This window comes from Kribbella capetownensis (genome assembly GCF_004331485.1).
GTDB classification, from domain to species: domain Bacteria; phylum Actinomycetota; class Actinomycetes; order Propionibacteriales; family Kribbellaceae; genus Kribbella; species Kribbella capetownensis.
Window position 1 is genome coordinate 280,680 of the sequence record NZ_SJKD01000007.1, and the last position, 56,581, is coordinate 337,260.

Genomic DNA, 56,581 nt, shown 5'->3' on the forward strand with positions numbered 1-56,581 from the left:
CCTCGGTCGACGTGGCCCTCCGCCAGGGGTCCGACACTCGTCTGCCCTTCACCTTGGAGCCGCTGTTCTGCTGACAGTCAGCTGCGCAGGTGGAGGCGGCGGGCGGCTTCGGCGATCGAGCCGGTGATGGAGGGGTAGACGGTGAACGACTGGGCGACCTGATCGACGGTGAGGCGGGTGCCGACGGCCAGTGAGATCGGGTGGATGAGCTCACTGGCCCGTGGGGCAACGACAACGCCGCCGACCACGATGCCGGTGTTCGGCAGGCAGAACAGCTTCACGAAGCCGTCCCTGACACCCTGCATCTTGGCCCGGGCGTTGTCGGCCAGCGGTACCTTCACGGCCATCGCCGTACTGCCGCCGGCGTCGACGACCGCCTGGGTCAGGCCGACCGTGGCGATCTCGGGCGCGGTGAAGACGTTCGACGACACGGTCGACTTGTCCAGCGGGGAGACCGCGTCGCCAAGCGCGTGCGACATGGCGATGCGGCCCTGCATCGCAGCGACCGAGGCCAGCATCAGTACGCCGGTGCAGTCGCCGGCCGCGTAGACGCCGCGTGCCGTGGTCCGGGAGACCCGGTCGACCGTGACGAAGCCGCCGTCGCCGAGCGACACGCCCGACTCGACCAGTCCCATGTCGTTGGTGTTCGGCAGCGATCCGACCGCGAGCAGCGCGTGCGAACCCTCCACCGTCCGGCCGTCGGTCAGTGTCACCACGACCCCGTCGCCCTGGCGCCTGACCGACTCGGCCCGGGACTTGCCCAGCACGGTCAGCCCGCGCCGCTTGAACACGTCCTCCAGTACGGCGGCCGCGTCGGCGTCCTCACCGGGGAGCACCCGGTCCCGCGACGACACCAGGACGACGTCGCTGCCGAGGGCGTCGTACCCGCTGGCGAACTCCGCCCCGGTCACACCGGAGCCGACCACGATCAGCCGCTCCGGCAGTTCCTCGAGCTCGTAGACCTGCTCCCAGGTCAGGATCCGCTCGCCGTCCGGTTCCGAGCCCTTGAGGATGCGCGGCCTTGCACCAGTGGCGATCAGGACGACATCCGCGTCCAGCCGCTCGTTGCCGACGACCACGGTCTCGGGGCCGTCCAGCCGGCCGCGGCCCTTGATCACCCGCACCTTGTCGCGCTCCAGCCGGCGCTCGATCCCCTGGCCCTGGGCCGTCGCCAGCGCCTTCACGCGCTGGTTGACGACGGACAGATCGACCCGCACGGAGTTCGCCGGGTCTGCATTGTCACTGGCACCGTCGCCTGTAACTCTGACGCCCAGCTCGCCGGCCTCCTCCACCTCGGTCATCACCTCGGCGGTGGCGATCAGGGTCTTGCTCGGGACAGCGTCGGTGAGCACGCCGGAACCGCCGATCCCGCCGGAATCGACAACCGTCACCTCCGCCCCGAGCTGGGCAGCCGCACTGGCCGCTTCGTACCCGCCGGGACCGCCTCCGATGATCACAACTCGCGCCACGGGAGGCCATTGTTCCGTATCCTGTGTCGTCGTGACCCTGTACGCCGCGTTTGCGTCGAATCTGGACCCGAACTTGATGGCCGAGCGGTGCCCGTACTCGCCCCTGCGTGGGACCGGCTGGATCACCGGCTGGCGCCTTACCTTCGGCGGCGAGGAGCTGGGCTGGGAGGGTGCCATGGCCACTGTCGTCGAGGACCCGGCCGACTCGGCCAACCAGGTCTTCGTGGCGCTGTACGACATCCATCCCAAGGACGTCGAGCGGCTGGACGAGTGGGAGGCGATCGACCAGGGCATCTACCGCAAGATCCAGGTCCGGGTGCAGACCCTGGACGGCGAGCAGCTGGCCTGGATGTACGTCCTGAACGCCTACGAGGGCGGCCTGCCGTCCGCCCGCTACCTGGGCATCCTCGCCGAGGCGGCCGAGGCCGCGGGCGCCCCGGACGACTACGTCGCCGACCTCCGCGCGCGGCCGTGCCAGTCGTCCGGCCACTAAGCGCCGTACGCCGGTTATCGTGCGGTGGTGACCGTCAACGATGACCTCAGGGCAGCCGCCGAAGCCTGGCTGAGCGAAGATCCCGACCCCGACACGCGCGCCGAGCTGCGGCAACTGCTGGCAGACGGCTCCGACGAGGCCGGCGACGAGCTGGCCGACCGCTTCGCCGGCACTCTCGAGTTCGGTACGGCGGGGCTCCGCGGCGCCGTCGCCGCCGGACCGAACCGGATGAACCGGGTCGTCGTGATCCGCGCCGCCGCCGGCCTCTGCGCCTATCTGAAGGACAAGGGCCACACCGACGGCCCGGTCCTGATCGGGTACGACGCCCGCCACAAGTCGGATGTGTTCGCACAGGACACAGCCGCTGTGGTCAGGGGTGCAGGTCTGGACGCGGTCCTGCTGGACCAGCACACCCCGACGCCGGTGATTGCCTTCGGAATCAAGCATCTCCAGGCCGTGGCCGGTGTCGTCGTCACCGCCTCGCACAACCCGCCGCAGGACAACGGGTACAAGGTCTACCTGGGTGACGGCTCGCAGATCGTGCCGCCCGCGGACGCGGAGATCGCGGCGGCCATCGCAGCGGTCGGCCATCTGGACTCGGTACCGCGCGGAGACGACTGGCAGACCATCGGTGACGAGCTCCTGAACGCCTACCTGGACCGCATCGCCCAGCTGGTACCGGCCGACGCACCCCGGCACCTCAAGGTCGCTTACACGCCACTCCACGGTGTCGGACGGACCCTGGCCGAGGACGCGATCGCCCGCGCCGGGTTCGCCGCACCGGCGGTGGTGGCGGCGCAGGCGGATCCGGATCCGGACTTCCCGACCGTCTCGTTCCCGAATCCAGAGGAGCCGGGCGCGATCGACGCGGCGCTGGAGCTGGCTCGGTCCGTGGACGCCGACATCGCGGTGGCCAACGATCCCGATGCCGACCGGTGTGCGGTCGCCGTACCCGATCCGGCGGCCGACGGCGGCTGGCGGATGCTGCGTGGGGACGAGCTCGGCGCCCTGCTCGGGGAGTTCCTGCTGTCGCCGCGGCCCGCTGGGGTCGCCGCGTGCTCGATCGTCTCGTCGTCGCTGCTCGGCAAGATCGCCGCGTCGTACGGCGTCCGCTACGTCGAGACGCTGACCGGGTTCAAGTGGATCGGGCGGGTCCCGGAGCTGGTGTTCGGCTACGAGGAGGCGCTCGGGTACTGCGTGGATCCGGCCGCCGTGAAGGACAAGGACGGTATCTCGACGCTGGTCCGGGTCCTGCAGATGGCCGCCGCGGCGAAGGCCGAGGGGCGCACTCTGCTGGATCTGCTGGACGATCTGGCGCTCAAGTACGGCCTGCACGCCACGGATCAGCTGTCCGTCCGGGTCGAGGACCTGTCGCTGATCGGTGCCGCGATGGAACGGCTGCGGGCCACACCGCCCACGTCGCTGGGCGAGTACACGGTCGAGCGGATCGACGACCTGAGCCAGGGCTCCGAGACGCTCCCGCCGACCGACGGTCTTCGCTACACACTGTCCGAGGGGGCTCGGGTGGTGGTGCGGCCGTCGGGCACGGAGCCGAAGCTGAAGTGCTACCTGGAAGTGGTCGTGCCGGTGGCGGACTCGGATGTCTCGAGCGCCCGGGGCCAGGCAGCGAAGAACCTGTCCGGCATCAAGCAGGCGCTCTCCACGGCACTGGGGCTGTAGACGCGTGAGTGGTCAGCCGCTGGAGCGGAGCTTCAGCGGCTGACGTCGGACCGGAACACCTGGCGGGTGGCTCCGGTCAGCGGGCGGCGGCCGCGGCGTCGGCCTCTTCGGCGCGCAGCGAGCTCTGCAGCGACGAGTGCAGGATCCGCAGCGTGCTGGTCGACTGCATCAGCGCGTCGCGCTCGTCCGGGTTCCGGTTGGCGAGGTTGGCGATCTCGTTGATGCTCGCCTCGATCCGGGCGATCCGGTCGGCGACCGAACCCTCCTGGCTACTGGCCTTGCGGATCGCGTCGGACGTGACCGTCCAGACGTCCTCCTTGTCGTTGGTCCGCCGGGACATGTCGACCATCTGGCTCAGGGCGGCCAGGTCGTGGTCGATCTGCGTCCGCTCCACCGGCACGGTGATCCCGGCGGTCGCCTGGCGCAGCCGGGTGACATGACCGGACAGCTCCGACCAGGTGCTCCTGCCGCTCTTGATCTTGTCCAGCACCTTGGCGTACTCGGTGTTGAACTCGTCGTAGTTCACTGTCCTTGACTCCTGCCGTGAGACTGCTCGACCAGAACTGTAAGGCGTGCGGACCCGAAACAAGTAACCACACGATCGCAGATCGTGCACGTCTCGGCAAAATGCAACAGCCGCCCGGTACGGCAACGCGCACCGGGCGGCTGAGTTACGTGCTATGGCGCATTTGAGTCAGGCTACTGCGCCGGAGGTCGCATTCCAGGTCTTGTCAACGGGCGAGTTTCTGGCCGAGGAAGCGCAACTGCTCGGGCAGCATCCGCCGCCAGTAGCCACCGGTGTGGGCCCCGGCCTGCCGGCCGCCGGCCGCGTGCAGCTCGCGGCGCAGCGCCCCGGCCGCGTCCGCGAACGGATCGTCCCGGCCACAATCGATGCGCACGGCAACATTCTCGAGCGGCCGGCCGAAGACCTGGTACCGCTCGAAATCGCCGGCCCCGTCGAACGCGCCGGCGGCCACGTTGTCGTCGTACCGGCGCCACAACGCGGGGCTCATCGCACCGATCGCGACCGCCGATCGTCCGCCCCACAACAAAGCGCCGTACCCACCCATGGACCAGCCGAGTACGCCGACCCGCTCGGTGCGCAGGCCGCGTTTCGCCAGCAGGGGCAGGAATTCCGCGGACAGCATCCGCAGTGGATCGTCGCCGGTGGCGCGCGGATGCCAGTAGCTGTCCGGTCCCCCGTCGACAGTCGCCACCGCGAACGGCGGCGTACCGGACTGCACTGCAGCGGTCAGGTAGCGGTCCATCCCGAGGTCGCCGATCGCGGACGTGTGATCCCCACCGCGCCCATGCAGCGCCAGTACGACGGGCAGCTCCGCGGACGAGTCGTGCGGGCGGATGATGCTGTAGCCGACCGTCGTACGCCGGGCAGCGGACTCGAACGTCCCAGACTCCACCGGACCAGGCCGCACATCGGGAACGACGCCGTCCGGGCCGCTCAGCCCGAGTACGTCGTGGATCTTCGAGCGGCCCGGGATCGCACCGGACTCGAGGCCCGCGACCGCGGCGACGCCGGCGATCGTGGCGGCGGCGCCGGTGCGCAGCAGGAGGCGGCGTGACAGCAACGGCATAGGAACGTCGGTGGTCAGCGGAAGAAGGCGGCCACGATGGCGACAGCTGCGAGCACACCGACGATGGTCAGCTCCGGCCGGGCCCAGCTGGTCACCACCTCGCCGTTCGACTGTTCGGAGTACTGCGTCATGTGGGTCTCGATCCGGCCGACCACGAAGTCGGCGCGGGAGATCGAACTGTCGGACGACAGCTTGCGCCCGCCGACCCGCTGCTTCCTGAGATCACGCATGACGAGTTGGACGCCGGGAGCACGGAACCGGTTGTCGGCAGTGTGCACGCGCAGGATGTCGGTGACATCGACACCGGTCACCCTCGCCCACGGGATCAGATGGTCGCGCAGGTGGTTACGCAGCAGCAGGTGCTCGGGGCTGAGGGTGACCGACGGCCGGATCAGACCGACGTACGCCAGCACGATCAGGATGCCGATCAGGCTGCCGACCAGCACGCCGGTGGCGGTCCGCCACTCCAGCACGATGTCGAGCAGGCCGACCGCGCCGATCACGATCACGATGACCCCGGTGATCCGGTTCGACGCGGACAGGTACTGCTCGCTCTCGGAGGACTTCGACTTCACCCGGACAAACTAACCGGCGACCGGTAGCAGGCATAGGACCAGTACGTCCGCTGACGGTCACGATCCGCACTAGACTGCCGAGGTGACCACACTCGACAGCGGCGTCGACTCCCTGGCCGACGTGACCTCGTCCGAGGACCGGCTGCGCCGGTTCCTGCTCGGCCTGCCGGGCGTCGACCAGGTCGGCGCCGAGGCCCGGGCCGCCACCCTGAGCACGCGGTCGATCAAGACCACCGCCAAAGCGTATGCGCTGGACCTGGCCATCCGGATGATCGACCTGACCACGCTGGAGGGCCAGGACACCCCTGGCAAGGTGCGGGCGCTGTGCGCGAAGGCGATGCGGCCGGACCCGGCCGACTCGACCGCTCCGCAGGTCGCCGCTGTCTGTGTCTACCCGGACCTGGTGGCCACGGCGAAGCACGAGCTGCGCGGCTCCGACGTCAAGGTGGCGAGTGTCGCGACCGCCTTCCCCAGTGGGCGTTCCAGCCTGGCGGTCAAGGTCCAGGACACCAAGGACGCGGTCGCGGCCGGCGCCGACCAGGTCGACATGGTGATCGACCGTGGCGCCTTCCTGTCCGGGCGGTACGGCCTGGTCTTCGACGAGATCGCCGCGATCCGTGAGGCGGCCGGCGACGCGCATCTGAAGGTCATCCTGGAGACCGGTGAGCTGGTCACCTACGACAACGTCCGGCGCGCGTCCTGGCTGGCGATGCTGGCCGGTGCGGACTTCATCAAGACCTCCACCGGGAAGGTGTCCCCCGCGGCGACTCTGCCGGTGACGCTGGTGATGCTGGAGGCGGTCCGCGACTACCACGAGTCCACCGGCCTGCACATCGGCGTCAAGCCTGCCGGCGGCATCCGGACCGCGAAGGACGCGATCAAGTACCTGGTCATGGTCAACGAGACCGCCGGACCGGACTGGCTGGACCCGGAGTTGTTCCGCTTCGGGGCGTCCAGCCTGCTGAACGACCTGCTGATGCAACGCACCAAGCTGGCCACCGGGCACTACCCCGGACCCGACTACTTCACGCTGGACTGAGGCATGAGCAGATTCGAGTACGCACCGGCCCCGGAGTCCCGGGCCATCGTCGACATCAAGTCGTCGTACGGGCTGTTCGTCAACGGCCAGTTCGTCGAGGCGACGGACGGCAAGCCGTTCAAGACCGTCAGCCCGTCGTCGGAGGAGGTGCTCGCGGAGATCAGCGAGGCCGGTCCGGCGGACGTCGACAAGGCGGTCAAGGCGGCCCGGAAGGCGTTCGAGAAGGTCTGGGGCCCGATGTCCGGACGGGACCGGGCGAAGTACCTGTTCCGGATCGCCCGGCTGATCCAGGAGCGCTCCCGCGAGCTGGCCGTGCTGGAGTCCCTGGACAACGGCAAGCCGATCCGCGAGTCGCGTGACGTCGACATCCCGCTGGTGGCCGCGCACTTCTTCTACTACGCGGGCTGGGCCGACAAGCTCGAGTACGCCGGCGTCGGCGAGGACCCGCAGCCGTGGGGTGTCGCCGGTCAGGTGATCCCGTGGAACTTCCCGATGCTGATGCTGGCGTGGAAGATCGCGCCGGCCCTGGCCGCGGGCAACACCGTCATCCTCAAGCCGGCCGAGACCACGCCGCTGACCGCACTCGCGTTCGCGGAGATCTGCCAGCAGGCCGACCTGCCGCCGGGCGTGGTGAACATCGTCACCGGTGCCGGCCGGACCGGTCAGACCCTGGTCGAGCACCCGGACGTCGACAAGGTCGCGTTCACGGGGTCGACCGAGGTCGGCCGCGCGATCGCCAAGTCGGTCGCCGGCTCGGACAAGGCGGTCACGCTGGAGCTCGGTGGCAAGGCGGCGAACATCGTCTTCGAGGACGCGCCGATCGACCAGACCATCGAGGGCATCGTCAACGGCATCTTCTTCAACCAGGGGCACGTCTGCTGCGCCGGTTCGCGGCTGCTGGTCCAGGAGAGCGTGTACGACGAGGTGCTGGCGCGACTCAAGCGCCGGATGGGCACACTGCGCGTCGGTGACCCGCTGGACAAGAACACCGACATCGGCGCGATCAACTCCGCGGCCCAGCTGGCCAGGATCCGCGAGCTGTCCCAGATCGGCGAGGACGAGGGCGCCGAGCGCTGGTCGCCGGAGTGCGAGCTGCCGGCCGAGGGGTACTGGTTCCCGCCGACCGTCTTCACCGGCGTGTCCCAGGCGCACCGGATCGCCCGCGAGGAGATCTTCGGGCCGGTGTTGTCGGTGCTGACGTTCCGCACCCCGGCCGAGGCCGTCGAGAAGGCGAACAACACCCCGTTCGGGCTGTCCGCCGGGATCTGGACCGACAAGGGCTCCCGGATCCTCTGGATGGCCAACCAGCTGCGCGCCGGCGTGGTCTGGGCCAACACGTTCAACCGCTTCGACCCGACCTCGCCGTTCGGCGGCTACAAGGAGTCGGGCTACGGCCGCGAGGGCGGCCGCCACGGTCTGGAGGCCTACCTTGCCCACTAAGGCTGCGTCCGATAAGCCTGGCACCCGTCTGGAAGTGCGCAAGACGTACAAGCTCTACATCGGCGGCGCCTTCCCCCGCAGCGAATCCGGCCGGTCGTACGTGGTGAACAATGCCAAGGGCAAGTTCCTGGCGAACGCCTCGCAGGCCTCCCGCAAGGACGCCCGGGACGCGGTCGTCGCGGCCCGCAAGGCGTTCGGTGGCTGGTCCGGCCGGACGGCGTACAACCGCGGGCAGGTGCTCTACCGGATCGCCGAGGTGATGGAGGGCCGGCACGAGCAGTTCAGCTCAGAGGTCGCGCTGTCGGAAGGCTTGTCGATCAGCAAGGCTCGCGCGGTCGTGGACGCCTCGATCGACCGCTGGGTCTGGTACGCCGGCTGGGCCGACAAGCTCGCCCAGGTGGTCGGCTCGAGCAACCCGGTGGCCGGTCCGTACTTCGACTTCTCGTTGCCCGAGGCAACCGGCGTGGTCGCGGTGCTGGCGCCGCAGGATTCCAGTCTGCTCGGCCTGACGAGTGTGATCGCGCCTGCGATCGTCTCCGGCAACACCGTGGTCGCGGTGTCGTCGTACGAGCGTCCGCTGCCGGCTGTGACACTGGGCGAGGTGATGGCGACGTCCGACGTACCGGGCGGCGTGGTCAACATCCTCACCGGGTCCGCCTCCGAGGTCGGCCCGTGGCTGGCGTCGCACCTGGACGTGAACGCGATCGACCTGTGCGGCATCGAGGACCCGGACGAGGCCCGCGACCTGGAGGCGGCGTCGGCCGAGAACCTCAAGCGGGTCCGGCGTCCGGCCGAGGAAGACTGGACCGAGTCCCCCGGGCTGTCGCGACTCACGCAGTACCTGGAACTGAAGACCGTCTGGCACCCGATCGGACTGTGATGCTGACCGCCGGCGACAAGGTCGCGATCGTCTCGCCGTCACGAGGACTACCGGAGATCTTCCCTGGTCCCTACGAGCTCGGCCTGCGGCGATTGCGCGACGACTTCAAGCTGATTCCGGTCGAGTACCCGACCACGCGGGTCCTCAGGGCCACCCCGCAGGAGCGGGCCGCCGATCTGCACGCGGCCTGGTCGGATCCGTCGATCCGCGCGGTGATTGCGACCATCGGCGGCGACGACCAGCTGACCGTGCTGAAGCACCTCGATCCCCTGGTGTTCCAGGCGGACCCGAAGCCGTTCTTCGGGTACAGCGACAACACGAACCTGCTCAACTTCCTGTATTCGTTGGGGTTGCCGGCCTTCCACGGCGGCAGTGTGATGGTGCAGCTCGGCCGCGGCGGTGCCATGCACCCGGACACGGAGCGCTCGCTGCGTGCCGCCCTCTTCGTCCCGGGCGAGTTCGAGCTGACCCCGGCCGAGGCCTGGACGGATCACGACCACGACTGGAGCGTTCCCGCCAATCTGGAGACCGAGCCACCGCTCTTCCCCGGCACCGGCTGGACCTGGCAGGGCTCGCAGGCCGTCAGCGGGCGGTTGTGGGGCGGCTGCCTCGAGATCCTCGACTGGCAGCTGGCCGTCAACCACTGGATGCTGCCCACGGACTCGTACGACGGCATTCTCTTCCTGGAGACCAGTGAGGAGATGCCGAGCTCCGAGACCGTCTACCGGATCCTTCGCAACTTCGGCGAACGCGGTCTGCTCCAGCGGTTCGACGCCGTCCTCTGGGGCCGCCCGAAGTCCTGGTCGCTCGAGAACCACCTCACGCCGGCGGAATCCGTCGCCTACGTCACCGGGCAGTACCTCGCGGTCGATCGCGCGCTGATGGAGTACAACCCGTCCGCGGTCGTGGTCAAGGGCCTCGACATCGGGCACACCGACCCGGCGCAGATCCTCCCGTACGGCGGCCAGGCGCGGGTCGACCCGGTCAACCAGCGAGTCACCGTCACCTACTAGCGCACCTCCGTGCGCGTCAGCGCCGGGTTGGGGTCGGGGTAGCAGGCAACAGGGGCTGTGATCGAGATGAACTTCCACTTGATCTTGGCCTGCAGGGTCAGGCCGGGGTCGTCGTAGCTCGTGCCCTTGAGCTTGGTCTCGATGACCGAGCCGGCGCTGCCGGCCTGCAGCCGGACCGCGAGGGCCGGCAACTGGTAGTTCGCCCCGCCTGAGATCGGGCCTGGGACCTTGACGACAGCGACGCGGCCGTCGAGCTGGACGGTCGGCGTCGAGTTCAGCCCGGACCCGCCGCTGAGCCGGGAACTGACGTACGACGAGTTGGCCGGGATCGGCACGCGCAGGGACAGATCACGCACCTCCTGGAGCTTGAAGCCTTTGACCTCACCCGGCAGCGAGCCGGGCTTGAGGTCGACAGTGATGGCGAAGCGAGTGTTCGGCCGGACCGTCGCCGGCGCCTTCGCGTCGACGCCCTGCCGCAACGACAGCAGATGCCGGCCGAACTTGGTGTCCGCCCGGCAGGCATAGCTGGCAGTCGGCGCCACCTCGGCGCCAGTGGCGACCAGCAACGGAAGTACGGCGACACCGAAGACCAGCAAACTGCGGTGAGTAGCCACACAACTACTCTAAGCAGTCAGAGCCTCTGACCGGACCCGTCGTCTCACTGACCGAACAGGAACCAGCCGCCCACTCCGGCCAGCACGAACACCACCGGCAGTGAGAGCAGGAACCACGCCCGGTTGCGACGACGGCGTCGCCGTACCGGCGGATCGGTCGCGACCGTCGTCGGCAGGGTGTCGTCGCCGGCGATACGGGTCCGCTCCATCGCCCGGATCGGCGCCTCCTGCTCGAGCCGGTACGCCTCCGCCTCCAGTCGCTCGGCGAGTGCGTCGGCACGCTCCCAGCGATCGGTGACCCGGTACGCCAGCGCACGCCCCAGGACGTCGTCGAGTTGGCCCACAGCGTCGTGCAGCAGCGATTGCAGGCTCGGCGGCGGCAGATCCGGATCGCGGTTGACCACCTCGCCGATCGAGGACGAAGAGAACGGCGGATGCCCGGTGATCAGTGCGTAGGTCACCGCACCGACCGCGTAGATGTCCGCCCGCTCGTCGAACCCGCCGTCCCCACGCCCTTGCTCCGGCGCCATGTACGACGGCGTACCGACGGCCTGGGTCAGCCCGGATGCCTCTGCCGCGCGCTTGGCCAGGCCGAGGTCGGCCAGCACGATGCGGTGCGTTCCACCGCCACCGGATTCGCCACTCTGGTTAGGCCGGAGCAGGAGGTTCGCCGGCGTGACATCGCGATGGACGACACCCTCGTTGTGCAGCGCGGCGACTGCGCGGGCCAGGTCAGCGCCCCACCACAAGGCATCGACAACCTCCAGCGGCCCGTGCCGCAGTACGTCGCCCAGTGAGCCACCGCCGACGTAGTCCATCACGAAGTACGGGCGTCCGTCCGGGAGCCGGCCGAGGTCGAAGACCCGGACCACCCGGTCGCTGGCGATCCGCCGCATCAGCCGTGCCTCGGACAGGAACCGCTCGCGTACGTCGGCCCGCGACGCCCAGTTGTCGGCGAGGACCTTGACGGCCACATCCACGTCGAGGTCGTCGTCGTACCCACGCCAGACGGTCGCGAACGCGCCCGCACCGATCTTGTCCTGCAGCCGGTACCTGCCGATGACATCCATCCCGGCTATTGTCGTGCACGGCTGCGTTGTCCGGCCAACACCACCCTGGGGGAGCATGAACGAGGATCTGGAACAACTCGCTGCGCGCGCCGCGGCCGGGGACCAGAGCGTGCTCCCGACCATCCTGGTGGCGATCCGCCCGCAGGTGGAGCGGCGGGTGGCCAAGTTCCTGCCGTACCACGAGGACGCCGAGGAGGCGGCCCAGGACACCTTGCTCCAGGTGGCCAACAAGATCCACACCTTCAAGGGCACCGGCAGCTTCGCCGGCTGGGTCACCGTCGTGGCCACCAACCAGGCCCGGCAGACCTACCGGTCGCTCAAGCGGCGCTCGGTCGAGCAGTCCGCCGAGGTCATGCCCGAGTCGGCCGATCCGCGCACCACCTCGGTGATCGCCGGCTCCCGGCTGGATCTGCTGGAAGCCCTCGAGTCCCTCGAGTCCAGCCACCCGCAACTCGTCCAGCCGCTGGTACTGCGCGACCTGGGCTCTTTGACGTACGCCGAGATCGCCGACGAACTCGACGTACCGCTGGGCACTGTCAAGGCCCGGATCCACCAAGCACGTAAGGCCGTCGCGGAGCACCTCACCGTCCGCTGACCAGCCAGCCCTGCAGGATCTTCGTCGCCTCGGTCCGCACTGCTGAGGGCAGTCCTGCGATCGTCGCGTTGTGGTTGCCCGCCAGGACCGTGAACCAGTGCGAGTCGCGCGTGCCCGGACCGGGCTCGAACTTCTCGGCGCTCCATGGGTCGTTCTCCCCGTAAATGAAGAGCATCCGGGTGGCTGAGGTCTTCACCCAACGGTCGATGTCGGCCATGGCGGCAGCGTCGTGTCTGGGCTCGATGCCGTCCGGGACCGAAGCCGGGGCAGCACCGGCCTCCCGATAGTGCAGCAAACCTTTGAGCCACGTCGTACCCGTAGCGACGTCGGGCCAGTTGAGCTGGGCGGTCGCCTGGTAGTAGTACGCGAGGTACGGCGCTGTGCCGGCGTCCGAGTAGGACGACCAGTCGGCGATCTGGCCGATGAAGTCGAACAGTTGCCGGTCGGTGGCCGTGCGGCCCGGAACCAGCAGGCAGTTTCCCTGGGTGCGGTACTGCCAGAACTTGAACGGTGTGTCGAGCACCGCGGCCTCGAAGGCGCGATCCGCCGAGCCGAAGGTCTGGTCGTACTTCAAGCCCAGCTTGACGAGCAGCGGCAGCAACGTCGCCCGGCGGTACAACGCGTTGCGTTGAACGGTCCGCAGGGCTTCGTTGCACTGCGCATCGGTGCCTGCGTGCTGGATGAAGTCGACGTACGAGTCCTGATCGTTGACCGTGTCCTGCGGCGCCACATAGGCGACGGTCGCGTCCACGTCCGCCGGGTAGAAACGACGGTGGTAGACCGAGGTCATCCCACCCTTGCTCGCGCCGGTCGACACCCACTTGCCGCCGTACAAGGCTTTGAAGGCCTGCACGATCCGGTGGTGATCGGTCGCCGCCTGCCAGATGTCGAGCTTGGTCCAGTCCTTGGTCGCAGGGGTCGATTGGCCGAAGTACCGCTCCTCGACGTCCAACTGGTTGCCGTCGACGAGGCGGGTCGGCTCAGCCGTGAACACCCCGGCGATCCCGGCGTACCCGGTCGTGTGCAGGACGGTGGGCCGGTCGAATCCCTTGTGCCACAAGGTGATCCGCTGCTCGAACTGCTCCCCCTCGGGATGATGCTGGTCCACCGGCTGGCGGAACCACAGCACGAAGAACGGTGTGCCGTTGATCAGTTGCCCGCTCTCGATCCGCATCCCGGCGATCGCCTCCAGGCGCGCCCGCACCGCCGCGACCGGATCCGCGGCGGTCGCGGGCGTGCCGAGACCGGCGAGGGTGGCGAGCACGAGGAGAAACCTGACGAGGCGCATTCGGTGACTCCTCGGGCTCGGGCCAACACTCTGCGTAGTCAGAGTACGCCGGGATCCCGCGCGGCCGAAAGGGTCAGCCGAAGGTACGCCGGACCGCGAGCGCTCGGCGCAGGTCGTCCAGGAAGTTGGCCGTCTGCCGCCGCACCGAAGACACCACGTTGTCGTCGGCGATCAACCGCTCGGCCGGCTCGACCAGGCTCTCGTCGATCGCGAACCGCGGCGCGATCCGGCGCGCGGTCAGTCCGATCACCATCCCGGCCCGGATGGCATCCGTGCCTGCGATGTCGGTGAAATAGCGCTGGACGTACGGCGCCGTGACCTCGGCCTGACCCGGATGCCAGAAACCGTCGGCCAGGGCGAGCAGTTCCTTCACGCCGATCGCCGGGTCCGTCATGATCCGCGTCCAGGCCGACTCCTTGCCGGCGGGCAGCGCGGCCCGGCAGCGGGCGGCCTGGTTGACGCCCTCGGTCGACGTGTCACGCGCCAGCTCGGCGTCGATCTCCGCGGCGCCGAACCCGTCCAGCTGGACGAGCCGCAGCACCAGGTCCCAGCGGAGATCCTGGTCGAGCTCCAGGCCGGCCGGAGTCGCGACGCCGTCCAGCCAGGACTTCAGCAGCTCGGCGTCGTCGGTGGTCGCGACGAAGCCGCGCACAGTCGCGAGCTGCAGGCTGCTGCCTGGCTCGACTGTTCCGAGCTTCGCGCCCAGGGCATCCGCGACGGGACCGCGCCAATCGTCGTACGGGAGGTAGACGCCGAGCACGTGCTCGGCCAGCCAGCGCACCAGCGAGCCGACGGCGATGTCGCTGTCCTCGTCCTTGATCGCGGTGACGAACAGGTCGAGTGCCTGCCGGGGATCGAGCTCGGCGTCGGCGGTGGCGTCGCGGATCGAGTTCCAGATCACCGCGCGAGTGGTACCGTCGGCGATCTTCGGCAGGACCGCCGGCAGGTTGGCCAGACTCCTCGCATCGAGGCGGATCTTCGCCCAGGTGTCGTCGTTCGCGTCCGGCACGATCACGGCGTACTCGTTGCTCAGTGCAACTTCCATGCTGTCCTGGTCGAGCATCACGTCCACGATCGTGGCCGCGCCACTGGCGTCGTACCCACCGACACTCAGCTTGTGCGGGCGGCGCGAACCGTCCGGGCTCTTGCGGTGCAGGACGACGCCGTCGGTGGTGCGCTCGATCGAGATGGTGTCCAGGCCGGACGTCCGCAGCCACTGGTCCGACCAGTTGGCCAGGTCCTGTGCGCCGGCCTCGGTCAGCTTCGCGATGAACTCGGCCAGGTCGGCGTTGCCGTACTCATGCGCGTCAAGGTGCGCGTTGACACCCTTCAGGAACACGTCGTCGCCGAGGTACTTCGCCAGTTGTTTGAGCACCGCGGCGCCCTTGGCGTACGAGATCCCGTCGAAGTCGTCGAGCGACTCCCGGGCGTCCTTCAGGCTGTCCGGCGCGACCGGGTGGGTCGAGCTGCTCTGGTCCGTGCGCAGGCCCCACCACTTGCGGACGAAGGCGAAGTCGGTCCAGTTGCCGCCGTGGCTGGTCGCGTCCTCCGCAACCCGGTGCGCCATGTACTCCGCGAACGACTCGTTCAGCCACATGTCGTTCCACCACTGCATGGTGACCAGGTCGCCGAACCACATGTGCGCCATCTCGTGGTCGACGATCCGGGCCCGGGTGCTGCGTTCCGCCTCAGTCACCGGGCCGCGGAAGACCAGGTGGTCGGCGAACGTCACGCAGCCCGGGTTCTCCATCGCGCCGAGGTTGAAGTCCGGCACGAACGCCTGCCAGTACTCACCGAACGGGTACCGCTGCCGGAACATCCGGTGGTACTCGTCGAACGCCTCGCCGGTGGTCCGGAACAGGTCCTCGGCCTCCCGGTCCAGGTGCTCCTTCAGCGACTGCCGGCAGGCCAGCCCGAGCGGGATCCCGTCGTGCTCGCTGCGGATCAGGTGGTACGGCCCGGCGAGGATCGTGACGAAGTACGTCGACAGCGGCTTCGTCTCGGCCAGCCGCCACTCTCCCGGACCGACCTGCGTCGCCGCACCGTTGCCCAGGACAACCCAGTCCTCGGGACATTTCACAGTGATCGTGTACGGCGCCTTGAGATCCGGCTGGTCGAAGCACGGGAAGTACCGTGGCGCCGACTCGAGCGACGACATGCCGTAGGTGTAGACCTTGCCGTCGGCGGCGTCGACGCTGCGCTGCAGGCCCTCGCCGTCCGCGGAGTACTTCAGCTCGGCCGTCACCACGAGCTCGTTCTCGTCCTGCAGATCCGTCAGCGGCAAGCGCCCCTCGGCCAGCAGGCCGACGTCCAGTGCCGTGCCGTTCAGCTCCACCGCGAGCAATCGCTCGGGCTTCACGTCGACCCAGCTCGTGCCGATCCCAGCCGCGAACTGGATCCGGCTGGTCGTCACGAAGGTGTCGCCGGGTCCGGTCAGGTCGAACTCGACCCGATACGACCGCACGGCAAGGTCTGTCGCCCGTTGGCGGGCCTCTTCCACTGTCAAAGCGCGCATGTGTGCACGCTATCCGAGAGCCGTTCTACGGACCCGTCAGTTTCTCCCGCACGAGCTTGGCCCGGCCCCGATCCCGCTCGTCGAGCGCCTGGTCGCCGGCCATCGTCTGGAGGACACGAAGCAGCCGCTCGGCCTTCGCATCAGCTGGTACGGCGGCCGCGGCGAGGAGCGCGGTCGCGCGGACGTCGGCGTCCGTGGTGTCTTCGAGGATCGTCGCGATCAGGTCGGCGTCGTCGGCCTCGGCCAAGCTGGTCAGGACGTTGAGCGCACTCAGGTGGTCGAAGGCTGCACGCAGTTCCTCATCGGCTTCCATGGGCGGCGCGGACAGGACGTTGCGCGCGACCTGACGGACGTCTTGGGCGAGCGGCTCGAGCGGATTCCCACCGCTCAACCGCGTGTAGGAGGCGGCCACCTGGTACATGTTCAGGGCTCTGCAGACTGTGGCGATGTTGTCGCTGTGCAGCAGCGCGCTGAACGCCTGCAGAGGGATACCAACCTCGTCCGTGCTCATCCACGTCCTCGCTTCGCTCCGGGCGCGGATGAGACACAACAGGCGCTGTGCTTGATGATGAACTCACTGCGTTCGTTCATGCCTGCACGCTAGCGGCCGCGTGCAGGTGGGTGGCCAGGAGGTGGGCGGAGCCGGGTGCGTCCGCGGCGTAGCAGAGCAGGTGCTGGCGGGTTGACCAGGAGTCCTGCAGCGGACAGATCTCGACGGCTGGGTTCGTGTCGACGGCCCGGCGAGGAACGATCGCGAGCCCGGCGCCGGCGGTGGCGAGCGTGATCAGGGTGTGCAGGGTCGGGACGAGAGTGCGGAAGCGCGGCGCCGGCGCGTGCGGACCGAGTCGGTCATCCATCCACTGAGTCAGCGGCGAACGCCGGTCCAGACCGACCAGCGGGTGCTCGGCGACTTCGGCGTACGCGATCGAGGCACGGCCGGAGAGGACGCCGCCGGCCTGGCCGATCACCACCAGAGAGTCGTCCGCGAGTGGCTCGGTGCGGAGCGGGGTGGGTTCGTCGTCCAGGATCACGCCGAGATCGGCCTCACCGGCGGCCAGCAAGCGCACGCTGCGGGTCGTACGGCGTTCGCTGACGTTGACGTCGTACTCGGGATGGTCGCGCAGGAAGGTGGCGAGCGCGGCGGGGACGAGTTGATGCATCGCGGAACCGCCGGCGACCAGGCGGATCGGGGCCGATCCGGAGACGGCGTACGACGCGACCGCGTTGTCCAGGCGGGTGGTCTCGGCCAGGACCTCGCGGGCGTGCCGGGCGAGTGTCGCGCCCGCCGGGGTGAGCCGGACACCGCGGCGCTCGCGGATGAGCAGCGGTACGCCGGCCTGCGATTCGAGGGCTCTGACCCGTGCGCTGGCCGAAGGCAGACTCAGGTGCATCAGTCGGGCTCCACCCGTGATCGAGCCTTCCGCTGCGACGTGCGTGAACAGTCGGAGGTCGTCCAAGTCGTACCGCATGACACCAGCCTACGTCTCAGCCTGAGGCTGACTACGGGGATCACGCATTGTGGAGTGCCCGCCGAGCCGTGATCCTCGAAGGGTGCTGATGATTCTCCTGGCCGGTGTCGCCGCCGGCGCGTTGAACGCCCTCGGCGGTGGTGGGAGCTTCGTGGCACTCTCCGCACTGGTCGCCACCGGCATGCCGCCGGTCACCGCGAACGCGACGACGACCGTCGCGTTGCTGCCCGGGAGCGCGAGCAGCGCCTGGGTCTACCGGCGGGACCTGGAGGCCTTCGCGCGGCCGTCCACGCTCGGGCTGACGCTGGCCAGCGTGCTCGGCGGGGCTGTTGGCGCCGGGTTGTTGCTACTGCTGCCGTCGGAGTCGTTCGATGCGGCGGTGCCGTGGCTGCTGGCCTTCGCGACCGTGGTGCTTGCGTTCGGCCGACGCCTCACCCGGGCGCTTCGTCTAGGCGCGCCGGGACCGGCCGCGATCCTGGCGGGCCAGTTCCTGCTGTCGATCTACGGCGGGTACTTCGGTGGCGCGGTCGGGCTGATGATGCTGGCGTTCTGGACCGCCACGACGACGCTCGACCCGGCTCGCGGAAACCCCCTGCGCGTCATCCAGGTCGCGGCCGTCTACCTCACCGCGACCGTCATCTTCCTCTTCGCCGCCGACGTCCTCGACCAGCCGCTGCGTCTGGTGGCCCTGCTGATCGGTGCCATCACCGGTGGGTACGGCGGCGCGCACCTGGTCCGGCGACTGCCCGCATCGTTGCTCAAGGCCCTCGTTCTCACGACCGCGGTGGCGATGACCGCGTTGTTCTTCGTGCGAGCGGCCCGATGAACCGGGCGCAGCTCGCGATGGCCTGCCAGGCGTGCGAAGTGGCCGATCTCGCCCGCTCGGCGGTCACTCTGACAAGCCCGGCAGAGGCTCGCGCTCAGGCTGAACTCGTGGTGGCGGCAGCTCAACGACTCTTGGCGGCCGCGTCCCGGTTGGCTGAGCCGGCGTCGTACCCTCCGGCCGACGCACTCCAGCTGTTCGCGTACGAGCATCCGGAGGAGGCCGCCGCGGACGTGGCGGACTGGCTGCGCTCCTCGGGCTGAGCTACCTCGTGCCCGGTTCGCGCCCGAGCTGGTCTGCCCGCCTTTGCTGGTCGCGCTCGCGGCCGAGGTAGAGACCCGTCGCCGTCGACACGCTCGTGAGCAGCCACACCGCGACTCCCGCATCGTCGGCCACACCAATGATCGGCAGCAACTCGGGAAGGATGTCGATCGGCGAGATCAGATACACCAACGCCAGCACCCACAAGGCCATCCGGCTCTTGGGCAAGTCGGCGTACGCCCCTGACCGCGCCGCCCGCAACAACCGCGGCAACGCAGCCGCCCGCTCGAACACATTCCCCACCGGCTCCGGCTCCCCCCGAGCCGCCCGCCGCCTCTTCAGCGCCCGGCGCCGTACCACTCCCAGCGCGGCCACCACCGCGCCGATAAGCACCAGGCCGACCCCAACCCCGACCGCGGACACCCCAACCACGTCGCCATCCCGAAAAACCACCGTGGCCAGCCCGATCAGCCCGAGGAGCCCGCCGAAATACACCATCTACCCAGGCTAGACGACGAGGGGGACCGCCAGGCCATCACAACCGTGGCGCCGCCGCGGCTTCACGCTTGGCGGCTGCCGGCCGGCGCCCTTGTGATGGGCTGGCGGTTCAGTCCACCAGGTCTTCGACGATTGTGGTCATGCGGTCTACGGGGATGGCGAAGCCGATGCCGATGTTGCCGGAGCGGCCGGCGCCGAGAGTGGCTATGGCGGTGTTGACGCCGACGACCTGGCCGGCGGCGTTGACGAGCGGGCCACCGGAGTTGCCGGGGTTGATGGCGGCGTCGGTCTGGATCGCCGACTGGCGGTTGCCGTTGTCGCCGAAGCGGGCCTGCCGGTCGACCGCGCTGACGATGCCCGCGGTCACCGTTCCTTCCAGGCCGAGCGGTGAACCGACGGCGAGCACCGGGTCGCCGACCCGCAGTTGTGCAGACCGGCCGAGCGTGAGCGCGCGCAGTCCCTCGGCATCGGCGGTCGAGACCTGGAGTACGGCGAGGTCGTTGTCCGCGTCGGAACCGATGACGTCGGCGTCGACCCGGCGGCCGTTCGACAGGACCAGGGATACATCGCTCGCTCCTTCCACCACATGCGCATTGGTGACCACGTGCCCCTGCTGGTCGATCGCGAACCCGGACCCGGTCGCCCGCCCGGCACGGACCGACACCACCCCAGGCAACACACTCGCCGCCGCGGCCGAGATCGACCCCTGCGCAGCTGCAGGTGGAGCCGCCGCCTGCGGCAGGTCGACAGCCGCCGGGTCCCGAGTGCCGGTCACCGCCCCGGCCAGCCCGCCCGCCACGATCGACATCGCAACGGTCGCAACCACGATCCCGGCGCGGCGTCCGGACCTAGGAGTAGAAGGATGGGCCGTCACCCCGGCCGGAGGTGCCGCCGCCTGGGCGGAGGCCGAGGTGACGGGGAAGATGGGCGGCGTGGCGGGTGGGGGGCCGAGGTAGTAGTGGGGGCCTCGGAAGGGGTGGCCTAGGTGTGGGGGCATGGTGGCTCCTCAGGGGAGGCGGGAGAACCAGAGGAGGGATGCCAGGGCGGCCAGGAGGGCCGCGGCCAGGGCGATTCCCGCCACCAGGTTGGTGATCTCGCGGGGTTCGGTGGTCCAGCCGATCGACGACTGGAGGTCGGAGTACACGTCGCGCAACTGCTCATCGCTCTCGGCGGCGTAGAACGACCCGCTCGTCGCATCAGCGAGCCCCTGCAACGACTCCGTGTCAGCAGGGACCGGGATGTCGCGCCCTTCAAGGTTCACAGTGCCCTCAGGCGTGCCGTACGCGATCGTCGACACCGGTACGCCGGCCTGCGCCGCAGCATCAGCCGCCTCTTCGATCGGCCGCCCAGCGGTGTTCCCGCCATCGGACAGCAGCACGATCCGGCTCGGCGGCGGGTCATCCGGGTCGATCGTTCGTACCGCCTGCAGGCTGGTCCGCACTGCCTCCCCGATCGCCGTACTGTCGCTCAACTCCAGACCGTTGATCGCATCAACGGTCGCCTTGTGGTTCGTACTCGGCGTCGCCACCACAGTCGCGGTCCGAGCAAACGACACCAGCCCGACGTTGAACTTCTCCGGCAGGTCCTGCACAAACTGCACCGCCGCCTGCTGAGCCACCTCGAACCGGTTAGGCGCGACATCAGTGGCCGCCATCGAGTTGGACACGTCCATCGCGACCAGCACCGTGGCCCGCTCCCGCGGCACCCGTACGTCGGCCACCGGACGCGCGATCGCGATCGTCAGCACAGTCAACGCAGCCAGGAATGCCACTGCCGGTGCATGCCGGCGCCAACCGGGCCGCACGGGCGCGACCTTCTCCAGCATCGGCAGCGTGGCGAACCGGACGGCGTACTTGCTGCGGCGGCGCTGGGCGATCAGGTAGGCGGCGATCAGGGCCGCCACCAGCACCAGCAGCCAGAGCCACAGCGGTTGCTCGAATCTCATCGGATACCGGTCCTCCCGGTCGGATGCCGCCGGATACTCGACCGGCGACGGGCGGTGGCGAAGGCGGCGACGTCACGGACCCAGTCGGTGTCGGTCCGCAGTACGAGGTGTGCGGCGCCGGCCGCCCGAATCGCCTGGGTGGTCTGAGTGCGGTGGGCGGTCATCGCATCGGCGTAGCGCCGGCGCAGTTTGCGGTTGCCGGTCTGGACTTCGCGCCGCCGGCCGGTCTCCGGATCGACCAGGGTGAGCAGTCCGACCTCGGGCAGTTCGAGCTCGCGCGGATCCAGTACCTCGACGGCGATCACCTCGTGCCGAGCCGACAGCCGCCGCAGCGGATCCGCCCAGCCGTCGTCGTGGAAGTCGGACACGACCACCCGCAGCCCAGGTCGAGGATGCTCGCGGTTCAGCCGGGTGATCGCGCGACCGAGATCGGTCCGTGGGAACTCCCCAGGCGTTGCTCTAGGCAACGACAGCAGCGATCGCAACGACCGGCGAAGCTGAACCGAACCGGCCGCCGCAGGGAGCCGGCCTATGTCGTTGCCGATCGCAACACGAACGCCGAGCCGGTTGCCGGGGCGGTCGGCCAGCAGCCCGACCGCCCCGACGATGGCGATCGCGAGGTCCCGCTTCTCGCTGAGCGCCGTACCGAAGTCCATGCTGGCCGACGCGTCCAGCAGTGCCCAGGTCTCCAGCTCACGTTCGGCCAGCGGCGCCCGGACGTGTGGTTCCAGCGATCGCGCGGTGACGTTCCAGTCCATCCGGCGTACGTCGTCCTGACCGGCTTGGTACGGCCTGGCCTCGTTGGGTTCGCTGCCGGGACCGCTGCGCAGACCGGTGATGTCGCCGTGCAGGAACCCTTCCAGCTTCCGCTTCACCGTCAGCTCCAGCGCCCGCAGCGCCCGCTCCCGCCCGGCGAGCAGATCAAGGCCGGACATCAGGCCGCCGCGTCATCGGCCGGCACCACGTGCGGCTGCTCGATGGTGTGCAGGATGCGCGACACGACCGCCCGCGGGTCCACCCCGTCGGCAAGGGCGTCGAAGGTGAGCACCAGCCGATGCGCCATCACGTCAAGCGCGACGTCGTACACATCGGCCGGCAGGACGTAGTCCCGCCCACGCAGCAACGCCAGCGCCCGACCGGCCGCGACCAGACCGAGCGTGGCCCGCGGGCTCGCCCCGAACTCCAGTACGCCGCCCAGGTCGTGGATCCCGTACTGCGCAGGCGCCCGCGTCGCATGCACCAGGCGTACGACGTACTCCGCCACGGCGTTGTGGACGAACACGTCTTGAGTTGCCTCCTGCAACTGTGCGACCTGCTCCGGGCTGAGCACCGCGGTGGCGTGCGGCCGGTGCGCACTCATCCGCTGCAGGATGGTGAGTTCCTCGAGCGGGCTCGGGTAGTCCACCGTGATCTTCAGCAGGAACCGGTCTCGCTGGGCCTCGGGCAGTGCGTAGACGCCGTCGGACTCGATCGGGTTCTGGGTGGCGAGGACCAGGAATGGTTCGGGCAGCCGGTAGCTGGTGCCGCCGATGCTGACCTGCTGCTCGGCCATCGCCTCCAGCAAGGCAGACTGCACCTTGGCCGGCGCACGGTTGATCTCGTCGGCGAGCACGAGGTTGGCGAACACCGGGCCGAGCTCGGTGTCGAAGCCCTCGGTCGACGGCCGCCAGATCCGCGTGCCCATGATGTCGCCGGGCACCAGATCCGGGGTGAACTGCAGCCGGGCGAACCGGCCGCCGATCACCTCCGCCAGCGTCCGCACCGCCAGCGTCTTCGCGACGCCCGGGACACCTTCCAGCAGGCAGTGCCCGCGGGCGAGCAACCCGACCAGCATCCGCTCGACCAGGTGGTCCTGCCCGACGACCACCTTCTTCACTTCGAACAGTGCGTGCTCGAGAACAGCCGTCGTCATGCGTTCCCAGCCGGGTTCTGCCCAGACTCCGAGGGCTGCTGCTCCTGCCCCTGACCGCCGCCGTTCTTCTCCGGGCAGTCCTCCCGCGTCCCGTTCTGCTGCGGCGACGGGGTGGTGGCGCCGTCCTCGACGGTCACATACCCCTGTTCAGGTGCAGGGTCGTTGCCGGCCGCGTACGCGATCCCGCCGACACCGAGTGCCGCCACGGCGACCGCCGTACCGAGGATGAGCCGTTTGCCAGGGATGTTCATGGAAACTCCTTCGCTCGATTGGCGTCCAGACCATCAAAGGAGTGCGAAAACGGCAGGAAAGGCGAGCGAAAGTCCGCCGAAAGAGCAGGGCGGACGATACGGGTGATCCGGATACCTTGGTTGCGTGCGACTACTGGTGGTGGAGGACGAGGAAGGCCTGGTCAGCGCGCTGCGCTCCGGACTCGGCCGGGCCGGCTATGCCGTCGACACGGCACTGACCGGTGCCGAAGCGACAGAGAAGCTCGCGACCACGGCGTACGACCTGGCGATCCTGGACATCACGCTGCCGGACACCAGCGGTCTCGACCTGTGCCACGCCGTACGCCGGGGTGACATCGAGGTGGCGTCCGGCCGGGAACTGCGGGTGCTCATGCTGACCGCGCGCGCCTCGCTGGCGGACCGGGTCCGCGGGCTCGACGAAGGCGCGGACGACTACCTGACCAAGCCGTTCGCCCTGGTCGAGCTGCTCGCGCGGATCCGCGCGCTGCTGCGCCGCGACGTCACCAACGGCAGCACCCAGCTGCACGTCGGCGATCTGGTGCTGGACTCCTCCCGCCATCTCGCCACCCGCTCCGGCCGCGAACTCCCACTGACGTTGAAGGAGTTCGGCGTACTGCGGTATCTGATGTCGCGACCCGGGCACGTGGTCTCGGCCGAAGAACTGCTCGAGCACGTCTGGGACGAGAACGCGGACCCGTTCACGCAGAGCGTCCGGGTGACGGTCGGAACGCTGCGCCGCAAGCTCACCCAGGACGGCGAGGAACCCGTACTGGAAACGGTGATCGGCCGGGGCTACCGGCTGCGAGGTGACGCATGAAGATCCCCCGCCCGGCCTGGACCCAGACGATCCGCTTCCGGCTGACGCTGACGTACTCCGCCGTACTGATCGCGCTCTCCGCACTGTTGCTCGGCGGCGTCTACCTGACGCTGTCGCGGATCCTGGATCCGAAGCCGCTGGACCAGATCCAGGTCAACAAGGTCTACAAAGATGCCGAAGGCAACCTCAAACTCAAGCAGGGCCAGGTGATCCAGGCCGCCGAGATCTCCAGCGTCGAGTCGGCCGTGAACTACCAGACCCTGCAGACGTTGCGGAACTACTCGGCCGCGGGCATGGGCGTGCTGTTCCTGGTCAGCCTCGGCACCGGCTGGTGGCTGTCCGGCCGGGCGCTACGGCCGGTACGGCGGATCACCACGACCGCACAGGAAATCTCGGCGACCGACCTGTCCCGCCGGATCGCGCTGGGCGGACCACACGACGAGCTGCGGAACCTGTCCGACACCGTCGACGACATGCTCGGCCGGCTGGAGTCGGCGTTCGTGGCGCAACGGCAACTGGTCGACGACGCGTCGCATGAGCTGCGCAATCCGCTCGCAGTGATCCAGGCGAACGTGGATGCGGTCCTCGCGCACGACGACACGCCACCGGAGGACCGGGCCCAGGCGACCGCGATCGTGAGCCGCGCGATCCAGCGGATGACTCGCCTGGTCGAGGACCTGCTCGCCTCGGCCCGCCGGTCCTCGCCCGCGTTCGTCGACGCGGACGTCGATCTCGCCGCGATCGCGGGCGAGGCGGCCGAGGAGTACGAACTGCTCGCGGCCGACCGCGAGCTTCACGTCGTACGCCGGTTGTCGCCCGGCCCGACCGCTGCCGGGGACGCGTCGGCGTTGCGGCGCGCGGTCGACAACCTGCTCTCGAACGCGGTCCGGCTGGCGCGCGGTGGCAGTGAACTCGTGCTCGCGGTGGGCAGCCGCAACGGCTGGGCCTGGATCGCCGTCCGCGACGAGGGTCCGGGGATCGCGGCGGACGACGCCGATCGCGTCTTCGACCGCTTCTTCCGCGGCGGCCAGCGGCAGCCGCCGGCGACCATTCCCTCGACCGGTCAACGCCGGGCCGGCCTCGGCCTGGCCATCGTCCGCCAGATCGCCGAGTCCCACGGTGGCACTGTCGCACTGCACTCCGAACTCGGCATCGGCAGCACATTCATCATCTGGCTGCCCGAACGATCCCTGACCAACAGCACCCGCCGTACCCCGGCCCCACCCGACGAGGACCCTCTCGGTCCCCGACCGGGCTCAGGCCAGTAGAGCGTGGTGCAGCGCGTCCGCGTGAGCGGTGAACCAGTGGTTGGTGCGCTGAGTGAGGGCTGCTTCGCCGGTGGTCCAGCGTTGATGGAACCAGGGGTGGCCGGCTTCGGCGCCGCGGCGGACGTAGTCCATGCACCAGACGTGATTGTCGGCGGCCGCCTCGACCAGGCGCAGCCGGTCGGCTTCGGACAGACCGTAGCTGTCGGCAAAGCGGCGGAAACGGGCGAACGTCCGGCCGCGGCGGGCGTCGTGGATGTCGGCGGCCGGCCGCAGCGGGCCCCACAGCCGGATCGCGGTGGCGACGTCCCACAGCACCGAGCCCGGACCGGCGAGATCGAAGTCGATCAGCGCGACCGCGATCCCGTCCCGGAACACGATGTTGTCCAGGTTCGGGTCGTTGTGGCTGACGATGTCCTCGACGTACGCCGGGGGCACCGGCTCGGACCAGCTGAAGTCGTCGGGCCGGAAGCCGGCGACCGCCTGGTGATACTCGCGCAGCAACGCGGCGACGCTGTCCAGCGCGGCATCGGTCATCGACCAGGCCGGGTACGGCGGCGTCACCGTCTCACCGGGCAGGTACGACAACACCTCCCGCCCCTGCCCGTCGATCCCGAGGATCGTCGGCGCACCCTCGAACCCGACGTCCTCCAGGTGCCGGAGCAGCGCATGGATCGCCTCACTGTTTCCGCGCAGCGGACGGCGTACGGTATCGCGGACACGCACCACCAGTCCGCGGTTGGCGGTACCACCGAGCAGCGGGGTCTCGACCTCGACCATCAGGTCAGGTTGTCTCGTCCAGCAGGGCTCTCGCAAGTGGAGTGTGTGTGACCAGGCCGTTCACGAGCCCGCTGCGGACCGCGGCGCGCACCGCGCCGACCTTGGCCAGGCCGTACGGGATCGCGATCACCTCGTCGATCGCGTCCATCTGCTCGGCGTTGATCGCGATCACCCGATCGGTCACTCGGCTCTGCACCGGTACGCCGTCCGTGTCGACGAACACCCCGGAGATGTCGGCGACCACACCGCGCCGGAGCAGCTGATCACATGCCTTCTCGTCCATCGCGTCGTACAGCGTGGACTGGTCGGCGGCCCAGGAGCCGAGCCCGACCACGGCCTTCGTGACCGAGTCGAAGTGGCTGATCGCCTCCGCGACCTCCGGCTGCTGCCGCAACGCCCGCGCGGTCGCGGCGTCCGGCACCACCAGCGGTGCATAGAAGAGGTACGCCGCTCCGCCGGACAACCGAGCCGTATGCCGGACCAGCTCCACCGAGTTCGCCTCGACATCCGGACGGGTCAGCGCGCCGGTCAGCTGGACGACGGGGACGGGTGCGAGTGAGGTCAGCTGCTCGGTCATCGCGGTGACCGCCCGGGCCCACGCGAGACCCAGCACGTCCTCCCCGGTGACGATCTCGGACAGCAGGTCCGCGGCGGCCTTGCCGAGCTGGAGTCGCAGCGCGGCCGGGTCCTCCTCGGGCGTGTCCACGACGATCGCGCGGCGCAGGCCCAGGGACTCCTGCAGGCGAGCGGACAGATCGAGGTCGATGGCGCCCGGATGGCTGATCTCGATCCGCACCAGGCCGCTGCTGCGCGCCTGGTCGAGCAGCCTCGCCACCTTGAAGCGGCTCAGCCGGAACTCGTCGGCGATCTCCACCTTGGACCGGCCGTCGACGTAGTACCGCCGCGCGATCGACGCGGTCAGCACCAGTTGTGCCGGTCCCCCCGCCATGGGCTCCATGATGCCTCCCGCTCATATGAGCATGACTGCGCACTAGTGTTGCACAGACTCTTGACAGGTCAAGCACGTTCCCGGTTCACTCGTCCTGTGAGCAGAGGCTTGCTCAAATGAGCGGACAGGCAAAGACCCACAACCAAAAACCACAGCACCGCCTCGCTTCGCTCGGCGGGGGTGTGGGGTGAAGGAGCGGCTCGTGCCCGGACGAAGGCTCATGACTGTCGGGGTCGCACTCCTGCTGAGTGCGGTCAGCGGCTGCGCCGGCTGGGGCGGCGGCGCCGGTGGCGGCGGGACCGACAGCATCAACGTGCTGATGGTGAACAACCCGCAGATGGTCGACCTGCAGCAACTCACGGCCGACAACTTCACCAAGGAGACCGGCATCAAGGTGAACTTCACCGTGCTGCCGGAGAACGACGTCCGGGACAAGATCAGCCAGGAGTTCTCCAGCCAGGCCGGTCAGTACGACGTGGCGTCGCTGAGCAACTTCGAGATCCCGATCTACGCCAAGAGCAAGTGGATCGCGCCGCTGTCGGACTACATCGCCAAGGACCCGTCGTTCGACCAGGACGACGTACTGAAGCCGATGACACTGTCGCTGTCGGCCGACGACGGCAAGGTGTACGGCGAACCGTTCTACGGCGAGTCGTCGTTCCTGATGTACCGCAAGGACGTGCTGGCCGCCAAGGGCGTCACGATGCCGGCCAAGCCGACCTGGCAGCAGGTCGCGGACATCGCGGCCAAGGTCGACAACGCCCAGCCGGGGATGCGCGGCATCTGCCTGCGCGGCCAGCCGGGCTGGGGCCAGATCTTCGCACCGCTCACCACCGTGGTGAACACCTTCGGCGGCACCTGGTTCACCCAGGACTGGCAGGCCCAGGTGAACTCGCCGGAGTTCACCGAGGCGACCAAGTTCTACGTCGACCTGGTCCGCGCGCACGGTGAACTCGGCGCACCGCAGGCCGGCTTCACCGAGTGCCTGAACAACCTGATCCAGGGCAACGTCGCGATGTGGTACGACGCGACGTCCGCGGCCGGATCACTGGAGGCGCCGAACTCGCCGGTCAAGGGCAAGATCGGCTACGTGCCGGCGCCGGTCGTGAAGACCGACAGCTCGGGCTGGCTGTACGCGTGGTCGTGGAGCATCCAGGAAGCCAGCAAGAAGAAGGACAACGCCTGGAAGTTCATCTCCTGGGCCTCCGGCAAGGACTACGAGACGCTGGTCGGCGAGAAGCTCGGCTGGTCCCGCGTCCCGGCCGGCAAGCGGGCCTCGACGTACGACAACCCGTCGTACCTGAAGGAGGCCGCGGCGTTCGCGACGCCGACCAAGGAAGCGATCGAGACCGCCGACCCGCGCAACCCGGGCACCCAGCCGCGGCCGGCGATCGGGATCCAGTTCGTCGACATCCCGGAGTTCCCGGACCTCGGCACGCAGGTCAGCCAGGACGTGAGCTCGGCGATCGCCGGGCGGATGAGTGTGGACGAAGCGCTGAAACGCGGGCAGGAGCTCGCCGACGACGTCGCGGAGCGGTACCGCTCCCGCGCAGCGAAGTGAGGAGTGGCTGTCATGTCTGTGGACGCGAAGCCTGACACCAAGACCCAGTCCAGCCGCCACGCGCCGCCGCCGGGATCCGAGGGCGCGATGATGCGCAGGGCCGGCGACTGGGCCCGGCGTGCACCGCTGATGCCGGCGCTGGTGTTCATGATCATCGTGACCCAGCTACCGTTCGTGGTCACCATCATCGTGTCCTTCATGGACTGGAACGCCTACTACCCCGACGAGCGCGGGTTCGCCGGCATCGACAACTTCCGCCGGGTGCTGACCGACTCGAACACCCGGCACGCGATCTGGGTGACGGTCATGCTCACGGCCGGCGTCGTCCTGCTCAGCCTGGTCCTCGGGCTGCTGATCGCGCTGCTGCTGGACCGGAAGTTCCGCGGCCGGGGTGCGGTCCGGACGATGATGATCACGCCGTTCCTGGTCGTACCGGTGGCCGCCGCGCTGCTGTGGAAGCACGCGCTCTACAACCCGACGTACGGCCTGTTCAACGGCGTGCTGAAGTGGATCTTCGGTGACAACGCGCCGCAACCGGACTGGATCAGCAACCAGCCGCTGTGGTCGATCATCTTCGCGCTGGTCTGGCAGTGGACGCCGTTCATGATGCTGATCCTGCTGGCCGGCCTGCAGAGCCGTCCGCTCGATGTGATCGAGGCGGCCGGGATCGACGGCGCGAACCAGTGGGAGATCTTCCGCTACATGACGCTGCCGCACCTGCGGCAGTACCTGGAACTGTCCGCGTTGCTCGGCTCGATCTACGTCGTCCAGAACTTCGACGCCGTCTTCACCATCACCTCGGGCGGCCTGGGGACGGCGAACCTGCCGTACACGATCTACCAGACCTTCTACACCGCGCACGACTACGGCCGGGCCTCGGCCGCAGGCGTGATCGTGGTGATCGGCACGATCATCATCGCGACCCTCGCGCTGCGGTCGGTGTCCACGCTGTTCCGAGAGGAGACCGGACGATGAGTGGGCAAGTGACGATCGTGACTGGCCGGAAGAACCGGGGCGGCGGATTCGTCCTGAGCGGGGTGGCCTGGATCGTCGGCATCCTGTTCGTGCTGCCGGTGCTGTGGATGCTGCTGACGTCGTTCCACTCCGAGGAGGATGCGGCGAAGAACCCGCCGGACATCGCCGCGCCGCTCACGCTGGACGGCTACCGGGCGTTCTTCGACACCGGCCCGTGGCCGTCGATCGCGAACTCGCTGACCGCGAGCATCCTGTCCACCGCGCTGGTCATTCTGCTCGCGTTCCCGGCGGCGTACGCGCTGTCGATCCGGCCGGTGAAGAAGTGGACCGACGTGATGTTCTTCTTCCTGTCCACCAAGATGCTGCCGGTGGTGGCCGGCCTGCTGCCGATCTACCTGTTCGCGCAGTCGGTCGGGTTCCTGGACAATATCTGGCTGCTGATCATCCTCTACACCTCGATGAACCTGCCGATCGCGGTCTGGATGCTGCGCAGCTTCCTGTCCGAGGTGCCGGTGGAGATCCTCGAGGCGGCCTCGGTCGACGGTGCGTCGCTGAGCCGGACGCTGCGGTCGGTGGTCGCGCCGGTGGTGACGCCGGGGATCGCGTCGGTGGCGCTGATCTGCTTCATCTTCAGCTGGAACGAGTTGCTCTTTGCCCGAGTGCTGACCGGCACAGTGGCGCAGACGGCTCCGGTGTTCTTGACTGGGTTCGTGACCAGCCAAGGATTGTTCCTCGCCAAAGTCTGTGCCGCGTCCATCGTGGTGTCGTTGCCGGTGCTGATCGCCGGGTTCGCCGCCCAGGACAAGCTCGTCCAGGGTCTGTCGCTGGGGGCGGTCAAGTGACGGCACTGACCACCGGCGCGTTGGATGTTCTGGGCAACGACGTCGCCACACCGGGCTACGACCGTACGGCGATCAAGCCGGGCATCGTGCACTTCGGCGTCGGCGGCTTCCACCGGGCCCACCAGGCGATGTACCTGGACCGGCTGATGAACGACGGGAAGGCCCTGGACTGGGGCATCGTCGGCGTCGGCGTCCTCCCCCAGGACAGGAGGATGTACGACGTCCTGTCCGCGCAGGACCACCTGTACACGTTGGTGATCAAGCACCCGGACGGGACGCTCGAGCCGCGGGTGATCGGGTCGATCGTCGGCTACCTGTTCGCGCCGGACGACCCGTCCGCCGTACTGGACCGGCTCGTCGATCCGGCGACGCGGATCGTGTCGCTGACGATCACCGAGGGCGGCTACAACGTGAACCAGGTGACCGGTGAACTGGACACCTCCGACCCCGCGCTGGCCGCGGACCTGGAGCCGGGTGCGACGCCGGGGAGCGTGTTCGGGTTCATCGTCGAGGCGCTGGCGCGCCGGCGGGCGGCCGGGGTGCCGCCGTTCACGGTGATGTCGTGCGACAACATCCCGGGCAACGGTCACGTCGCCCGGAAGATGCTCGCCTCCTTCGCTCGGCTGAAGGATCCGGAGATCGCGGAGTTCCTCGAGACCGAGGTGCGGTTCCCGAACTGCATGGTCGACCGGATCACGCCGGTGACCACGGATGCCGACCGGGCGGCGCTGGCCGAGCGGTTCGGAATCGAGGACGGCTGGCCGGTGGTGTGCGAGCCATTCACGCAGTGGGTGCTGGAGGACGACTTCGGTGGCGACCGGCCGCCGTACGAGGATGTCGGCGTACAGATCGTCGGGGACGTCGAGCCGTACGAGCTGATGAAGTTGCGGCTGCTGAACGCGAGTCACCAGGCGTTGTGCTACCTCGGCTACCTGGCCGGGTACCGGTACGCGCACGAGGTGTGCCAGGACAAGCTGTTCGTCGACTTCCTGCTCCGCTACATGAACGACGAGGGGACGCCGACGCTGCCGCCGGTGCCCGGGGTCGACCTGGACCGGTACAAGCACCAGTTGATCGAGCGGTTCGCGAACCCGGAGGTCCGCGACACCCTGGCCCGGTTGTGCGCGGAGAGCTCGGACCGGATCCCGAAGTGGCTGCTGCCGGTCGTCCGCGAGCAACTGGCGGCCGGGCGCAGCATCACGCGGTCCGTGCTGGTGGTCGCGTCCTGGGCGCGGTACGCCGAGGCGGTCGACGAGCAGGGCGAGCCGATCGAGGTGGTGGACCGGCTGCGCGACAAGCTGGTCGAGCGGGCGCAGCACAACCGCGAGGACCCGCTGGTGTTCATCTCGGACCCGGACCTGTTCGGTGAGCTGGCCTCGAACGACGTGTTCGTGACGCAGTACACCGCGGCCCTGAAGTCGCTCCACGAGATCGGCGCCCGCGCAACTCTCGAGGGCCTCTAGTCTTGACGTCATGACTGAGTCGAGGCTGGTTGCGGGTGTGGACTGTTCCACTCAGGCGACCAAGATCGTCGTGTGCGATGCCGCGACCGGCGCCGTACTGCGGGAAGGCCGGGCACCGCACCCGGACGGGACCCAGGTGGATCCGGCCGAGTGGTGGAAGGCCTGGGAGATCGCGTCGGACGGACTGCTCGACGGGGTCGAGGCGATCTCGGTCGGCGGCCAGCAGCACGGCATGGTGCTGCTGGACGAGGCCGGCGAGGTCGTCCACCCCGCCGTGCTGTGGAACGACACCAGTTCGGCCGACGCGACCGTCGAGCTCGTCGAGGAGCTCGGTGGGCCGGGTGCGTGGGCCGAAGCCGTCGGCTCGGTCCCGGTCCCTTCGTTCACCGTGACCAAGCTGCGCTGGGTGCGGGACGCCGACGCGACTGCTCCCGGCGACGCGGCACGGCGCGAGGCCGCCGCCCGTGCGGCGGCAGTCGTCCTGCCGCATGACTGGATGACGCATCGGCTGGCGGCCGATCGGCACGGCATCGAGGGCATCACCACCGATCGCGGGGACGCGTCCGGCACCGGATGGTGGTCGCCGGCGACGAACAGCTACCGGCCGGACCTGGTCGAGCTCGCCTTCGGCCGCTCGCTGAAGCTCCCTCGGGTGGCCGGTCCGGCGGAGATCGTGGGCCACACCGCGTCCGGCGCCGTACTGGCCGCCGGCACGGGCGACAACGCGGCAGCCGCGCTCGGCCTCGACCTCCAGCCGGGAGACGTCGCCGTCTCCCTCGGCACGAGCGGTACGGCGTTCGCCCGCTCGGCCCACCCGACCGCCGACCCGACCGCCCTGGTGGCCGGCTTCGCTGACGCGACCGGCGAGTACCTACCGCTTGTCTGCACGCTGAACGCCGCCCGCGTGCTGTCCGCGACCGCCGAACTCCTCAGCCTGGACCTGGACGCCTTCAACGAGGCCGCTCTGACGTCGTCCGGCAGCAACGGGCTCGTCCTGCTGCCGTTTCTGGACGGCGAGCGTACGCCGGACCTTCCGCACTCGACCGGTCTGATCTACGGCCTCACCCGCGCCACCGCTCAGCCCGCGACCATGGCCCGCGCCGCGGTCGAAGGCCTGCTGTGTGGCCTGGCCGACGCTGTCGACGCCCTCCGCGCTCAGGACCTCCCGGTCCACCGTGTGCTTCTGCTCGGCGGAGCCGCCCGGTCCCGTGCGGTCCAAGCACTCGCACCCGCGCTCCTCGGCGCCGAGGTGATCCTCCCGGAGCCGGCCGAGTACGTCGCCCTGGGCGCTGCCCGGCAGGCCGCCTGGGCGCTGTCCGGTGCCGATGCCCCACCGACCTGGCAGGTCCCGGTCGGCAAGCCCGAGCCGTCGGTGATGTCCGACGCCGAGGCGGCGCAGGTCCGTGCCCTCTACGGCCAGGTCCTGATCAACACCGTCCCGCTGCTGTCCACGCCGTACAACCGGTAGCTCCCCCGACCCTGGGCTGACCGGGGTGTAGCGGAGAATGTGGCGGTGAGTTCGCGTGTGGTGTTGCTGGCCGGGCCTTCCGGTGCAGGGAAGTCGCGGCTGGCCGAGCTGGTCGGGCTGCCGGTGGTACGGCTCGACGACTTCTACCGCGACGGCGACGACGAGGCGATGCCCCGCTCACCGCTGGGGATCGTGGACTGGGACGACCCACGCTCCTGGGACGGCGACCGCGCGGTCACAGCCCTCGAGCAGTTGTGTACGACGGGCTTCGCCGAACTGCCGATCTACGACATCGCCGCGGACGGCACGGTCGGTCACCGCCCGGTCAGCACCGAGGGATCGCCGCTGATCATTGCCGAAGGCATCTTCGCCGACCAGATCACCGGCCGGCTGCGGGATCGCGGTCTGCTCGCCGCCGCCATCTGCATCCGGCACCACCGGCTCGTCACCTTCGCCCGGCGGTTCCAGCGCGATCTGCGCGAACACCGCAAGCCGCCGTTCACGCTGCTCCGCCGCGGCCTGCTGCTGCTCCGCGACGATCCCCAGGTGGTCCGCCGCTGCATCGAAGCCGGCTGCGAACCCCTGCACCCGAAGGCCGCGAGACGCCGGATAGAGACCTTGCTCACCGAGTCGCGATCCCTCTGATTCGCAAGGCGTTCGCCCTTCGTTCACCTTGCTCTGATGACATCTGGCCCGGAGACCTTCTGAAGCTCTCGGGGGCGAGAAGCCGGACGGAGAAACACCGTGACGCGGACTACGCCAGGCGTTGCCGCTGTAGTGACCGCACTCCTGCTGGGGTTGACCGGCTGCGGGAGCGACGCCGGATCCACGGTCGGCTCCGTGCAGACCCCGGCTGCGAAGTCCGCGGGGGCCGCGGTGCAGAAGGCGCCGAAGAGCGCGCTGGCCGGGTTGGTCGTCCTGCCCCGCGGGTACGTCGCCGACCCGCGTAGCGCCGCCGGGCCGTTCACCGCGACCACGTTCCTGGCCAACTGGTCCGCCGTACCCGCCGTCGATCGTGCGCTGCTGCTCAACGCCGGCTTCGTCGACGGCTACCGCGCGTCCCGGATCAGCGCGGACAAGAAGAAGCACTTCACCGTGCAACTGTTCAAGGCGGCCTCCGTGGCCAAGGCGAAGACACTGCAGCAGGGCTTCTGGGACCAGGACACCCACGACCACTCGTTCGGTGTCCCGGGCGCGCTCAGCGACGCCAAGGTCCAGTACGACGGCGGGACCGGGCAGTCCGAGGCGATCGCGGTGGTGAGTTTCGTGGTGAACACTCTGGTCGTCCAGCTCAGCGTCCGCCAAGCCAGTGCCCTGGGCACCGATCCCAAGCCCGACACCGCCCTGCTCAAGACCATCGCCAAGCAACAACGAGCCCGGCTCACCACCAGCAAGAGCTGACCGCCGGCCCGGACCGGGCCGGCGTACTCGTCAGCCGGCGTGGCGGGAGCGGGGTGCCGTTGCGGGCAGGATGTCCTCGATCAGGGCCTCGGTCTCGGGGCTGAGGACCAGGCCGTACCGCTGGATGCGGTCGCCGAGGGCCTCGACGATCCGCTCGGCCGCCGCCGTACCGCCGTACCGGAACTCGGCGGTCAGGAGGTCACGCCACAGCAGGTCGGAGCTGTCGGCAAGCCGCAGACCAGCCTGTACGGCGCTGACCGCACCCGCCGCGTCGTCCGCGTTCATCGCCAGCTCCCACAGCCGATGCGAGGTGTCGACGACGACGTCCGGAACCAGCCGCTCGAGATGCACCCGGGCGATCCACGAGTAGCCACCACGTGGACGGCCGCTGAGGAACGCACCACGCACCAGATGCAGGCCGCGACGCAGCAACTCGCGCTCGTCCCGGACAGTTTGGGCGGTCCGGCTGCGCCGGGCCAGCTCGGTGAAGCAGTCCCAGTCCACAGCGACCTCCGGACCCAGCGCGAGCCGGCCCGAGGCGTCCTGGCGCAGGTGGTGACCGCCGACGGTGTCGGTGCCCAGCCACTGGCGCACCCGCTCCACGGCACCGTCCCGAACCTCGGGCGTGACGCCACGCGGCCAGACCGAGGCGCCGAGCACACTCGGGTGCACGCCGCCGGGGTGCAGGGCCAGGAACGCCACGATCTCGGTGGCGAGCGGGACCCGCTCCGCCTCCAGCCGGTTGGGCGCCCGGACGTCCAGCGGTCCGAGGACGCCGATCCGCACGGTCGCGGTCGACCAGCTCGAGTCGTCGCCGATGCGGCCACTGCTCGGGAGCCGGACCCGGCTCGGCCCGGTCGGCGTCGGGGTCGGAGTCCGCGCGGCACCCAGCAGCTCGGTCAGGGAGTCGACCGTCGGCTCGGACAGCCGGCTGGCCGACAGCGTCAGGCCGAGCGCGGGGATGCGCAACGTGCCCGATTCGTCCACCCGCAACTGCCACCGCGCGCCCGGCACAGCACCGGCGACCATCAGGCCGAACCCAGCCCGCGTCCGCGCCGCCAGGGCGCCCAGCCGGTTCGCGGTGTCCTCACGCGGAGGTGCACCGAGGACGACGTACTGCGGGGCTGCCTCGGCCGAGCGGCTCACCCGGCCGGCCAGCACCTCGGTCTCCACCGTGCCCCGCTCGAGGTCCGGGATGACCGCTTCGATGTCGTCGACCACGCGCAGGCGCTCGCCGAGCACGTCCTCGATCGCCTCCGGCAGGCCGGAGGTCGTCACGCGGAGCATGTCGGTCCACGGGTTGGTTGCCAGCTGCACCGCGACCGACGTGGCGACCTCACGGGCCACCACCGGGTCACCTTCCAGGCTCAGCGCGCCGCTGGCCGCCTCGAGGTCGACCAGAACGTCACGGTCGTACTCGTCCCGGCCCAGGCAGACCAGGGCGGGGAACGGCGCGGGACCGGAAAGGTCGGTCGGGATGTCGGTCCCGGAGATCCGCCAGCGCCGGCCGTTGTCGATGTCCTGCCACGGCGCGGGCGGGTTGCCCTGGGCCGGCGCGAGCAGCAGCTCCACGCCGTCGTCGTCGACCAGCGCACCGAACAGCGGCGGCAGGGGCTGTCCGGCTGCCTCGCACTGACGCACCAGCGCACGCATCACGCGGTCGAGTGCGTCGGAGCGCTCGGGGTCCGCACCGACCCGCAGCGCCACCTCGGCTGTCGTGGCCGTTGCCTCCGGGTCACGTCCGCGGCGCCGGTACCGCTCGATCAGCAGCAGGCCGAGCAGACCAGCGCCAACCAGTCCACCGCCCAGCAGGTCGGCGGGCAGCCGCCAGCGCGAGTCCTCCTGCGCGTCGCCGGCGTGGACCGCGTGGTGGTCACCCGCCGTCGTCGTACCGGCTTCTTCGCCTTGCTGGATGGTCGGGGTCTGTGCCCCTTGCTCGACTGTCGAACCGGACTCGGTCGTGGTGGGGTTGCCGGGCTGCTCGGTGTGCGTCGTCACCGTGGCCGGCGGGGTCGCGGTCTCCAGCGGCACCCGGCTGACGCCGACGGCGTCCTCGGGCATGATCAGGTCCCACCCCGGCATGATCAGCCGGGCCAGGTGCAGGTGACTGCCGTCGGGCTGGACCCGCTCCTTGTTGAGCTCGTAGATCTCCTTGTACCGGCGGCCGTCACCGAGGTGCTTCTCGGCGATGTCCCAGAGGCTGTCGTGGTGGTGCCCGACCGGTGCCTTGACCGTGTAGACCTTCTTGCCGGCCAGCGGATTGTTCTGGTTCGTGGCCACCGTCGTGGTCGGAGCCCCGCCGAAGCGGTTGTGGTCGACCTGCGCGTTCTCCTCCGGCGCAGGCTGCTGCTGCGTCGTCGCGCTGATGGTGACCTGGGACTTGGTCTCTGTCGGCGCACCGGAACTGTGCCCGGTGGCTGCCGCTGCCTGTCCGGCCGCGATACCGGTCAGCAACAGGGCGCTGACCAGGATTCGGGCGAGTCGCTGGCTGCCACCGCCCAGCGGGACTGCCACCGGGACACCACGGCCACGGACGGCACTGGCCATCTCGGCGATCACGCACACGACGAAGTGCAGCCAGGCGATCCACACCACGGCGCGCAGCACCGTGAGCAGTGCGTCCACACCGATCGGTGCGGTCAGGTCCTCGCGGCTCGGCCAGCCCGACGGCAACGGCGGCGGGCCGGTCAGGGCCCACAGGGCCAGCGGTACGCCGATCACGAGAAGCAGGAGTGCGAGCGCGGCGAGCGCGGTCTGGCCGGCCGAGCGCGGTTCCGGCGGCCGCTCCTGAGTGAAGCGCGACGGGTCGGGTGGGCTCGCCACGAATCGGCCGGCCTTCTGCTGAGTCATGGGTGTCTCCTAGCCGATTTCGGTCTCGGGCTCGGCGACAGCGGTGCCGTGCACATCGAACTTGTTGATGCCGACCAGACCGAGGATCGCGGTGTCGACGGTGGTGTCGGCGGATACGGTCACCTGGTTGCCGTTCACGGTGACCCGGATGTTGGTGTAGCCGCGTCCGGCGAGGAAGTTGGTGGCCACCGCGCGCGCCTGGCCGGAGTCGACCACCAGTTCGCCGCGGTCGCGCAGTGCGGCCACGTCGATCGCGTTGGCGCCGGCGCGGGCGGCCTGCTCGGCGTCGTCGGTCAGCCGGCTGCGCTGGTTCAGGGCCAGACCTCCGTCGACGACCAGCCCGGCGCCGACCAGCAGGACGGCGGCGAAGCCGAGCATGAAGACGGTGGCGGATCCACGCTCACCACGCTGTCGCCCGCGGGCGACAGCGTGGTGCAGCCGCCGCAGCAGCCTGTTCATCCGGTCCTCCGGTACAGATCGATCGGGGCCGAGCTCTCGATCGTGACGGTCTTCGACCCGGGCAGCCCGATCAGGCCCAGGCCGTCGTACGAGACCTGGCAGGTGATGCTGACGGTGATGGTCCCGCCGGACACGAAGTTCCCGCTCAGGGTGGCGTTCTGGCACTGACCGACGTCCTGCAACTGGGCGTCGGCGGTGTCGACGGCGGTGGCTTGGGCAGCCGCCTCCGTCCGCTCCAGGCTGGCCGCGCGGACCGCGTCCCGGCTGGCCGCCTCGATGTCGCCGCGGACCGCGACGTACCGGCCGCCGGCCACGACGAGCATCATGAAGGCCATCATCACCGGTGCGAGCAGCACGATCTCCACCGCCATCGAACCGCGGTCGGTCCGGCGACGGCGGCGACGACCGGAGACACGGCTAAGAGTTCTCGGACGCCCTCTCAGGTCAGTTGTCCGCACGGAACTCCTCCAGTGGGCCTTGCACGACCTGGGTGACGGTCGGTGGATCGAGGAACGGCGTGATCTTCTGCGCGTGCCCGGTGACCTCGACCCGCACCTGATCGGCGCCGACCGGTGTCACCGTCACCTGCGCGTCCTCCAGGATTCCCTGGCCGATGTGGTCGGTGTAGGCGCGGCCGGCTGCCTCCGCCTTGCCCCGGTCGAGCGAGGTCCGGGCCACCCGGGCCGCCTCCCGCGCCGCGGCCGAGGCCGCCTGGTTGCCCAGGTAGATCAGCGAGAACTGGATGGTCAGGAAGATCGCCAGCATCAGGATCGGCGCGTACAGAACCAGCTCGACGCTGCTCGCGCCGCGCTCGTCCCGCCGTGCACGGGTGCACCTGCCCCGGATCGCCCGGGCCCACCGCCGAACCGTCATCGCCGTCGGTCAGCCCAGGTCCAGGCTGTCGGCCTTTTTGGTCAGCTTGTCCAGGATGATCTTGCCGACGGCCAGCGCGACACCGATCAGCAGCGCCGAGATCAGCACCCACTCCAGCGCCGAGGCACCACCCTCGAGCCGGCGGGCACGCTGGATGCGCGCGGCGATGAAGACCCGCATGAACATGACGGTCGGGTTGTTGGGGTTGAACATCATCATTTTCCCTCCTCGGGACCGGTGGGACGGTTCACAGTCCGACCACCCGGGCAACAGCTGGATACGTCAGGAAGAGCAGGAAGCCGACACAGAGCAACATCTGGGCCATCAACATGGACTGGGACCGCGCCTGGGCACGGCCTTCGGTGTCGGCCAGTTCGCGCCGGCGCATCGACACAGCACGGGCGACCAGCGAGTCGCGCACCTTGGCGCCGTCCTCGGCGACCAGGGCGAGTGCGGCCGACAGGTCACGTAGTTCGTCGATCGCGAGTTCGTCACCGAGCTCGCCGAGTGCCGCCCACGGGGTGACCCCCTGCAGCCTGGCGGTCTCCAACGTGTCCCGGATCCGGACGAACGCCCAGCCGTCGCTGATCCCGGACGCCGACGACAACGCCTCCGGCACACCGCGGCCGCCGGCCAGGTTCATCGCGACCAGGTCGAGGAAGGCGCTGACCACATGGCGGAAGTCACGGCGCCGGTCCGCGGCCTTGGTCCGCAGCTGGAGTGTCGGCAGGATGGCACCGACCACCGCGCCGACGATCCCGAGCCAGATCGGCACGAAGCCCGGCAGGCCGGCGCCGACGATGCTCAGCGGAATCAGCATCACCGTCGGGGCGACGAAACCCACCACGGCGCCGACGAGGCTGGTGGCCAGATGCGTCTCCAGCGACCGGCCGGCGATGCCCAGATCGGCCGACAGCGACACCGGCACCCGGATGCCTCGCGCCTCGAGCGCGCGGCGCATGCCGGAGCCCAGCCGCCGCATCCGCAGCGACTCCTCCTGGTGCCGCCGGTCGGCCGTGAGGCTGACCTCGTTGCGGTACCGGCGCATGTCCGCGTCGAGTTGCAAGAGGCCGGCCGCACCGCTGGGCGCGGAGTTGCCGACCAGACGGATCAGGACCAGCACACCGAGTCCGGCCAGAGCGCCGCCGAGCATGACGAGCGTCATCCGCGACCACCTCCGTCCGGCACCCGGTCCCTGGCATGCAGGAAGCGTTGCGGTGTCTCGAAGCTGGCCAGCCGGCGCAGCCACAGGAAGCCGACCGCGAACAACCCGAGGATCGTCATCAGCACGAGCTGACCCAGTGCCGTCGAGTACGGCTCGACGTACTTGCGGTTGAACAGCGACAGGCCGAGCACGAACGCCACGGTCACGACCATGACGATCTGCACACTGCGCCGAGTACTACGGCGGCCGGCGTTGACCCGCTGCCGCATCTCGACGGCGGCACGGGCCGACTCCGACAACGAGCTCAGTACGTCGCGCAGGCCCGGGCCGCGCAGACGCGCGTTCAGGATCAGCGCGGCGACGATGAGGTCGACACTGGAGTCGTTCATCTCGTCGGCGAACCTTTGCAACGCCTGCGGTAGTGGCACACGCACCCTGAGACGGTCCGCGAGTGCGGTCAGTTCCGTCTGGATCGCGGGAGATGCCGCGTACGCCGTCGCCGGGATCGCCTGCTCGAGGCCGACGGCTCCGGCCACGGTGTCACGCAGGGACTCCGTCCAGGCCGCCAATCCCTCCAGCCGCGCGATCGCCTTCGACTCCGCCGCCGCGCCACCGAACAGGGCCGGCCAGGCGAACGCCAGCGCCCCGGTCGCCGCGGCGGCGACGGGCCACTGGGTCAGCAACAGCACCAGCAGCGCCGCACCGACCGCGATCGGGAGCCGCGTGCCCGCGGTCCGCAGATGGGTGACGATCGACGACGGCCCCCGCATCACCTCGGGTCCGGTCTGCGGGATCAGCGCCCAGACGAGCATCAGGATCGCGCCGCCGATGACCGCACCCAGCAGCACGATCAGCATCAGGTCCAGGGACGGGACGGTCACGACGCCCACCCAGCCGGAGCGCTCGCTTGGTACCCGGCCGCTTGGAGCTCGGCCAGGCAACTGATCGGCGCGGCCGGCTGGACCATGCCGTCGGGCCCGGCCTGGAAGATCTCGCTGGACAGCACCCGGCCGTCCACGCCGTTGACCTCGCGGACCGAGGTGATGATCCGGCGCAGCCCGCCACCGGAGGAGAAGTCGTTGCGTCGTTCAACGAACACGACGAAGTCGATCGCGCCCGCGATCAGCATCATGGTGGCATCGGCCGGCAGCCGCTCGGCCGACTGGATCGCGTAGGTGCAGATGCGGTTGAACACCTCGAGCGACGAGTTCGCGTGGATGGTCGACAGCGAGCCGTCGTTGCCCTGGCTCATCGCGTTCAGCATGGTGACGATCTCGTCGCCGAGCACCTCGCCGACGATCACCCGGCTCGGGTTCATTCGCAGCGAACGGCGGACCAGCTCGGCCATCACGATGGCGCCCTGGCCCTCGCTGTTCGGCAGCCGCTCCTCGGTCGCCAGCACGTTCGGGTGCAGGTCCTCGAACTCGCCGAGGCCCAGCTCCAGCGAGCGCTCGACCGTGATCAGGCGCTCGTCCGGCGGGATCTCGTTGGCCAGCGCCCGCAGCAGCGTCGTCTTCCCGGCGTTCGTGGCGCCCGCGATCATGATGTTCTTGCGGGCCGCGACGGCGGCGGACAGGAACGACGCCAGGTCCGGAGTCATCGTGCCGTACTCGATCAGCATCTCCAGCGACACCCGGGTCAGCCGGGCGCGACGGATCGAGACCGACGGGCGGGGGCAGACACCCATCAGCGCCGACAACCGGCTGCCGTCGGGCAGCCGCAGGTCGAGCTGCGGGTTGGCCGAGTCGAACGGCCGGCTGGCCAGGCCGGAGTACGCCGCCAGCGTCTGGATCAGCTCGACCAGCTCGTCGTCGGACTCGGCGACCGGATCGCCCAGCTCCTCACGGCCGTCGGCGAACCCGATGAAGACCCGGTCGCAGCCGTTGATGTCGATGTTCTCCACCATCGGGTCGTCGAGCAGCGGCTGCAGCCGGCCGACGCCGAACAGTGCGGCATGGATGCCGTCGGCAAGGTCATGCTCCTCGGACGCACCCGGTGGGGTCCGGCCGGCGGCGATCTCGGCCCGGGCGTGCGTCTCCAGCACCCGGCCGACAACCGCGCGCGCGAACTGGCGCTCGTCCTCCGCGGACATCTGCGGCAGGCCGTTGGCGGCGTCCTCGCGGCGCTGCCGGGCCAGGACCTCGGCGACCTCTTCGCGGAGGCGGCGTACCAGCGACTGGTCCATCAGGCGACACCCCATTCCGCGTTCTGTGGCGTCGGCGCCGGGCGGCCCAGCCGGTGCAGCCGCTCGGCCACCTCGGCACCCGACCGCACCAGCAGCGACTTGCGGGCCCGGTGGCCGTCGCCCAGCCGGATGGCCTCGGCGGCCTTCTCGTCCTCGGCGATGATGCCCAGCACGGAGACCGGCAACCGCGAGCGCTCCAGGATCGACTGCACGTCCCCGGTCACCCGGCCGTCGCGGTACGACGCGACCAGAGCGACGCCCACCGGGACCGCCTCGTACTGGCCGAACTGGAGCACGTCGGCGAAGCTGTGCAGCCGCTCCCGCAGGTGCGCGAGCCCCTCGACCGTCGGACGGGCCACGATCAGTACGGCGTCCGCGTTCTGCAGCACCGGCACGGTCGCGGAGCCCGGCATCAGCCGGCCGCAGTCCGCGATCACGTCGCGGCCCTCGGGGTCCGAGCGCAGCAGTCGGGCCAGGTGCAACCAGGCCGGGCCGAGGCCTTGCACCTGGCTCGGCGACGTCACGCCGGTCAGCACCTGCAGGCCGCCGGAGACGCGCTGCACGTGGTCGGTCAGCAGCGCCTCGCCGCTACCCCGGCGGACGCCGGCGCCCAGCGACAGCAGGCCCCGATCCGGGTCGAGCGGCGCACCCGCCTCGTCCCGGTACCGCAGTGCGACATCGCCTCCGGCCGGGTCGAGGTCCGCCAGCACCGGCTCCACCGGCCACGCGCCGGCCAGCACCACAGACGTCGTGGTCACCCCCGGCGAGCCCTTCGCCGAGGCGATGACGTACAAGCCCATCTACTTGTCTCCCAGTGACGTGCCGCTCTTCAGCAGCGCGACCGCGATCCGGTTGTTGCCTGAGGCATCGGTGATCTTCGTGACGTCGGCCCGGTCGACCAGCATCGTCGCGGTCTGCGCGTCGGCAGTGTCCTTGCCCAGGCCACTGCCCTCGTCGGCGGACTGCGGCGAGTCCAGCACGACGGCGTCGCCCAGCTCGGTCGCCGGCGTGTTGCCCTGGCCGATCTTGATCAGCCGGACCTCGTCGCCGGGCATCAGCCCGGTGGCCGGCACCCGGCCGTCGAGCAGCACGACGCCGACCGCGGCTTTGTCGTCGGAGATCGGGGAGGACCTGGTGGTCTGCAATCCGTCGAGCAACTGGCCCTTGACCAGGTTGACCTTGGCGTACCTGCCGAGGATCTTGTCGACGTCGTCGGCCGGGATCAGGTTCAGGTTGTCACCGGACACCCGGGTCTGGGCCAGGTCCTCCTTGGTGATCTTCGAGCCGACGCTGACGTCGCGCGCCACCTGCACCACCGCGACCCGTTCGTCCATCCGGACCGCGAGCACACCGGCGATCAGCGCGCCGCCGACGATCAGCAGAGCCGCGAGCGCTGCGAGCGTCGGCCGGCGCCGTTTGGACGCGGTCGGCAGTCTTCCGCCCGGACTACGGTTCGAGGCTCGGTTGGCACGCTGGCGCTGCCGGTCGACCATCTCGGTGCCGGTGGTGGACATCTGCCCTACTTCCTTCTGGATCCTTCGCGGGCCGTTCCGGCACCGGATTCGGCGCTAAGCCCTCGTCTGGCAGCCTCTGACCTTACCGTCTGTCCGGGGTCATCTCGCACCGGACCCGAGGTCCCGAAACGGGCACCCTCAGCACCCTTGATCTTACTCTCCGTCATCGATTTTCGGGGTCATCCGGACGGTGGACCCGCGCGATGATCGAATGGCCGGTATGGCGGATCGCGTGGAGCAACGCATCGCGGCGGGACGCGCTGCCCGCGCGGAGCTGCAGCCGCTGAGCGAGACGATCCACCGGCTGCAGCGCCGAATGGACAACCTGTACGGCGAGACCAGGCACTGGGACAAGAAAGTTGCCCACGGCTACGACCAGTTGGACCGGCTGGAACGGAAGACCGGATCCTGGCTCGGATCACTGTTCGGCCGCGGCCAGGAACAGCAACTCGAGGACCTCCGCGCGGAGCTCTACGAGGCCGAGGACCGGTACGACGACGCCCGCCGCCGGTTCGAGGAGACGCGCACCGAACTGGACGACGCGCGAGCCCGGCACGACGACCTGCAGCTGGTCGCCGACGACTACGTGGCCGCGCTGGACGACAAGGAATCCGGCCTACTCACGGCCGGGGACGACACCGCCGACCGCCTGCGTGTGATCGGCACCGAACTCGAGGACCTCGCCGTACGCCTGCGTGAGACCGACGACCTGCTCACCAGCGTCGGGTGGTCGGATCGCGCCCTGGACACCCTCGAGTTCCTGGTGGGCCGGGCGACGGTGGCGGCCGCGAGCGACCTGGCAGGCGGCGGAATCTTGTCCGGCAAGGCGAAGTTCGACGAACTGCAGGCTGTTGACGGCGCCGCGGCGTACGCCGATCGCTGCGTGCTGAAGCTGAGCGACGAGCTCCGGACGTACGGCGAACGCCGGCCACTGCGATCCGGGCAGCCGCTGGACGCCGGCGCTCGCCTGCTTGACGTCTGGCTGGATCGCCCTGGTCTCGACGTGAAGGCTTTCGTCCTCGTACTGCAGACGCGCAAGCAGATCCCCCGCACCCGAGACGTGGTGCGCCAGGTGGCCGACGACCTCGCGGTCCGCCGGACCGAGATCCTCGCCGAGACCGACGCGCTCACCGCCGAACGGACCGCCCTGCTGTCCGGCTGAACCCGCGCCCCCTGCACGGTCCTAGACTGCGGAGGTTCGAGAGGCCGATGAGGGAGCCCTGACAGTGCTGCTGTTCCTGACCGCCGTAGACGCCCGGACCGGTGTGGCCCGGGACCTCACCATCGACGCCGAGGACGACACCACCATCGGCGACCTGGCGGGAGCCCTGGCGAACAACTACGCCGGACCCACGCCCGACGCAGCGGACGCCTCCGTCCGGCTGCTGCGGAGCGCGCCGAGCATCACCGGCGAATCGGGTCCGGGGGCACCAGGTTTGTTCCTCCGCGGCGTACGCCTGCCGGACGACACCGTCCTGAAGTCCTCCGCGGTGCGGCACGGAGCAGTGATCGGCGTCGGCGGACCGGTCGCCGACCCCAGCATCGAGCCGGCCGGTGCGGTCGATCTGCGTTGCACCGGCGGCGAGGGATCCGGGCTCGTCCACCGCCTCAGCGTCGGCTCGTACCAACTCGGCCTGGAGCATTCGGCACTTCCGCTGGTCCCGGACTCTCCCGAGGTCGCCGTCTACCTCGACGTCGACGTGTACGGCGAAGTCCGGATCAGGCCTGCGGCGACCGACTTCGGCACCATCCCCGCACCGGAACGGCGGGTCCCACTGGACGGACCGATCATCGTCGGCGACCAGCTCCCGGAGCCGCCCAAGCGGCGCTGGTGGCAGCGCAAGAAGCAGTCGATGGAGAGCCTCAGCACGTCGCGGGACACGATCAGCCCGGAGGACCCGCTGCCGTACCTGCGCCTCGACCGCGAGCCGGTGACCGCCGAGGTCGGGTGGGAGCCCGGGATGGTGCTCGGCATCGGCCGGCAGTACTTCGAGCTCACCACGGTCACCGCACCGGACGCCTCCCTGGTGCCGTCGAGCGACGGCGCCACGATGGACTACAACCGGCCGCCGCGGCTGCTGCCCAAGGTCCGCAAGACGGAGTTCTCCCTGCCCGGGGTGCCACACCGGCCGGACAAGATGCCGATCCCGATCCTGGTGGTCTTCGCCCCACTGCTCATGAGTGGCGCGTCGTACCTGTTCACGCATTCGCCGTACACGCTGCTGTTCGCGGCGATGTCGCCGCTGATGATGATCGCGAACTTCACCAGTTCCCGGCGGATGCAGAAGACGCAGTACATCCGTCAGCTGGCCGAGTACCACGACCGCCTGCGCAAGGTGGAGCAGGACGCGTTCGACAGCCTGGTCGAGGAGCGCGGCGCCCGGCGCCGCGACTGCCCCGACCCGGCATCGCTGCTGCTGTTCGCGAACGGGCCGCGGGCGCGGCTCTGGGAGCGCCGGCCGCAGGACCCCGACTGGCTGGTGGTGCGGATCGGTACGGCCGACGTACCGAGCGCCGTGACCGTCAAGGATCCGTCCCGGATGCAGCACGAGGGACCGATGCACTGGACCGCTCCCGACGTACCGGCCGTCGTGCCGCTGGCCAAGACCGGTGTGGTCGGCATCGCCGGATCGGCCGACATGCGGCGGGCGGTGGCGCGATCGATCGTGATCCAGCTGGCCACCATGCACAGCCCGGCGAACCTGCGGATGGCGGTGATCACCACGCCGGGCCAGCGCGAGAACTGGACCTGGTCACCGTGGCTGCCGCACCTGCGCCGCCGCGACAGCACGCTTGGGCTCGCGTCGGTGGCGACCGACACCGAGACGGCCGGACGCCGGGTGAACGAGCTGCTGGCCGAGATCGAGCAGCGCAAGGCCCTGGAGGAGCAGCAGATCCCGTACGGCGACCAGATCGTCGTCGTTCTGGACGGTGCGAACGAGCTGCGCCGCAACGGCGGCGTCGTCACCTTGCTGCGGCAGGGACCCCGCTACGGAATCTTCCTGATCTGTCTCGACGAGGACCAGCGCCAACTCCCCGAGGAGTGCCGTGCGCTGGTGATCGGTACGACGGACGAGGTCAGCCTGGCCACCACCCAGGAGGCCACTCTGGAGGGCATCCAGCCCGACCTGGTGCCGATCAGCTGGTGCGACCGGCTGGCCCGCGCGCTGGCGCCGGTCCGCGACGCCACGGCCGACGGAGCCGCATCGTCGTTGCCGGATTCCTCCCGGCTGCTGGACGTCCTGCGGCTGAACGACCCGACCGGCGAGGACATCATCGGTCGCTGGGCGACCGGTGGCCGGACCACCCGTGCCGTGATCGGCGAGGGCATCGACGGGACCTTCAGCCTGGACATCCGCACCGACGGTCCGCACGGCCTGGTCGCCGGCACCACCGGTTCCGGTAAGTCCGAGCTGCTCCAGACCATCATCGCTTCGCTTGCCGTTGGCAACCGTCCGGACGAGTTCACCTTCGTCCTGGTGGACTACAAGGGTGGTGCGGCGTTCAAGGACTGCAAGCTGCTGCCGCACACCGTCGGTATGGTCACCGACCTCGACGGCCACCTGACCACCCGCGCGCTGGAGTCGCTCGGCGCCGAACTGCGCCGACGCGAGCATCAGCTCGCGGACGCCGACGCCAAGGACATCGACGACTACCTGGCCGCCAAGGAAGCCGGCGACGCGCCGATGCCGCGGCTGTTGCTGGTCATCGACGAGTTCGCCGCCATGGTGTCGGAGCTGCCCGACTTCGTCGACGGCCTGGTCGACATCGCCCGGCGAGGCCGGTCCCTCGGCGTCCACCTGATCCTGGCCACGCAGCGTCCGTCCGGCGTCGTCTCGGCCGAGATCAAGTCGAACACCAACCTGCGGATCGCGCTGCGGGTCACCGACCAGCAGGACTCGTCCGACGTCATCGACGCCTCCGACGCGGCGCACATCTCCAAGTCGACGCCGGGCCGCGCGCTGGCCCGCCTCGGCCACTCGTCCCTGATCCCGTTCCAGTCCGCCCGCGTCGGCGGCCGCCCCCGCGGCGAACAGGTCCGCAGCGACGTCAACGTCCAGGCGTTCGACGTCATGTCGGCGGCCCGGGGACAGGCGCTGGCCGTCGTCGACGACGAGGACGACATGAGTACGCCGACCGACCTGACCTCGCTGGTCCGCGCGATCGACAGTGCGACGAGCAAGCTGGCCATCCCACCGATCCCGTCGCCCTGGCTGCCGGCCCTGGGCGAGGAGATCACCTTGGACGACCTGGAACTGCCGAAGCGGGTCGAACGAGAGGTGCCGCCACTGCCGATCGGACTCGCCGACATCCCGCACCAGCAGAGCCAGCGCACCGAAACCTGGGATCTGCCGAAGTCGGGGCATCTGGTCATCGCGGGTGCCAACCGGATGGGGCGTTCGACGGCGCTGCGCTGCATCGCCGGTGCGGTCGGCAGGTTCTGCGATCCCCGCGACGTCCACCTGTTCGGCATCGACGCCGGCAACGGCGCGCTGCTGCCGATGCTATCGCTGCCGCACACCGGGGCCGTTGTCCAGCGCAACCAAGTCGACCGGATGTACCGGCTGCTCGGCCTGCTGAACGCGGAAGTCACGCGACGGCAGCAATTGCTTGCCCAGCAAGGGTTCGCGGACATCAACGAGCAGCGCAACGCTGTGGAACCCGCCGATCGGCTGCCCTACCTGGTCGTGCTGCTCGACCGGTTGGAGGGATATGTGGCCGCCTTCGAGTCTCTGGACGGCGGCGTACTCATCGACCAGGTCACCTCGCTGCTCCAGGAAGGCGCAGGCGTCGGCATCCGCGTCGTGGTCGCGTCGGACCGCAGCGGCGTGATGGGCCGGGTCTCCACTCTGATCGAGGACCGGATCATGCTCCGGATGCCGGACTCGGCCGACTTCGCCGTGATCGGCATGCGGAGCAAGGACGTACCCACCTCGATGCCGCCCGGTCGCGGCTTCCGCGCGGCGGAGCGCCCGCGGGAGGTGCAGCTCGCGTTGCTGGCCGAGGACCCAACGGGTGTCGCCCAGGTCGCGGCACTGCAACGGATCGGCCGCACAGCCACCGACGAGGCCGGTCAGCTGACCCTGGCGGAGCGGCCGATGCGGGTGGACGAACTGCCGCTCAGCATCAGCGTCCCGGCCGCACTCGAGCTGGCCGGGGACGAGCCGCTCGGCGAGAGCCAGGTGGCGGTCGGCGTCGGCGGCGACACGCTGGGGTTGCTGCGCTACGACCCCGCCCTCGACGGACCGGGCTTCATCGTGGCCGGGCCGCCGCGGTCGGGGAAGAGTTCGGCGCTGACGTTCATGGTCAAGGAGGCGACCCAACGCGGATGGCGGGTGATCTTGATCACACCACGCATCTCACCGCTGCGGTCGCCGCGGATCAAGCGCGGCGTCAACGCCCGCTTCACGGCCGACACCGATCCGGCCGAGATCGACAAGCTGCTGAAGTCGGTGTCGTCGCGCCACCTGGTGGTGCTGGACGACTTCGACGTACTGGGGCCGGACCACGCGATCTCGGACGTCGTCAACCAGCACTACGCCCGGCTGCGTGACACCGGCAACGCGGTGGTGGTCGCCTGCGGTCTCGACGAGGTCAGTGGCTACTACCGCGGTCTGACTTCGGAGGTGCGCAAGGGCCGGACCGGGTTGCTGCTGGCACCGCGCTCGTCCAGCGACGGCGATGTCATCAGCGTCCGGCTGCCGCGATCCGCGACGGCCGCCATGCCGGCCGGCCGGGGTGTGTTCGCCCGTCCCGGCGGCTGGGCCTGGACCCAGGTCCCCTTCGAGGAGTAGGCCGCAGGTCCGGGCCCTTGGTGGAACAGGGCCCGGACATGGATCGGTCCCGCTGCCCTGACAGGCAACGGGACCGACAGTCGCGCGACGTCAGCGCGGGGAGGTGACCTTCGGCAACTGCCGGTGCTGGCCCTCTTCCTTGGCGCCGATCTTGAAGTGCTCCTGCTGGAAGGCAACGTCGTTGCCCGCGGCAGCGAACGCCTGGCACATCTTCACCAGGCTCGACTTGAAGTCGACCCACGCGGTGTTGAAGTCCGTGGCGCCCTTCGAGGTCCACTCCTCGTTGGCCCGCGAGAGCGCGGTGTCCACGTCGCCGATGATCTGGTCGGACGAGTTCATGCTCGAGACCAGCTTGTCGTACAGGTTCTCGAGATCCTCGATGTTTGCCTTAGCCATGTCCCAACCTCCAAGTGTCCCGGTCCCCGCCCTGGAGACCTGCGGCCGATGAGCAGCACATTAGGACGACAGCGGGTCACCGGGGCACTCGGGGCTGCCCAGCGCCGGATTGGCCCCCTCGGCCAACTATTCTGATCGGCGCTGGTCACCCCTGGGAGGCGCGGAAATGGCAGACAAAGAGAACAACTTCTACAAGGACACGCTGCACACGTGCTACGTGACGACGATTCCGAACGCTCGGGACGCCGTCCACCACGGCCAGGGTCAGCCGGGCGACTCGATCTCCACGGCGATCTCCAGCGGCGGCTGGAAGTGCGCCAAGGCCACGGATTTCGTCACCGACTTCAGCGCCAAGGCCAAGCAGATCATGCCGGCCTTCGACGACGCCGTGACGACGGCCAAGTCCGCTCATGACAAGGAGCCGGACGAAGTACCCGCCAAGGACCCGCACGGGCTCGCCTGGCCGCGCACGTGGTCGATGCGCCACAAGATGATCTAGCTAGACGTATTCGTCCCGGCTCATGGTCGGGGCACGCACGGTGGTCATCGCCACCGCAATCTTGCCTTGACGGAGTCGGGAGGGCTTGGAACATGTCGGAGTCGGTCGAGATCGACAGCAAGAAACTGAAGGTCGCGTACGACGGCCTGGACACGCTGGTCACCACCGTGAAGGGCCAGGCGAAGATGGCCAGCGACAACACGCCGGTCTCGCTGCCCAGTCTCGAGGGCAGCACGTTCACCGGCTTGATGTCCTGGCTCGAGGACCAGAAGCCGGAGCTGAAGACCCGCCTGGACCTGGCCGTCCTGCTGGACACCAAGGGCACCGGGCACGTGACCTACTCGGTCGACAAGGACACGCTCGACAACACCAAGACGATGCTGGGCAACGCACTCGCCGACCGCGGCAAGGAGCTGATGCCCGGCGGCGATCCGAAGTTCGTCAAGGCGTACAACGAGATCCTGGCGTCGTACACCACCGACGGCAAAGTCATGTCGCCGATGTTCCAGAAGCTCGGCCCCGAGGGCACCCTGACGGTGCTGTCGAACGTCGGGCAGGCCAGCGTGCCGCCGATGTCGGAGGACGTCGAGGCCAAGAAGCGCCTGATGGACCTGTACCGCCAGGGTCTCGGCGCCGCCTCGAAGGAGCCCGGCTTCCCGCACGAGTCCTTCGCCGACGGCCTGGTCAAGGCCGCCACCAAGGACCCCGAGGACTACGTCGGCCGCGGTACGACGGGCTACGGCCTCACCTCGGCCCTCAGCGTGCTGATGTACAACGGCCACTTCAGCGACGCCTTCGCCACCGACCTGGCCACCGGTCTGGACAAGTACGAGCGCCTGGACCACAAGGGCACCGAGCACCTGTGGAGCGGCCGCCCCGACGCGATGGGCACCGACTTCCTCTGGGACCAGATGGTCCCCTACGAGGCCGGCAACATCACCGACGACCCGATGATCTCGATGAACTCGATGCTGGCCAACAGCCCGAACGCGGCTCTGGACTTCTACGACGACAACGAGCGGCAGAAGTACTACATCAAGGACCGCACCTGGCAGAACGACGGCTACCAGAGCCTCAGCCATGTCCTCGACGTCGCCACCACGGATCCCGACATCGTCAAGGGCCCGCACGCCAAGGACGCGGCCGAACTCGCCGGCGCCACGGTCAACCTGCTCAGCCAGCGTCGCGGCAGCGTCGAGGACATGCGGACGTTCATCGACGACATGCACGGTGACTCGGCGAAGAACTTCGCCCACATCCTCGGCACCTACATGGTCGGCGCCGACCAGGCGGTGAACGGGGGGACGTACGCGTACAAGGACGGCGTCGACCCGAGCCAGAGCACCAGCGTCACGATGGATGCCTTCGGCAACGTGGTGAACATCCCGCTGTTCGACAAGGATGCGCTGGCCAAGTTCGGCGTCGCCGCGATGAGCACGGAGGACGGCATGCTCGAGCTGCGCAACGCGACCAACCGCTACGAGTCGCAGAAGCTCGGTGGCCTGGCCAATCTCATCACCCACCCGAAGGACGGCGTCGACGGTGAAATGGCCCTGCAGAAGGGCATCAGCGAGAACGCGCACCTCGAGGGTCTGTTCCTGAAGGCGAACGGCGACGTCGCCATTGCCGAGGGCAAGGAGAAGGACGAGGCCATCGGCAAGTGGATCGACATGGGCGAGTCGGTCGTCGGCCTGGTGAAGATCCCCGGTGTCGAGGGCATGGCCGAGGGAACGGCGAAGGACATCGTCAACCTGGCCATCGACGAGGGCAAGTCGAGCGGTGTCGACACGCTCAAGGAGAAGCTCGCCCACTACGAGAAGGACGCGACGAAGAAGTCGAACGGCGATGTCGAGTCGGCGGTGGAGCAGCAGCAGTACAACACCGCTGTCTCGCTCTACGAGAGCGACCTGGCCAGTCATCCCGAGAAGCTCGAGAACTCGCCGCTGTTCAAGGACGGGCAGATGCTGAGCTACAACGAGTACAAGCAACTCAGCGACGGCGAGCAGTCCACGGTGCGCTCGAACCTGTACGGTGGGTTGAATGGAGTCGGTAACCACTGGGATCCGAACGAGTACAAAGAGGACCTCAAGAGTGATTTCCACGATTACTTCGGCTAGGAAGGTCGCGTTCGCGCTGGTCCTCGTCTGCGGTCTGTCGTTGCTGACGAGCTGCAAGGACGACGACGCCGATGCGTCGACGCCGGCACCGGTCGCGGGAATCGTGGAGGGTTCGGACCTGCCCGGCTCGCCGAGGCAGGAGAAGCTGGACGAGGACGGCATCCCGTTGAACGGGTGCCACCTCGACGGCTCGATGAGCCTTCAGGAGCGCGCGGACCACAAGCAGTCCGTCAAGTACACGCTCGGCGACACCGAGGTGAGCTCGTACCTCTACACGTACACCAACACCCGGAAGCTCAAGCAGGACTGGGACTTCCTGGTCAATGGCCAGAAGCGGTGCGTCGGCACGGGCGAGAAGGAACCGCAGGGCTCGTACAGCCTGCTGACGGATCTGCCCGCTGACACGACCGGGTACGACGCCATCCACCGCAGCGACAACCAGGTCGTCCACACCCAGCGCGCCTGGGCCCGCAAGGGCGACGGAACCGTCGTCTCCGTGATGGTCACCCGCACGGTCGACAAGGCGGGCGCCGAGCAGAGCCCGAGCCTGCCGGTCGATGCGAAGGCGCTGACGGTGAAGGCCGCCGCCGAATAGGACGCGTCCACCGATGTGAAGGGCCCGGCAGCTCAGGCTGCCGGGCCCTTCAGTTGTCTGATTCTGCTCATAGCCAACTCGTCATAATGCGGATGCGCTGTGACATGTCGCGTTTCTAGGCTCGTTCCGAGACATACTCGGGAGGCTTTGGAACGCATGCCGGAATCGGTCGAGATCGACAGCAAGAAACTGAAAGCGGCGTACGACGACCTGGACTCGCTGGTCAGGGTGGTGAAGGGCCGGGCCAAGGCGGCGCGCAACGAGACGCCGATCCCGCTGCCCAGCCTGGACGGGGACTTCAACGGGCTGGTGTCCTGGCTCGAGGACCAGAAGCCGGAGCTGAAGACCCGGCTGGACCTGGCCGTCCTGCTGGACACCAAGGGCACGGGACACGCGACGTACCAGGTCGACCAGGACACGCTGGACAACACCAAGACGCTGCTCGGCGACGCCCTGGCCGAGCGCGGCATGGACCTGCACGCTGGCGGCGACGCGAAGCAGGTGCGGGCCTACAACGAGATCCTGGCGACGTACGCCGGCGACGGCAAGGTCATGTCGCCGATGTTCCAGAAGCTCGGGCCGGAGAACACGCTGAGGGTCCTGTCGAACGTCGGCCAGGCCAGCGTGCCGCCGATGTCGGAGGACGTCGAGGCCAAGAAGCGCCTGATGGACCTGTACCGCCAGGGTCTCGGCGCCGCCTCGAAGGAGCCCGGCTTCCCGCACGAGTCCTTCGCCGACGGCCTGGTCAAGGCCGCCACCAAGGACCCCGAGGACTACGTCGGCCGCGGCACGACGGGCTACGGCCTCACCTCGGCCCTCAGCGTCCTGATGTACAACGCGCACTTCAGCGACAGCTTCGCCAAGGATCTCGCGCTCGGCCTGGACAAGTACGAACGGGTCGACCACAAGGGCCAGGACCACCTGTGGACCAACCGCCCCGACGCTATGGGCACCGACTTCCTCTGGGACCAGATGCTCCCGTCCGACGCCGCCCCCCAGGCAACCACCGACCCACTCATCGCAATGAACACCATGCTGGCGAACAGCCCTGAGGCAGCGCTCGACTTCTTCGACGACAACGAGCGGCAGAAGTACTACATCAAGGACCGCAGCTGGCAGGGCGACGGCTACCAGAGCCTCAGCCACGTCCTCGACGTCGCCAGCACCGACCCCGACATCATCAAGGGTCCGCACGCCAAGGACGCCGCCGAGCTCGCCGGCGCGACCGTCAACCTGCTCTCGCAGCGTCGCGGCAGCCTCACGGACATGAGCACGCTGATAGAGGACATGCGTGGCGACTCGGCGAAGAACTTCGCCCACATCCTCGGCACCTACATGGTCGGCGCCGACGTGGTGGTGAACGGTCTGGGCGGCATCGACGACGCCAAGGCCGGGGACGACCTGAGCGAGGCGGCAGACATCCCCTTGGACGCCTTCGGCAAGGTCGGCAACATCCCGTTGTTCGACAAGGCCGCGCTCGCCAAGTTCGGCGTGCTCGCCGTGAGCTCCGAGGACGGCATGCTCGAGCTGCGGAACGCGACGAATCGCTACGAGTCGCAGAAGCTCAGCAGCCTCGCGAACCTGATCAAGCACCCGCGTGACGGGTTCGATGCCAGGGAGGCCCTGCACGGAGCCATCGGCGAAAACGCGCACCTGGACGGCTTCTTCCTGAAAGCCAACGGCGACATGGCCATCGCCGAGGGCAAGGAGAAGGACGAGGCCGTCGGCAAGTGGATCGACATGGGCGAGACAGCGGTCGGCATGATCCCGGTCCCCGGCGTCGACAAGATGGCGGAAGGCGTCGGCAAGGAGATGATCAACATGGCCGTCGACGACGGCAAGTCAGCAGGTGTCGACGGCCTCAAGGAGAAGCTGGCGCACTACGAGAAGAACGCCGTCAAGAAGTCGAACAACGATGTCGACGACGCCGTCAGGCAGCAGCAGTTCCTGACGGCGACAACCCTCTACGAGAACGGCCTGGCGAACCACCCTGACCAGGTCGAGAAAAGCCCGCTGTTCAAGGATGGCCAGATGCTGACGTACGCCCAGTTCAGGCAACTCCATGACGCCCCGCAGGCCGAGGCCTTGGGGACTCTCTACGGTGGTCGTCAGGGAGTCGGCAACTACTGGGACGCGAATGACTACAAAGAAAGCCTCAAGAATGAGTTCGGTGACTACTTCGGGTAGAGCGCTCGCTCTGACGTTGGCTGTTGCCGGCGGGCTCACATCCTTGACCGCTTGCACAGACGACGACGCCGGGCCGCCGGCGCCGATTGCGGGCATCGTCGAGGCGGCAGACCTGCCTGGCTCGCCGGAGCAGGAACCGCTGGAAGACGACATCGTCGCGGCCAACGGTTGCACGCTCGGCGGCCCGAACCACCTGCAGGACAACGCGGATCACACCCATTTCGTCCAGTACACGCTGGGCGACACGGTGGTGAGGTCCTATCTCTACACCTACACCGTGCCTGCTGATTCGACCAAGGACTACGATTTCCTGGCCAATGGCAACAAACGCTGCGTCGGGCAGATGGCACCGCCGCCGGCGGGCGAGTACCACTTGCTCAAGGGCCTGCCTGCGACCATGACCGGCTGGGACGCCATTTCGCGTCGCGACTCCGAGGTCGTCCACTCCCAGCGTGTCTGGGCCAGACGCGACAAGGACACCATCGTCTCCGTCCTCGTCACCCGCACCGTCGACAAGGCCGGCGCCGAGCAGAGCCCGAGCCTCCCGGTCGATGCCATGGCCCTCGCGACGAAGGTCGCGGCCGAGTAGGGGTGACCGGGGAGTCCTCGGAGCGATAGGGTCGGTGCCTTCAGTCGACTGGGGTAACGAGTACTGGGGACATCCATGCGCAGGGCTGCAGGCTCGGTGATGCTCTTGGCCTGCGGGGCGATGTTGACGGCTTGTGGGCATGAACAAGCAGCACCGCCGCCGCTGGGACCGCCTGCGTCGATCGCGGGTCTGGTGAAGTCGAGTGATCTGCCGGGTGCGCCGCAGCAGGAACCTCTGGACGCGGATGGGGTTCCGCCGAACGGGTGCACGCTGGGTGGGGCGATGGGGCTTCAGGAGCATGCGGATCAGGCGCAGTTCGTCCAGTACGCCCTGGGCGGCGGGACCGTGGTGAAGTCGTTCGTCTACACCTACCAGGACGCGGCGTTGTTGACCAAGGACTGGAATCTCCTTGTC

The 56,581-nt window shown here is 69.2% G+C and carries 56 protein-coding genes (2 of these 56 only partly in view); 27 read left to right on the forward strand and 29 right to left on the reverse strand.

The features are described from left to right. Positions 1–74 carry the end of a S8 family serine peptidase gene (locus E0H75_RS29355; RefSeq protein WP_131516924.1) on the forward strand. 3,763 nt of this gene lie to the left of the window's left edge, so only the last 74 of its 3,837 coding nucleotides appear in the window; its start codon lies off the left edge, out of view; it ends in the stop codon at positions 72–74. Positions 75–77: 3 nt separating this feature from the next. On the opposite strand, the gene E0H75_RS29360 is transcribed toward E0H75_RS29355, so the two are convergent. Further along, the gene (locus E0H75_RS29360; RefSeq protein ID WP_131516925.1) at positions 78–1,469 is read right to left on the reverse strand and encodes an NAD(P)H-quinone dehydrogenase; all 1,392 of its coding nucleotides are present in this window, start codon (positions 1,467–1,469) and stop codon (positions 78–80) included. A gap of 31 nt (positions 1,470–1,500) precedes the next feature. Between E0H75_RS29360 and E0H75_RS29365 the strand changes: the two genes are divergently transcribed. Both E0H75_RS29365 and E0H75_RS29370 read left to right on the forward strand, forming a co-directional pair. After that, entirely contained in the window at positions 1,501–1,962 is a 462-nt protein-coding gene (locus tag E0H75_RS29365) for a gamma-glutamylcyclotransferase family protein (RefSeq protein WP_131516926.1), read from the forward strand. Positions 1,963–1,986: 24 nt separating this feature from the next. Beyond that, on the forward strand, positions 1,987–3,642 hold the full coding sequence (locus E0H75_RS29370) for a phospho-sugar mutase (RefSeq protein WP_131516927.1): 1,656 nt from the start codon (positions 1,987–1,989) through the stop codon (positions 3,640–3,642). A 76-nt stretch (positions 3,643–3,718) separates the two neighbouring features. On the opposite strand, the gene E0H75_RS29375 is transcribed toward E0H75_RS29370, so the two are convergent. The 3 genes from E0H75_RS29375 to E0H75_RS29385 all read right to left on the reverse strand — a co-directional run bounded on the left by E0H75_RS29375 (position 3,719) and on the right by E0H75_RS29385 (position 5,809). Next, positions 3,719–4,168 (reverse strand): hypothetical protein, encoded by a 450-nt coding sequence (locus tag E0H75_RS29375; protein ID WP_131516928.1) that lies wholly within the window; start codon positions 4,166–4,168, stop codon positions 3,719–3,721. Positions 4,169–4,373: 205 nt separating this feature from the next. Next, entirely contained in the window at positions 4,374–5,234 is an 861-nt protein-coding gene (locus E0H75_RS29380) for an alpha/beta hydrolase (protein ID WP_131516929.1), read from the reverse strand. 14 nt (positions 5,235–5,248) lie between these two features. Beyond that, the gene (locus E0H75_RS29385) at positions 5,249–5,809 is read right to left on the reverse strand and encodes a PH domain-containing protein (RefSeq protein WP_131516930.1); all 561 of its coding nucleotides are present in this window, start codon (positions 5,807–5,809) and stop codon (positions 5,249–5,251) included. Between the two features lie 82 nt (positions 5,810–5,891). Between E0H75_RS29385 and deoC the strand changes: the two genes are divergently transcribed. The 4 genes from deoC to E0H75_RS29405 are packed head-to-tail and all read left to right on the forward strand — an operon-like array spanning position 5,892 to position 10,181. Further along, entirely contained in the window at positions 5,892–6,848 is a 957-nt protein-coding gene (gene deoC / locus E0H75_RS29390) for a deoxyribose-phosphate aldolase (protein WP_131516931.1), read from the forward strand. A 3-nt stretch (positions 6,849–6,851) separates the two neighbouring features. Next, positions 6,852–8,288, forward strand: a complete 1,437-nt coding sequence (locus E0H75_RS29395) for an aldehyde dehydrogenase family protein (protein ID WP_131516932.1) — start codon at positions 6,852–6,854, stop codon at positions 8,286–8,288. Positions 8,289–8,322: 34 nt separating this feature from the next. Further along, on the forward strand, positions 8,323–9,168 hold the full coding sequence (locus tag E0H75_RS29400; RefSeq protein ID WP_238163341.1) for an aldehyde dehydrogenase family protein: 846 nt from the start codon (positions 8,323–8,325) through the stop codon (positions 9,166–9,168). After that, positions 9,168–10,181 carry a S66 family peptidase gene (locus E0H75_RS29405; protein WP_131517178.1) on the forward strand — a complete coding sequence of 338 codons (1,014 nt, stop codon included), beginning with the start codon at positions 9,168–9,170 and terminating at the stop codon, positions 10,179–10,181. Before E0H75_RS29400 ends, E0H75_RS29405 begins: the two co-directional genes overlap by 1 nt. Here E0H75_RS29405 and E0H75_RS29410 read toward each other — a convergent pair. Further along, positions 10,178–10,795, reverse strand: a complete 618-nt coding sequence (locus tag E0H75_RS29410; RefSeq protein ID WP_202873228.1) for a hypothetical protein — start codon at positions 10,793–10,795, stop codon at positions 10,178–10,180. The two genes, E0H75_RS29405 and E0H75_RS29410, sit on opposite strands and share 4 nt — an antisense overlap. 44 nt (positions 10,796–10,839) lie before the next feature. Then, on the reverse strand, positions 10,840–11,865 hold the full coding sequence (locus tag E0H75_RS29415) for a serine/threonine-protein kinase (protein WP_131516934.1): 1,026 nt from the start codon (positions 11,863–11,865) through the stop codon (positions 10,840–10,842). A gap of 55 nt (positions 11,866–11,920) precedes the next feature. Here E0H75_RS29415 and E0H75_RS29420 point away from each other — a divergent pair, with 55 nt between their 5' ends. Then, entirely contained in the window at positions 11,921–12,460 is a 540-nt protein-coding gene (locus E0H75_RS29420; protein WP_131516935.1) for an RNA polymerase sigma factor, read from the forward strand. Here E0H75_RS29420 and E0H75_RS29425 read toward each other — a convergent pair. The 4 genes from E0H75_RS29425 to E0H75_RS29440 all read right to left on the reverse strand — a co-directional run bounded on the left by E0H75_RS29425 (position 12,447) and on the right by E0H75_RS29440 (position 17,732). After that, complete coding sequence (locus E0H75_RS29425) at positions 12,447–13,748, reverse strand: S28 family serine protease (protein ID WP_131516936.1); 1,302 nt, start codon at positions 13,746–13,748, stop codon at positions 12,447–12,449. The two genes, E0H75_RS29420 and E0H75_RS29425, sit on opposite strands and share 14 nt — an antisense overlap. 73 nt (positions 13,749–13,821) lie before the next feature. Then, positions 13,822–16,263 (reverse strand): aminopeptidase N, encoded by a 2,442-nt coding sequence (gene pepN / locus E0H75_RS29430; RefSeq protein WP_131516937.1) that lies wholly within the window; start codon positions 16,261–16,263, stop codon positions 13,822–13,824. A gap of 25 nt (positions 16,264–16,288) precedes the next feature. Next, on the reverse strand, positions 16,289–16,774 hold the full coding sequence (locus E0H75_RS29435) for a hypothetical protein (RefSeq protein WP_131516938.1): 486 nt from the start codon (positions 16,772–16,774) through the stop codon (positions 16,289–16,291). Positions 16,775–16,850: 76 nt separating this feature from the next. Beyond that, positions 16,851–17,732 carry a LysR family transcriptional regulator gene (locus E0H75_RS29440; protein ID WP_131516939.1) on the reverse strand — a complete coding sequence of 294 codons (882 nt, stop codon included), beginning with the start codon at positions 17,730–17,732 and terminating at the stop codon, positions 16,851–16,853. An 88-nt stretch (positions 17,733–17,820) separates the two neighbouring features. Between E0H75_RS29440 and E0H75_RS29445 the strand changes: the two genes are divergently transcribed. Both E0H75_RS29445 and E0H75_RS29450 read left to right on the forward strand, forming a co-directional pair. Then, positions 17,821–18,558 carry a sulfite exporter TauE/SafE family protein gene (locus E0H75_RS29445; RefSeq protein WP_131517179.1) on the forward strand — a complete coding sequence of 246 codons (738 nt, stop codon included), beginning with the start codon at positions 17,821–17,823 and terminating at the stop codon, positions 18,556–18,558. Further along, entirely contained in the window at positions 18,555–18,818 is a 264-nt protein-coding gene (locus tag E0H75_RS29450; RefSeq protein ID WP_131516940.1) for a hypothetical protein, read from the forward strand. Before E0H75_RS29445 ends, E0H75_RS29450 begins: the two co-directional genes overlap by 4 nt. 1 nt (position 18,819) lies before the next feature. Here the strand turns inward: E0H75_RS29450 and E0H75_RS29455 are convergent, their stop codons facing one another. The 6 genes from E0H75_RS29455 to E0H75_RS29480 all read right to left on the reverse strand — a co-directional run bounded on the left by E0H75_RS29455 (position 18,820) and on the right by E0H75_RS29480 (position 23,422). Next, positions 18,820–19,314, reverse strand: coding sequence for a YkvA family protein (locus tag E0H75_RS29455; RefSeq protein ID WP_131516941.1), 495 nt, complete (start codon positions 19,312–19,314; stop codon positions 18,820–18,822). Positions 19,315–19,423: 109 nt separating this feature from the next. Further along, positions 19,424–20,122: a S1C family serine protease gene (locus tag E0H75_RS29460; RefSeq protein WP_238163342.1), complete on the reverse strand. Its 699-nt coding sequence runs from the start codon at positions 20,120–20,122 to the stop codon at positions 19,424–19,426. Between the two features lie 198 nt (positions 20,123–20,320). Further along, a complete protein-coding gene (locus E0H75_RS29465; protein ID WP_131516943.1) occupies positions 20,321–21,259 on the reverse strand; it encodes a VWA domain-containing protein in 939 nt (312 codons plus the stop codon). Then, on the reverse strand, positions 21,256–22,194 hold the full coding sequence (locus E0H75_RS29470) for a DUF58 domain-containing protein (protein WP_131516944.1): 939 nt from the start codon (positions 22,192–22,194) through the stop codon (positions 21,256–21,258). Before E0H75_RS29470 ends, E0H75_RS29465 begins: the two co-directional genes overlap by 4 nt. Beyond that, positions 22,194–23,171 carry an AAA family ATPase gene (locus tag E0H75_RS29475; protein ID WP_131516945.1) on the reverse strand — a complete coding sequence of 326 codons (978 nt, stop codon included), beginning with the start codon at positions 23,169–23,171 and terminating at the stop codon, positions 22,194–22,196. Before E0H75_RS29475 ends, E0H75_RS29470 begins: the two co-directional genes overlap by 1 nt. Beyond that, positions 23,168–23,422, reverse strand: a complete 255-nt coding sequence (locus E0H75_RS29480) for a hypothetical protein (protein WP_131516946.1) — start codon at positions 23,420–23,422, stop codon at positions 23,168–23,170. Before E0H75_RS29480 ends, E0H75_RS29475 begins: the two co-directional genes overlap by 4 nt. A 124-nt stretch (positions 23,423–23,546) precedes the next feature. Here E0H75_RS29480 and E0H75_RS29485 point away from each other — a divergent pair, with 124 nt between their 5' ends. Both E0H75_RS29485 and E0H75_RS29490 read left to right on the forward strand, forming a co-directional pair. Then, positions 23,547–24,239 (forward strand): response regulator transcription factor, encoded by a 693-nt coding sequence (locus tag E0H75_RS29485; RefSeq protein WP_131516947.1) that lies wholly within the window; start codon positions 23,547–23,549, stop codon positions 24,237–24,239. Beyond that, positions 24,236–25,507, forward strand: a complete 1,272-nt coding sequence (locus E0H75_RS29490) for a sensor histidine kinase (protein ID WP_131516948.1) — start codon at positions 24,236–24,238, stop codon at positions 25,505–25,507. Before E0H75_RS29485 ends, E0H75_RS29490 begins: the two co-directional genes overlap by 4 nt. Here E0H75_RS29490 and E0H75_RS29495 read toward each other — a convergent pair. Beyond that, on the reverse strand, positions 25,496–26,284 hold the full coding sequence (locus E0H75_RS29495) for a phosphotransferase (RefSeq protein ID WP_131516949.1): 789 nt from the start codon (positions 26,282–26,284) through the stop codon (positions 25,496–25,498). The two genes, E0H75_RS29490 and E0H75_RS29495, sit on opposite strands and share 12 nt — an antisense overlap. A gap of 4 nt (positions 26,285–26,288) precedes the next feature. Next, on the reverse strand, positions 26,289–27,233 hold the full coding sequence (locus E0H75_RS29500) for a sugar-binding transcriptional regulator (protein ID WP_202873229.1): 945 nt from the start codon (positions 27,231–27,233) through the stop codon (positions 26,289–26,291). A gap of 220 nt (positions 27,234–27,453) precedes the next feature. On the opposite strand from E0H75_RS29500, the gene E0H75_RS29505 reads away from it, so the two are divergent. The 7 genes from E0H75_RS29505 (at position 27,454) to E0H75_RS29535 (ending at position 34,943) form a co-directional block, all read left to right on the forward strand. After that, positions 27,454–28,794, forward strand: a complete 1,341-nt coding sequence (locus E0H75_RS29505) for an ABC transporter substrate-binding protein (protein ID WP_131516950.1) — start codon at positions 27,454–27,456, stop codon at positions 28,792–28,794. A gap of 12 nt (positions 28,795–28,806) precedes the next feature. Then, positions 28,807–29,769: a carbohydrate ABC transporter permease gene (locus E0H75_RS29510; RefSeq protein ID WP_131516951.1), complete on the forward strand. Its 963-nt coding sequence runs from the start codon at positions 28,807–28,809 to the stop codon at positions 29,767–29,769. Further along, entirely contained in the window at positions 29,766–30,611 is an 846-nt protein-coding gene (locus E0H75_RS29515) for a carbohydrate ABC transporter permease (protein ID WP_131516952.1), read from the forward strand. Before E0H75_RS29510 ends, E0H75_RS29515 begins: the two co-directional genes overlap by 4 nt. After that, the gene (locus E0H75_RS29520; protein WP_131516953.1) at positions 30,608–32,074 is read left to right on the forward strand and encodes a mannitol dehydrogenase family protein; all 1,467 of its coding nucleotides are present in this window, start codon (positions 30,608–30,610) and stop codon (positions 32,072–32,074) included. Before E0H75_RS29515 ends, E0H75_RS29520 begins: the two co-directional genes overlap by 4 nt. Positions 32,075–32,084: 10 nt before the next feature. Beyond that, positions 32,085–33,542, forward strand: a complete 1,458-nt coding sequence (locus tag E0H75_RS29525; RefSeq protein WP_131516954.1) for an FGGY family carbohydrate kinase — start codon at positions 32,085–32,087, stop codon at positions 33,540–33,542. A gap of 45 nt (positions 33,543–33,587) precedes the next feature. Further along, positions 33,588–34,187, forward strand: coding sequence for a uridine kinase family protein (locus E0H75_RS29530; RefSeq protein WP_131516955.1), 600 nt, complete (start codon positions 33,588–33,590; stop codon positions 34,185–34,187). A 99-nt stretch (positions 34,188–34,286) separates the two neighbouring features. Then, entirely contained in the window at positions 34,287–34,943 is a 657-nt protein-coding gene (locus E0H75_RS29535) for a hypothetical protein (RefSeq protein ID WP_131516956.1), read from the forward strand. Between the two features lie 30 nt (positions 34,944–34,973). On the opposite strand, the gene E0H75_RS29540 is transcribed toward E0H75_RS29535, so the two are convergent. The 10 genes from E0H75_RS29540 to E0H75_RS29585 all read right to left on the reverse strand — a co-directional run bounded on the left by E0H75_RS29540 (position 34,974) and on the right by E0H75_RS29585 (position 43,989). Further along, positions 34,974–37,793 carry an AfsR/SARP family transcriptional regulator gene (locus tag E0H75_RS29540; protein WP_131516957.1) on the reverse strand — a complete coding sequence of 940 codons (2,820 nt, stop codon included), beginning with the start codon at positions 37,791–37,793 and terminating at the stop codon, positions 34,974–34,976. 9 nt (positions 37,794–37,802) lie between these two features. Beyond that, the gene (locus tag E0H75_RS29545) at positions 37,803–38,252 is read right to left on the reverse strand and encodes a TadE/TadG family type IV pilus assembly protein (protein ID WP_131516958.1); all 450 of its coding nucleotides are present in this window, start codon (positions 38,250–38,252) and stop codon (positions 37,803–37,805) included. Beyond that, on the reverse strand, positions 38,249–38,623 hold the full coding sequence (locus E0H75_RS29550) for a TadE/TadG family type IV pilus assembly protein (RefSeq protein WP_131516959.1): 375 nt from the start codon (positions 38,621–38,623) through the stop codon (positions 38,249–38,251). The genes E0H75_RS29545 and E0H75_RS29550 overlap by 4 nt, the downstream gene beginning before the upstream one ends. A 73-nt stretch (positions 38,624–38,696) precedes the next feature. Then, entirely contained in the window at positions 38,697–39,125 is a 429-nt protein-coding gene (locus E0H75_RS29555) for a TadE/TadG family type IV pilus assembly protein (protein WP_131516960.1), read from the reverse strand. Positions 39,126–39,134: 9 nt separating this feature from the next. After that, positions 39,135–39,344: a hypothetical protein gene (locus tag E0H75_RS29560; protein ID WP_238163343.1), complete on the reverse strand. Its 210-nt coding sequence runs from the start codon at positions 39,342–39,344 to the stop codon at positions 39,135–39,137. Positions 39,345–39,372: 28 nt separating this feature from the next. Further along, positions 39,373–40,290 carry a type II secretion system F family protein gene (locus E0H75_RS29565; protein ID WP_131352826.1) on the reverse strand — a complete coding sequence of 306 codons (918 nt, stop codon included), beginning with the start codon at positions 40,288–40,290 and terminating at the stop codon, positions 39,373–39,375. Next, positions 40,287–41,171 (reverse strand): type II secretion system F family protein, encoded by an 885-nt coding sequence (locus E0H75_RS29570; protein ID WP_238163344.1) that lies wholly within the window; start codon positions 41,169–41,171, stop codon positions 40,287–40,289. Before E0H75_RS29570 ends, E0H75_RS29565 begins: the two co-directional genes overlap by 4 nt. After that, a complete protein-coding gene (locus E0H75_RS29575; RefSeq protein ID WP_131516961.1) occupies positions 41,168–42,475 on the reverse strand; it encodes a TadA family conjugal transfer-associated ATPase in 1,308 nt (435 codons plus the stop codon). Before E0H75_RS29575 ends, E0H75_RS29570 begins: the two co-directional genes overlap by 4 nt. Beyond that, positions 42,475–43,275 (reverse strand): CpaE/TadZ family protein, encoded by an 801-nt coding sequence (locus E0H75_RS29580; RefSeq protein ID WP_131516962.1) that lies wholly within the window; start codon positions 43,273–43,275, stop codon positions 42,475–42,477. Before E0H75_RS29580 ends, E0H75_RS29575 begins: the two co-directional genes overlap by 1 nt. Next, positions 43,276–43,989: an SAF domain-containing protein gene (locus E0H75_RS29585; RefSeq protein ID WP_131516963.1), complete on the reverse strand. Its 714-nt coding sequence runs from the start codon at positions 43,987–43,989 to the stop codon at positions 43,276–43,278. 220 nt (positions 43,990–44,209) lie between these two features. Between E0H75_RS29585 and E0H75_RS29590 the strand changes: the two genes are divergently transcribed. Together E0H75_RS29590 and E0H75_RS29595 are read left to right on the forward strand one after the other, a co-directional pair. Continuing rightward, positions 44,210–45,151: a coiled-coil domain-containing protein gene (locus E0H75_RS29590; RefSeq protein ID WP_131516964.1), complete on the forward strand. Its 942-nt coding sequence runs from the start codon at positions 44,210–44,212 to the stop codon at positions 45,149–45,151. A gap of 64 nt (positions 45,152–45,215) precedes the next feature. After that, positions 45,216–49,784 carry an FtsK/SpoIIIE domain-containing protein gene (locus E0H75_RS29595; RefSeq protein WP_131516965.1) on the forward strand — a complete coding sequence of 1,523 codons (4,569 nt, stop codon included), beginning with the start codon at positions 45,216–45,218 and terminating at the stop codon, positions 49,782–49,784. 90 nt (positions 49,785–49,874) lie between these two features. Here E0H75_RS29595 and E0H75_RS29600 read toward each other — a convergent pair whose 3' ends face one another. Then, the gene (locus tag E0H75_RS29600; RefSeq protein ID WP_131516966.1) at positions 49,875–50,180 is read right to left on the reverse strand and encodes a hypothetical protein; all 306 of its coding nucleotides are present in this window, start codon (positions 50,178–50,180) and stop codon (positions 49,875–49,877) included. 166 nt (positions 50,181–50,346) lie between these two features. Here E0H75_RS29600 and E0H75_RS29605 point away from each other — a divergent pair, with 166 nt between their 5' ends. From E0H75_RS29605 to E0H75_RS29630, 6 genes are all read left to right on the forward strand, one after another. Continuing rightward, positions 50,347–50,679, forward strand: coding sequence for a hypothetical protein (locus E0H75_RS29605; protein ID WP_131516967.1), 333 nt, complete (start codon positions 50,347–50,349; stop codon positions 50,677–50,679). A gap of 92 nt (positions 50,680–50,771) precedes the next feature. Continuing rightward, positions 50,772–52,796: a hypothetical protein gene (locus E0H75_RS29610; RefSeq protein ID WP_131516968.1), complete on the forward strand. Its 2,025-nt coding sequence runs from the start codon at positions 50,772–50,774 to the stop codon at positions 52,794–52,796. After that, the gene (locus E0H75_RS29615) at positions 52,771–53,391 is read left to right on the forward strand and encodes a hypothetical protein (protein WP_131516969.1); all 621 of its coding nucleotides are present in this window, start codon (positions 52,771–52,773) and stop codon (positions 53,389–53,391) included. Before E0H75_RS29610 ends, E0H75_RS29615 begins: the two co-directional genes overlap by 26 nt. 156 nt (positions 53,392–53,547) lie before the next feature. Then, positions 53,548–55,578, forward strand: coding sequence for a DUF6571 family protein (locus E0H75_RS29620; RefSeq protein ID WP_131516970.1), 2,031 nt, complete (start codon positions 53,548–53,550; stop codon positions 55,576–55,578). Positions 55,579–55,594: 16 nt separating this feature from the next. Continuing rightward, the gene (locus E0H75_RS29625; protein WP_131516971.1) at positions 55,595–56,167 is read left to right on the forward strand and encodes a hypothetical protein; all 573 of its coding nucleotides are present in this window, start codon (positions 55,595–55,597) and stop codon (positions 56,165–56,167) included. 75 nt (positions 56,168–56,242) lie between these two features. Further along, positions 56,243–56,581: the 5' portion of a hypothetical protein gene (locus E0H75_RS29630; protein ID WP_131516972.1), read on the forward strand. 273 nt of this gene lie beyond the right edge of the window; 339 of the gene's 612 nt are visible here — the first part of the coding sequence; its start codon is at positions 56,243–56,245; the stop codon falls past the right edge of the window.

Coding starts and splice junctions, on each gene's coding strand:
- E0H75_RS29380 (WP_131516929.1), bottom strand. CDS start 5,234: ATGCCGTTGCTGTCACGCCGCCTCCTGCTGCGCACCGGCGCCGCCGCC.
- E0H75_RS29395 (WP_131516932.1), top strand. CDS start 6,852: ATGAGCAGATTCGAGTACGCACCGGCCCCGGAGTCCCGGGCCATCGTC.
- E0H75_RS29405 (WP_131517178.1), top strand. CDS start 9,168: ATGCTGACCGCCGGCGACAAGGTCGCGATCGTCTCGCCGTCACGAGGA.
- E0H75_RS29415 (WP_131516934.1), bottom strand. CDS start 11,865: ATGGATGTCATCGGCAGGTACCGGCTGCAGGACAAGATCGGTGCGGGC.
- E0H75_RS29420 (WP_131516935.1), top strand. CDS start 11,921: ATGAACGAGGATCTGGAACAACTCGCTGCGCGCGCCGCGGCCGGGGAC.
- E0H75_RS29425 (WP_131516936.1), bottom strand. CDS start 13,748: ATGCGCCTCGTCAGGTTTCTCCTCGTGCTCGCCACCCTCGCCGGTCTC.
- pepN (WP_131516937.1), bottom strand. CDS start 16,263: ATGCGCGCTTTGACAGTGGAAGAGGCCCGCCAACGGGCGACAGACCTT.
- E0H75_RS29435 (WP_131516938.1), bottom strand. CDS start 16,774: ATGAGCACGGACGAGGTTGGTATCCCTCTGCAGGCGTTCAGCGCGCTG.
- E0H75_RS29440 (WP_131516939.1), bottom strand. CDS start 17,732: ATGCGGTACGACTTGGACGACCTCCGACTGTTCACGCACGTCGCAGCG.
- E0H75_RS29445 (WP_131517179.1), top strand. CDS start 17,821: ATGATTCTCCTGGCCGGTGTCGCCGCCGGCGCGTTGAACGCCCTCGGC.
- E0H75_RS29450 (WP_131516940.1), top strand. CDS start 18,555: ATGAACCGGGCGCAGCTCGCGATGGCCTGCCAGGCGTGCGAAGTGGCC.
- E0H75_RS29455 (WP_131516941.1), bottom strand. CDS start 19,314: ATGGTGTATTTCGGCGGGCTCCTCGGGCTGATCGGGCTGGCCACGGTG.
- E0H75_RS29460 (WP_238163342.1), bottom strand. CDS start 20,122: ATGTCGATCGTGGCGGGCGGGCTGGCCGGGGCGGTGACCGGCACTCGG.
- E0H75_RS29465 (WP_131516943.1), bottom strand. CDS start 21,259: ATGAGATTCGAGCAACCGCTGTGGCTCTGGCTGCTGGTGCTGGTGGCG.
- E0H75_RS29470 (WP_131516944.1), bottom strand. CDS start 22,194: ATGTCCGGCCTTGATCTGCTCGCCGGGCGGGAGCGGGCGCTGCGGGCG.
- E0H75_RS29475 (WP_131516945.1), bottom strand. CDS start 23,171: ATGACGACGGCTGTTCTCGAGCACGCACTGTTCGAAGTGAAGAAGGTG.
- E0H75_RS29480 (WP_131516946.1), bottom strand. CDS start 23,422: ATGAACATCCCTGGCAAACGGCTCATCCTCGGTACGGCGGTCGCCGTG.
- E0H75_RS29490 (WP_131516948.1), top strand. CDS start 24,236: ATGAAGATCCCCCGCCCGGCCTGGACCCAGACGATCCGCTTCCGGCTG.
- E0H75_RS29495 (WP_131516949.1), bottom strand. CDS start 26,284: ATGGTCGAGGTCGAGACCCCGCTGCTCGGTGGTACCGCCAACCGCGGA.
- E0H75_RS29500 (WP_202873229.1), bottom strand. CDS start 27,233: ATGGCGGGGGGACCGGCACAACTGGTGCTGACCGCGTCGATCGCGCGG.
- E0H75_RS29505 (WP_131516950.1), top strand. CDS start 27,454: ATGACTGTCGGGGTCGCACTCCTGCTGAGTGCGGTCAGCGGCTGCGCC.
- E0H75_RS29510 (WP_131516951.1), top strand. CDS start 28,807: ATGTCTGTGGACGCGAAGCCTGACACCAAGACCCAGTCCAGCCGCCAC.
- E0H75_RS29515 (WP_131516952.1), top strand. CDS start 29,766: ATGAGTGGGCAAGTGACGATCGTGACTGGCCGGAAGAACCGGGGCGGC.
- E0H75_RS29525 (WP_131516954.1), top strand. CDS start 32,085: ATGACTGAGTCGAGGCTGGTTGCGGGTGTGGACTGTTCCACTCAGGCG.
- E0H75_RS29540 (WP_131516957.1), bottom strand. CDS start 37,793: ATGACTCAGCAGAAGGCCGGCCGATTCGTGGCGAGCCCACCCGACCCG.
- E0H75_RS29545 (WP_131516958.1), bottom strand. CDS start 38,252: ATGAACAGGCTGCTGCGGCGGCTGCACCACGCTGTCGCCCGCGGGCGA.
- E0H75_RS29550 (WP_131516959.1), bottom strand. CDS start 38,623: ATGGCGGTGGAGATCGTGCTGCTCGCACCGGTGATGATGGCCTTCATG.
- E0H75_RS29555 (WP_131516960.1), bottom strand. CDS start 39,125: ATGACGGTTCGGCGGTGGGCCCGGGCGATCCGGGGCAGGTGCACCCGT.
- E0H75_RS29560 (WP_238163343.1), bottom strand. CDS start 39,344: ATGATGATGTTCAACCCCAACAACCCGACCGTCATGTTCATGCGGGTC.
- E0H75_RS29565 (WP_131352826.1), bottom strand. CDS start 40,290: ATGACGCTCGTCATGCTCGGCGGCGCTCTGGCCGGACTCGGTGTGCTG.
- E0H75_RS29575 (WP_131516961.1), bottom strand. CDS start 42,475: ATGGACCAGTCGCTGGTACGCCGCCTCCGCGAAGAGGTCGCCGAGGTC.
- E0H75_RS29580 (WP_131516962.1), bottom strand. CDS start 43,275: ATGGGCTTGTACGTCATCGCCTCGGCGAAGGGCTCGCCGGGGGTGACC.
- E0H75_RS29585 (WP_131516963.1), bottom strand. CDS start 43,989: ATGTCCACCACCGGCACCGAGATGGTCGACCGGCAGCGCCAGCGTGCC.
- E0H75_RS29590 (WP_131516964.1), top strand. CDS start 44,210: ATGGCGGATCGCGTGGAGCAACGCATCGCGGCGGGACGCGCTGCCCGC.
- E0H75_RS29600 (WP_131516966.1), bottom strand. CDS start 50,180: ATGGCTAAGGCAAACATCGAGGATCTCGAGAACCTGTACGACAAGCTG.
- E0H75_RS29605 (WP_131516967.1), top strand. CDS start 50,347: ATGGCAGACAAAGAGAACAACTTCTACAAGGACACGCTGCACACGTGC.
- E0H75_RS29610 (WP_131516968.1), top strand. CDS start 50,772: ATGTCGGAGTCGGTCGAGATCGACAGCAAGAAACTGAAGGTCGCGTAC.
- E0H75_RS29620 (WP_131516970.1), top strand. CDS start 53,548: ATGCCGGAATCGGTCGAGATCGACAGCAAGAAACTGAAAGCGGCGTAC.